The organism is Paenibacillus terrae (assembly GCF_000943545.1).
Classification (GTDB): Bacteria; Bacillota; Bacilli; order Paenibacillales; family Paenibacillaceae; genus Paenibacillus; species Paenibacillus terrae_A.
Genome location: NZ_JTHP01000005.1, coordinates 115343 through 170341, shown reverse-complemented (window position 1 = coordinate 170341; position 54999 = coordinate 115343). Strand labels below are relative to the sequence as shown.

Below are 54999 nucleotides of genomic sequence, written 5' to 3'. Positions count from 1 at the left end.
TTTTTTGTATGCATTTTTGCATGGATTTAGGTTATGTTTCTTACTAACTTTTTTATTTTAAGGTATCGACAGGTTATAATAGGTTCATTATGCTTGCTTAGAGGTTATTCTAAAAAAAGTGAAGTGGTGATCGCGTGGCTTTGGATACGGAATGGATACAGCAACAGCTTCAGAATATTATTCAAGCACCTTTTACTATACTGCCTTGGTGTCCGGAAATGATTGCAGAAGGTCAGTCAGCAGAATCGGCTGTACCGGATAAGTCATTTGTACGTGATAGCAAAATATATTTCCCGTTCCGTGTGGTAGCAGGAGGATTGGCTGCCTTTGCGGTAGAGGCAAAGCATTTGACGGATCGGGAACGGAAGCTGATTGAGGCGTTACTCTGGAACATGGAGCAATTTTGGCAGGATGGGACGGGGACGCAACAGCCCGATAATCCGGTTTATGCTGAGGAAGAGCGAATGAAGCGTTTTGGACAATGGCTCATACAGCAGGCTGGCAACCTACAGAATGAAGAAGAGGTTCCTGATGAGTTGGGGCTTCGGGATTCGTTGTTAGCGTATATGGTTCCCATTGTACTGACTGGTGAAGGAACACAGGAGGGCGCTATTGCTTACACTCAGCTATATCGATTGTTAGCCAGTTATTTTGGAGGGAATGTGCTGCTTACTCCACTGGATGAACAGTCTTGGCTGATTATGGCTAAAAAGGAACTACTGTTGGGAGCAGAAGATGACCGGGATAAAGATATAGAAACCAGGGATGCGGATTTTACGGAATCGCTGGAGGAGGTACTAACGGCTTTCAGCCTGGGTTTATACGAGCTTATCGCAAATGAGTGGGTAGGTGTATTTCATTTGGCGGTATCCAAGCCGTCTATACTATTGCAAAGTCTTCCCAAAGAGCTGAATTTGTTATGGGAGACGATCCATCTTGGCAAAATTTTTCATGTAACAGAGCATATCCACTTTTCATGGGAGTTGCATTTGGAGAGGTTATTAAACCGTATTCCGAAGGAGCAACGCGTGCAATTTTTGGAGCAGGTTGTGCGGTCGTCCGTCATATTGGAGGATGCTGAAACGATGGCTACATTGGATATCTTTTTTCAACTGGATTGCAATGTGAGTGAGACGGCTAAGCGCCTTTATGTGCACAGGAATACGTTGATTTACCGTTTGGACAAAATTAAACAGGAGACGGGATTGGATGTGCGGACGTTTAATGATGCGGTTTTGGTCAAGCTTTTTCTACTATTGTACAAAGTGACAAAAAGGAAATAGCATTTTTGTGCAGTTTGCGAATAGCCACGAAGTGGGTACTAGGGTAAGATACAAGTAAGAAATGTATTCGATTTCCAAACTTGATCTTGGGGAGGCAAAAGCTATGGCTGGTGTACGCTTAGAGCATATTTTCAAAAAATACCCGGGTGCAGATAAAGCTACGGTTGTTGATGTCAATTTGGACATTCAAGATAAAGAATTCCTCGTATTGGTCGGTCCTTCCGGTTGTGGTAAATCTACTACGCTCCGTATGATCGCTGGTCTGGAAGAAATCTCGGACGGCAAATTGTACATTGGAGATCGTGTTGTGAACGACGTAGCTCCAAAGGATCGCGATATTGCGATGGTTTTCCAATCCTATGCCTTGTATCCACATATGAACGTATACCAAAACATGGCTTTTGGTCTGAAACTTCGCAAGGTGAAGAAAGAAGAAATTGATAAGCGTGTACGTGAGGCGGCTAAAATCCTGGATATTGAGCATCTTCTGGATCGCAAGCCGAAAGCGCTATCAGGTGGTCAACGTCAGCGTGTTGCCTTGGGACGTGCGATTGTACGTGACCCGCAAGTGTTCTTGATGGATGAGCCATTGTCCAATCTGGATGCCAAGCTGCGTGGTCAGATGCGTGCGGAAATCACGAAGCTGGCTAAACGTCTGGAAACGACCGTTATCTATGTAACGCATGACCAGGTCGAAGCGATGACGATGGGTGACCGGATTGTTGTTATGAAGGATGGCATTATTCAACAAGCCGCATCCCCGGATGAGCTGTACAACCGTCCAGTAAATCTGTTCGTAGCTGGTTTTATTGGCTCTCCTACGATGAACTTCATCACAGGTAAGCTGGCTGAGAAGGACGGCGCGCTGTATTTCAATGCACCGGGTCTGGATCTATTCGTTCCTGAAGGTAAGGGGCAGATTTTGAAAGCCAAGGGTTATATCGGTAAAGAGGTTATTCTGGGCATCCGTCCTGAGGATATTCATGAAGAGCCCGTATTTTTGGAGGCTTCTCCGAATACGATCTTTATGTCCACTGTGGATGTTACCGAAAATCTCGGTCATGAAATGCTGTTGTACCTGAGTGGCGCCGGAAATGAAACGATTATTGCCCGTGTAGACGGGCGTTCCAATACTCGTGATGGTGTTAAAGCGAAGTTGGCTGTTGATATGAACAAGGTTCATATTTTTGATAAGGAATCGGAATTGAGCATTCTGGTTGGCGAATAAGTTCAACCAATAGAAGAGAGTCGCAGTTTCCCAGCCGGGGAAAGGCGGCTCTTTTTGTATATCCCATACAGCTTCCAGCTTCGGCATTGCATTCATTGGAAAATTCCGATACGATGGGTACATTGGTATGGGTCTGGGTTCAGCATGAACACAGGTAGCCCGAAATCATGTTGAAAAGGTGAGCTTGGGCTGGCACAGGATGAGCTGGCAGTGGGCTATATGGTTGATAGGTTGACGCTACATAAATAAGATTACGTATAGAATCCGGTCATGCAGGATGAAGGGGAGAATACGATGGCTAAAAAGGTAAAGGTATCTGAGCTTGTACAGCAATTTCAAATGGAGGTTATTTCTGGTGAGAAAGGTCTGCGCAGGCTGATCACGGTGGATGAATTGAATCGTCCGGGGTTGGAGATGGCTGGGTATTTTGAATACCACACACAGGAGCGTGTGCAGCTTTTGGGAAGGTCTGAGCTGGCTTTTCTCGGTATGCTTCCTCCTGAGGAAAGAAAGGATCGGATGCAGCGTCTATGTACGGAGCTGACTCCGTGTATCATCATCACACGCGGTCTGGAAGTACCAGCAGAACTGGTGGAGGCAAGCGCTGAGCGGGATGTCCCAGTATTGCGAACTAATATGGCCACGACGATTTTATCAAGCCGCATTACGGGTTTTCTTGAAAGAAAGCTGGCTCCTACGGCCACCATCCATGGTGTATTGTGTGATGTGTACGGTGTAGGTATGCTCATTACGGGCAGTAGCGGCATTGGTAAAAGTGAAACAGCACTGGAACTGGTTAAACGCGGTCATCGTCTGGTAGCAGATGATGCAGTGGAAATTCGGCAAACGTCCGATTTTCAGTTGCATGGTACGGCGCCGGAACTGATTCGTCACCTGCTGGAAATTCGCGGCGTGGGCATCATTAATGTGATGACGCTGTTTGGTGCAGGTGCAGTTCGTAACAACAAGCGGATTACGCTGGTTGTCCGTCTGGAGGCATGGCAGCAGGACAAGCAGTATGACCGTCTTGGTTTGGATGAAGAAACGACACGTATTATTGACACGGATGTTCCGCTCGTTACGATTCCAGTTCGTCCGGGCCGAAATTTGGCCGTTATTATTGAAGTGGCGGCAATGAACTATCGTTTGAAGCAAATGGGCGTGAACGCAGCTCTGCAATTTACGAATAAGCTGACTGCTACAATTTCTGAAGATATGGAAGATATGGATTAAGGTTCAGTCGTTTGCAAGGAAGAACAAGGAGTGAGAGAAACATATGTCAACGGCAACATTACTGCTGAATCCGATTGCTTTTTCAATCGGGGCAATTAAGGTCCATTGGTACGGGCTTATTTTGGGGCTGGCGGCGCTTGTGGGTTTATATCTCGCCATTCGTGAAGGCAAAAGATTTGGCATTCCGCAGGAATTTTTTATGGATATGCTGCTGCTGGGTGTTCCTTCGGCTATTATTGGAGCGCGTATTTACTATGTAGCCTTCAAATGGGAAGACTATCGAGATAATCTATGGGATGTTTTCAAAATCTGGAATGGCGGTATTGCGATATACGGCGCATTGATCGGTGCGATTATATGCGCAGTCATCTATTTCCGCTATAAGGGTTATAATTTCTGGCGGATTGCCGATATTTGTGCGCCAGGTCTGCTGATCGGTCAAGCGATTGGCCGCTGGGGTAACTTTGTCAATCAGGAAGCCTACGGTGGACCGACGGAAGTAAGCTTTTTGCGGAATCAACTGCATCTGCCAGATTTCATTGTAAATCAAATGAACGTTAACGGAGTGTTTCACCATCCTACATTTCTGTATGAATCCCTGTGGAGTATTGTAGGTGTGATTCTGCTACTCGTCATTCGACGTATGAAATTTGTACGTGCAGGCGAAATGTTTGCGTTTTACTTCATTTGGTACTCAATTGGCCGTTTTTTCATCGAACGTGTACGGACGGATAGTTTGGCTTTTCAGGGACCAGACTGGCTGGCTTCCTTTGTGAATGCTTTGTGGTCTCCTATGGTATGGCTGGGGTTTGAACCAGGGCATCTGGACCCGAGTTACGGTAATGTACGGATCTCGCAACTGCTCCCTATTTTCATTGTTGTAGCTGCTGTGATTTTCATCGTGGTTCGTCGTCGTAAGGGTGCAACTGTTCCGAAATATAGCGATCCGATTGTCTCCAGCAAGGTAGGAGTCGATCAGGTACCTGACGTCACGCCGGAACAGGCTTCCCGCCCGGGTCAAGATACGATTCCTCCGACAACGGCTGCGCCGGATAAGCTACACAAGGAAGACACGGACGAGGACAAGAAGGAGCATCTATGATAAATACGATTTTATTCGACTTGGACGGAACGATTATGGATACGAATGAGCTGATTATCAGCACATTTCTGCACATTTTGAATCACCCGGACGCTGACCCGCTGACACGGGAGCATATTATCCCTCATATGGGCGGAACGCTGGATGACCAGCTTCGTACCTTTTCGGGATTAAAGGATGTGTCTGAGCTGGTTAAAGGCTATCGTGCTTATAACTTGCTCCATCACGACCAAATGGTGAAGCCTTTTCCGTATGTCATCGAGGTTATTCAGGAGTTGCGTGCGCGAGGAATTAAGCTGGGGGTTGTGACGACTAAAATACGTCCTTCTACGATTCGTGTGCTTGATCTGTTCGATCTGACCTCCTCTATGGACTATATTGTGACGGTAGACGACGTAGAGCATCCGAAACCACACGCAGAACCTGTGCTTAAGGCGCTGGCTGGCTTGAACGCCAAAGCGGAGCATACGTTGATGGTTGGAGACAGTTCCTTTGATATTCTATCGGCTCAAGCCGCAGGCGTGAAATCGGCGGGTGTAGCCTGGTCGCTCAAGGGTGAGGAAACTCTACGGGGCTATGGACCGGATTACATTTTGCATGATATGCGGGATTTACTGAAGCTGGAGTTTCAAGGTGTCGATGTGTCGTGAGGAAGGTTGACCGCCATCCCGTGGAAGGCCCCAATGCGCTGTGGCAGATTTACCGGACGGTAAGCCGCTGGAAAGGGATTAAAAACTTTATTTTTATACAGATCGCCCGGTATTGTCCCGTGCTTTCCTGGAAAAATGTCATTTACCGCAGAGTGCTTGGGATGAAGGTAGGGCAGCATGCGGCCTTCGGCCTGATGGTGATGGTGGATGTTTTTTTTCCGGAGCATATTACGATAGGGGACAATTCGGTGATTGGATATAACACGACCATTCTGGCGCATGAATATCTCATACAGGAGTATCGTATTGGTAAAGTAATGATCGGAAATAATGTGTTAATCGGCGCCAATACGACCATTCTGCCCGGTGTTACTATAGGTGATGGAGCTATAGTAGCCGCCGGGGCGGTTGTGCATAAAGACGTGCCGGCCGGAGCATTCGTGGGCGGTAATCCGTTGCGTGAGTTAAGACGGTCGGGTGCGGATGTATAGCAGTTTAGTTTAAGGAAAAGCCCTGAGTACATAGGGCTTTTTGCGTTACTCTTATGGTGCATTAAGTAGGTTAATCTGTGTTGTTTATATTCAAGGATAGGTTCTTAGAACATTAATAAAGCCCCTTCGGGCTCCTTGTTTCGAAGCGAAAGGGCTGAAAGTGCACCCTCTTGTTCTTTCGAGGCACTGAATGCAAGTTAATAATGCGTTGTTATGTGAAATAATAGATGTTCTGTCTATGCCTATGCACAAATTAAATTATTATTTGTAAACAGTTCCTTGGTATCTGACAGCAACAATACCATCTTTAATTTCATAGCTAACCATAATAATAGTTCCTACATAGCCATCCTCAGTTTTATGATTTGTAATAACTTTTTGTATTCCCCAGCCAACAGGATAATAAAAAACTTCATCGAAGGGTCTTGACTCGAGATTTGGGCTAACATCATGTGACTTTGGTGCGTTAGTAGGAGCGTCCGCGAAAACAGCGGCAGTAGAAAAAGAGGCAGTTAAAGCAAGGGATAGTGCGGCCAAGCTCAATGTTCTTTTAATTCTCAAAATGGTCATCTCCTAATAAAAAATGTGGCTACGCTTTTATTATATATATTGTAAAATAATAAAAACAATAATTGTAAAAATATATTATTTATGGTAAAATAATAATATCGCTTACAAATGCAACATAGTATATGGGCTAAAATATCTGATTTTTAAACTCTAAAAAGTTTTAGGTTGGATGCTTTGAAGTTTCCGTCGCGGGATAAAGGTGAACAAGTGGGTGGTTGAATATGTGGTATGACTGTTGGCTGAAAGGCAGACAGTCTTTTTTTATAGGGTTCATGAATTCTGCAATGGATAAAATAAAGAGAGGGAGACAGTTCTGCAACGTTGCTCTAAAAATGGGCTGCCCCGTTCGGTTGACGTTCACAGGCAGGGCATGATAATATATCGAATATACTTTAGTTTATTAGCACTTTACCATGATAAAGATACTGCGAAATCATGAGGTGATAGAGATGACCAAGCCAAAAGGATTTGAAATCCCCGTAGGGGTTCGGGATTACCTTCCGCGTGCGGTGTCGAAGCTGCGGGCGATTGAATTGAATGTACTCGAATGTATGGAACGTTGGGGCTACCGTCAGATTATGACGCCTACGATGGAATACTACGATACGGTGGGTGTGGCTAGTTCTACTTCGGATCGGAAGTTGTTCAAGCTGCTCAATAACCGGGGAACTACGCTGGTGCTGCGATCTGATATGACTGCACCGATTGCGCGTGTGGTATCGTCGCTGTTGAAGGAAGAGGAAGTACCACTCCGGCTTTCCTATCACGCAAATGTATTTCGGGCGATTGAGGAAGAGGCGGGAAGAGAAGCAGAGTTTTTCCAGACGGGCGTGGAGCTGGTAGGCGATGACTCGCCCGAGGCTGATGCGGAGGTCGTGGCATTGGCGATTGCATCGTTGCAGGCGGCAGGGGTGTCCTCTTTTAAAATTGCCATGGGGCATGTCGGATTCCTGAACGGTCTGTTCGAGGAAATCATTCCGGGTCGCCAGGCTGAACAGCAAGCGTTAAAGGAGCTGTTACTGAACCGTGATGTGGTGGGCTACCGGACAGCGATTGAAGCTTTGGGTTTGCCTACCGAACATCGGGATAAGCTGGAGGCTATTCTCCGGCTTCGCGGGGGCAAAGAAATTTGTGAGCAGGCTACCCGTCTTAGCGTCGAGCAGCAGACGATTCAATCCATTGTGCATCTGTGCGAGGTTTGGGAAGTACTGGAGAGTTACGGCGTGTCTGAGCATGTGCTAATTGACCTTACTATGATCGGAGACTTTTCATATTATACAGGAATGACTTTTGAGGGGTATGCGGCGGAAATCGGATTCCCAGTATGTAATGGAGGGCGTTATGACAATCTGCTACAGCAGTTTGGTCGTTCCGTTCCTGCGACGGGATTCGCGTTGAAGACGAACCGGATTGTCGATGGTGTGGACGGTATCCAGATCGAGGCGAAACGCCCAGTGCTCATTCGTTATGACGAGCAGGGACGCAGAGAGGCGTTATCCGCCGCGGCACAGCTTCGTGGAGCAGGACGGACTGTGGTGACAGGGCTGACGGGTGGGCCTGAGGATCGCCGCCGCGAGCAACAGGACTTGTATGCAAAGGTTTACAGCTACACAGTCGAAGAAAGACAACCGGTACAAGGGAGGGAATTACCATGACGGAGACGTTGAAGGTAGCCATGCCGAAGGGACGGATTTATAAGCAGGCTTCTGAGCTTTTTCGTCGAGCGGGGGTTCCTATTCCAGTAGATGTGGATGATACGCGCAAGCTGGTTATTCCGCTGCCTGAACTGGGAATGGAGTTTATTATGGCGAAGCCGGTCGACGTTCCCACGTATGTGGAGTACGGAGCTGCGGATATCGGCATTGTAGGCAAGGATGTTTTGCTGGAAGAGAACAAGGATGTGTATGAGCTGCTTGATCTGGGGATTGCCCGTTGCCGAATGTCGGTCATTGCTTTGCCGGATTGGCAGCCGGGTATTCGTCAGCGGGTGGCTACGAAGTATCCGAATGTGGCTTCCCAGTATTTTCGGGAGCAAGGCCAGCAGGTGGAGGTTATCAAGCTGAATGGTTCTATCGAGCTGGCACCGCTAATCGGATTGGCAGACCGGATTGTCGATATGGTGGAAACAGGGCAGACCTTGAGAGAGAACGGATTGGTCGAGCAGATCAGTATTTTGGATATTACGAGTCGGCTGATTGCCAATCGGGTCAGCTACCGGATGAAAAATGGTCCGATTCAGGCGTTGTGTGACCGACTGCATCAGGTAATTCCGACTACGGTGGCACCCAGGGACTAAGGTAAAGGCCAATGGTTAGGAGAACAATCTGCAAGCTGCAAGTAAGGGGGAAGGGAAAAATGAAGATCGTATCGGCTCGTGATTTCAATCTCCAGCGGGAGGTAGATTATGGTACACCTGAGCAAAATGAAGCCGTTCATGCGATTATCCGTTCGGTACGGCAGGAGGGAGATGCGGCTGTCCTGCGGTATACGGAATCGTTCGATGGTGTATCGCTGACGGCGGAGCAGCTCCGTGTGACGGAGGAAGAATTGAAGGCGGCATATGACAAGGTGGAGCCTTCTTTTTTGCAGGCGATTCGGGAGGCGGCGGACAATATCCGTGCTTTTCATATGAAGCAAAAACGTAATTCGTGGATGGATTTGCAGCCGGACGGCAGCTTGCTGGGTCAGATCATCCGACCGTTGAAGCGGGTAGGCGTATATGTTCCAGGTGGTAAAGCGGCTTATCCGTCCTCGGTGCTGATGAATGTGATTCCGGCTCAGGTGGCTGGTGTACCGGAGATCGTCATGGTGACACCCCCGGCAACAGGCGGCAAGGCGGGAATTGATCCATATACACTGGTAGCTGCGGCAGAGGCGGGTGTGACAGAAATGTACCGGGTTGGCGGAGCGCAGGCGATTGCGTCTCTCGCTTATGGGACAGATAGTATTGAACCGGTCGATAAAATTTGCGGCCCCGGCAACATTTATGTAGCGCTGGCGAAGCGCGAGGTATACGGGGCGGTGGATATCGACAGTATTGCAGGACCGAGTGAAATTGTCGTGCTGGCTGACGATACGGCGAACGCCTCTTATGTAGCGGCTGATCTGCTCTCGCAGGCAGAACATGACGAAATGGCCTCGGCCATTCTGGTTACGCCCTCGCAACGCTTGGCAGAAGAAGTTTCAGCCGAGGTGCAGCGCCAATTAGCAGAGCTGCCGCGCAGAGATATTGCTGCTGCATCGGTTGATGCCTATGGAGCGATTATTGTCGTGGACACTTTGCATGAGGGGATCCAGATTGTGAACAAACTTGCCCCGGAGCATTTGGAAATCATGACAGAGAATCCGATGGAGCATGTGGGTCTGATTGAAAATGCGGGAGCGATTTTTCTGGGAGCGTACAGCTCGGAGCCGGTAGGCGATTATTTTGCCGGGCCTAACCACATTATTCCGACCAATGGAACTGCGCGGTTCTCTTCTCCGGTCGATATTGATGATTTTATCAAGAAGTCGAGTATGATCTATTACAGCAAGGAAGCGCTGTTACGCAATGGAGAGACGATTATGCAGCTTGCCCGGCATGAAGGGCTGGAAGGCCACGCAAGGGCGATACAGGTTCGATTGGACAATGAGAAGAAGGCGGTGGATGGCGATGGGGAATGAAAATAACGGTGCAGGACGTACAGGCAGCGTCAGCCGGAAGACGAACGAAACGGATATTCAGCTATCTTTTGCGGTAGACGGCACAGGGCAAACCGAAATCGAGACAGATGTCCCTTTTCTGAATCATATGCTGGATTTGTTCACCAAGCACGGACAGTTTGACCTGAACGTACAGGCCAGAGGGGATGTTGACATCGACGATCACCATACCGTGGAGGACATTGGTATCTGTCTGGGGCAAACCTTACTGGAATCGTTAGGTGATAAAAAAGGAATCAAGCGCTATGCCAGCGTCTTTGTACCGATGGATGAGGCGCTCGCGCAGGTCGTCATTGATCTTAGTAACCGACCGCATTTTGAGTATCGTGCGGAGTATCCGTCACAGCAGGTAGGGAGCTTTTCGACGGAGCTGGTGCATGAATTTCTGTGGAAATTCGCGCTGGAGGCTCGTATGACGCTGCACGTCATTGTTCACTACGGGCAAAATACCCACCATATGATCGAGGCGGTGTTCAAGGCACTGGGACGTGCGCTGGATGAAGCGACATCCATTGACCCGCGGGTGACGGGAGTGCCTTCGACGAAGGGAGTGCTGTAGTCCATGTCCATTGCTATTGTGGATTACGGCAGAGGCAATCTGCATAGTGTGAGCAAAGCGGTTGAACGTCTTGGCTATGAGGCTGTAGTCACAGGAGATGCGAAAGTGATTCGTTCCGCCAGCGGTGTGATTTTGCCGGGTGTAGGGGCGTTCGGAGACGCTATGGAGCATTTGCGTTCTAGCGGCTTGGATCGAGTCATTCAGGAGGTTGCGAGCGCCGGACAGCCGTTGCTTGGCGTTTGCTTGGGGATGCAGCTGTTGTTCACTCGTGGCGAAGAATATGGCAGCCATGAGGGGCTGAATATTTTGCCGGGAGAGGTCGTGCGCTTTGCTCCTGATCTGGGTGTGAAAGTGCCTCATATGGGCTGGAATCGTCTGCGCATGACGCAGCCGGAACATCCGTTGGTGCAAGGCTTGGAGGAAGGGCATGTGTATTTTGTGCATTCTTATCATGCCAAGCCGGAGGTAGAAAGCGATTTGTTGGCGGTGACCGATTACGGCGGGCCGGTAACAGCTATCGTAGGCAGAGGCCATGTATACGGTATGCAGTTCCATCCAGAGAAGAGTGGGGAAATGGGAATGCGACTGCTTCGTCAGTTTTTGGAATTGGCAGAGGCGGAAAAGCGAGCGTAATTACACATAGTTTTTTTGAATAGCTCACAAGGGGGTCATACTTTGTTCACGATATATCCGGCGATTGATATTCGCGATGGCAAATGTGTACGGCTGGTGCAGGGTGATTATAACCAGGAGACGATATACAATGAAAATCCGGTGGAGGTGGCCCGCGAATGGGAGCGCTTGGGCGGTTCCTACATTCATTTGGTCGATCTGGACGGTGCGAAAGCGGGTCAACCTGTGAACGATGAGCTGATCGGACGCATCGCGTCTGCGGTGCAGGTACCTGTACAGGTGGGCGGGGGCTTGCGTACGCGCGAGCATGTGGAGCGGCTGTTGTCACTAGGCGTGAGCCGCGTGATTTTGGGCACGGCGGCGATTGAGGACCGTGCTTTTACGGAAGCGGTGTTGGGTACCTATGGTGACCGGATCGCGATTGGTCTGGATGCGCGAAATGGCTATGTAGCGACACGAGGGTGGCTCGAAACCTCGGAGGTGCGAGCGGATGAACTAGCGGCTGAGCTGGCCTCCAAGGGCGCGGAAACGTTCATTTTTACGGATATTTCCCGCGATGGAATGATGCAGGGTCCGAATGTGGAGGCTATCGTGGCACTTGCGAAAAGTAGTGGACGTACCGTAATTGCCTCCGGTGGTGTCAGCAAGATGGACGATCTGATTACGTTGAGTGCCTATGCGCAAAAAGGTGTAGGCGGCGCTATTGTGGGTAAGGCATTGTATACAGGCAGCATTGATTTACAGGTCGCCGTACAAGCTGTAGCAAAGGCATAGGGGGAGTAGGCATGCTGGCTAAACGTATTATTCCCTGCCTGGACGTAAAGGATGGCAGGGTAGTTAAGGGCGTCAATTTTGTGAATTTACGCGATGCAGGCGATCCGGTAGAGCTGGCGGCGCTTTATGACCGGGAAGGGGCGGACGAAATCGTATTTCTGGATATTTCCGCTGCGGTTGAAGGTCGCGCCACTATGGAAGAGGTGGTTCGTCAGACAGCGGGGGAAATTGCCATTCCCTTCACCGTGGGCGGCGGGATATCGCATGTCGATGATATGAAACGCATCCTGCGTGCAGGGGCCGATAAAATCGGCATTAATACGGCGGCTGTTCGCAACCCTCAGCTGATTGCGGAGGGTGCGCGTAGCTTTGGCTCACAATGCATCGTAGTCGCGATTGATGCCAAGTACAATGAGGCTTGGGGCGAATGGGAAGTGTATACGCACGGAGGCCGCACGCCATCCGGCATTCGGGCCTTGGCCTGGGCCAAGGAGGCTGAACGGCTGGGGGCAGGCGAAATTTTGCTGACCAGCATGAATGCGGACGGAACCAAGGATGGTTTTGATCTGCCGCTGACCTCTGCGGTGTCGGATACCGTGGGTATTCCGGTCATTGCTTCCGGTGGAGCGGGCAAGCAGGAGCATTTTTATGACGTGTTTACGGCGGGTAAAGCGGACGCTGGCTTAGCGGCAACCATTTTTCACTATAAAGAAATAGGAATTCCCGAGCTAAAACGGGATTTGAAGCGTAGAGGAGTGGAGATACGATGAGCAACGAATTGAACCAGCAGCTATCTCTGGAACAGGTATTGGATAATATTCGCTGGAATGAAGCGGGGCTTGTCTCGGCGATTGTGCAGGATGATGCTTCGCTGCAAGTATTGACGCTGGCCTATATGAACCGAGAATCGTTGAAGCTTTCTCTGGAATCGGGAGAGACCTGGTTTTGGTCTCGTTCCAGACAGGAGCTGTGGCACAAGGGGGCAACCTCGGGAAATACGCAAAAAATCACCTCCATTCAGCTTGATTGTGACGGTGACGCTCTGCTTGTTCGTGTAATTCCGAATGGCCCTGCCTGCCATACTGGAGCGACGAGCTGCTTTTTCCGTGATATTTCTGCGCCAGGAAAGGCTGTAGCTCCTGCTACGGGAAATGCCGGGGGCCAGGCGTTGGCGGCGACTCAGACGGGCACGGCTCATGCTGCAACAAACCGCTTTGAGGTGCTTGCCCAGCTGGAAGCAATCATTAAGGAGCGGGAAGTGACACGTCCTGAAGGGGCCTATACGACCTACCTTTTTGACAAAGGCGTGGATAAGATTCTGAAAAAGGTTGGCGAAGAAGCATCCGAGACAATCATTGCCGCCAAGAATAAGGATAATGAGGAGCTTCGTCTGGAGGTCAGTGATCTGATCTATCACTTGCTGGTACTGTTACAGGAGCGCAAACTACCGCTGGATGATGTGCTGGCTGAGCTGAACCGCCGCCATGAGCGTCCCCGTCGTGATTAAAATGGGTGCTGTAGCGCTGAAAGAGGGGAGTGCCACATGAAAATTGACTATCATACGCATCATGCCCGCTGCGGACATGCGATAGGAAATCTGGAAGAGTATGTGCAGCAGGGTATTCGGCTAGGGCTGGATCAGCTCGGCTTGTCCGATCACATGCCGCTATTGCATGTTAACCCGGCCGACTATTACCCGGAGATGGCGATGCCTATGGAAGAGCTGCCCCGATATGTGGAAGAATGTCTGAAATTAAAGGAACGCTATAAGGGACAGATTGACATTCGTGTCGGCTTGGAAGGCGACTACATCGAGGGCTGGGAACAGGAAATCGAAGACATCATCACCGCATACCCGTGGGATTATGTGATTGGCTCCGTACATTTTCTCGGGGAGTGGGATGTAACGGATTTCCGTCAGGTACACCATTGGGAAGGCAAAAATGTGCTGGAGGTGTACCGGACTTATTACGATGCGGTTTCCAAAGCGGCAGCTACCGGGTTGTATGACATCATGGGCCATCTGGATGTCATTAAGCGTTTCGGCCACTATCCGAAGCCGGAGGAAGAGGAGGAGCTGCGTGAGCTGGAGCGCTCTGTACTCTCGGCCGTTGCCCGCGGCGGGCGGGCGATGGAGCTGAATGCATCGGGGCTATCCAAGCCCTGTGCAGAGATGTTCCCGAGCCGCCGCATGCTGGAGGAGGCATTGTCGCTAGGCATCCCGCTGACGGTAGGGTCGGATGCTCATGATCCGGCGAAGCTGTCCGAGCATTTGGAGAAGGCGCGCGCGCTTCTGCATGAGGTCGGATATCGTGAGCTTGCCGTATTCCGGCAGCGTGAGCGCTCGTCCGTGCCGTTGACGCTTTGATGTCTAAGTTCTGCCTAATATATAGCCTGGTGACCAGCCGAACGCTGCCTTTTTACACATGAAGGCGCGTGCGGCTATTTGGCTTATCCACTTATTTTCCAGCGGATGGGTCAGGACAGGGTTCCGTTTTTTGGGATGAGGTATACCCTACTGTCAAGTCGTTTTGAAGTTGTGGTATACTGAAGGGTATGAACATGCCAGTTACAGTTAAAGGAGGTGCCTTTGTTATTTATGAAAGGGAAACATCTGCGAGCTTCGGGACCTAGCCCTAAGATTATTGTTTTGCGTTTCGACGCATCTTTCTTTTTTGAGAAAGCTGTGCGCTCGCTTGATCGCAATCATTATGACAAGGCATTGAAATATTTTCGCAAAGCCGTTGAATATGAACCGGATAATCCGGTGAATCATTGCAATATGGCGGGTATATTATCAGAGATGGGGGATTATGCAGGTTCGAATGAGATCCTGTCCTCTGTTCTAAGCGACGTAGACCCGTCGATGACAGAGTGTTACTTCTACATGGCGAATAATTACGCCAATATGGAGCAGTTTGAAGAAGCGGAGAAAGCCTTGGTCACGTATTTGGAGGAGGACGAAGAAGGACAGTTTCTCGATGAAGCCGAGGAAATGATGGAGCTGCTCTATTATGAGCTGGACCGTCCAACCAAGCTGAACCGCATTAAGGCCCGGCAGGGAGTGGTCGAGCATGATCAGGCCCGTGTCCTGCTGGAGGAAGGGAAGTTTGCTCAGGCGGCCCAATTGCTTAAGCAAATTTCAGAGGAACAGCCGGACATGTTCGCTGCGCGGAACAATCTGGCGCTGGCGTATTACTACATGGGACTGTTTCAAAATGCGAAGACTACCATTCTTCGGGTGCTGGAGGATGAACCGGGTAATTTGCATGCGCTGTGCAATCTGGCGATCTTTTATCAGCATGAGGGCGGCGGCCCGGAATTGGATCGTCTGATTCGAACGTTGACGGTCACCATACCATTTCAGGAGGAGCAGGTATTCAAGCTGGCTACTACGATGGGGATTCTCGGACGTCATGAGGAGGCCTACAGACATTTTCGCAGGTTGCTTCAAGGTGACGGAGAGAATAATGATGATGCCTCCCTGTACCATTATACGGCGGTGGCTGCCAGCAATACGGGAAGATATGCGGAAGCCCGGCGGTTGTGGGGGCATTTGCAAAAGCAGGACGCTTCCTCGGAAGTTCCACGGTTTTTCCTGTCCCGGCTGGAGGAGCTCCAGCAGGAGGGTACACCGCTGCAAGTACTCAGCTACCATTACCATCTCCCCTTTGAGGAGCAATTCCGCATGTGGGAGAAGTTCGGAGCGGACCAGGTGCCTGACAGTATGAAGCGAGACCCGCTAATCCGGTCTTCCTTCTTTTGGGCGTTGCGCCACGGCGATCGAGCGACCCAGCTTCAAGTTATTCAGGCGCTAAGCTTGATCGGTGACGATGAGGTGCGACAGGCATTGGAGTCCTTCGTAGAAGACCCGGATCAGGAAGGCGAGCTGAAACGGCGCGCCTTGCAGGTGCTGCAAGAGCTGACGGAGCCGTCAGTTAAGGAAATACAAGAGACAAATCAGGAAACGGAGCGACTTCTGCGACCAGAGTCAGAGAAGGTTCACCACGTATCCGAAGATGAGGTGTCTGCCCATCCAACTGTCCATCCGGAATGGCAGGCAGTGCTGGATAAGGTACTTGCCGTTATGAGCAAGTCTGATCCGGTCATGCAGCGCGATTTGAGGTCACTTTGGCTGGAATATCTGGATCGGCTTGCCCCGGAAGTCCCAATTGTTCAGCATACTGAGGGATGGGCAGCGGCGCTGGAATACTTGACAGCCAAAATGAATCATCATTCGGTGACCTATCAGGAAGTAGCTGACCGTTATGGTATTTCCGTATCGACCGTAAGTCGCTATGCACGCCAGATTGACAGCGTGTGCGGTATCAAGCAGAAGATGAAACAGCCGCTCTCCACGTTTAAAAAGCAGGTCTGAGACCTGATACAAACACCACTTAGAAGGAGGCAACAAACGTATGTATAAATCCATAATTATTGGTACAGGTCCTGCAGGCTACACAGCAGCTATTTATTTGGCGCGCGCAAACATGAATCCACTGATCATTGAGGGAATGCAGCCCGGCGGGCAGCTTACCACAACGACCGAAATTGAAAATTTTCCGGGTTTTGAGCAAGGTATCCTCGGACCTGAGTTGATGGATAACATGCGCAAGCAGGCCGAACGCTTTGGCGCTGAATTTACTTCTGGCTGGGTAGAGGAAGTGGATTTCAGCAAGCGCCCTTTTAAAGTGAAGGTAGAGGGAAGAGGCATCATTGAGGCGGAGTCGGTGATTATTGCTACAGGAGCGTCCGCCAGATATCTTGGTATTCCGGGTGAGCAGGACAATGTGGGACGCGGAGTCAGTACTTGCGCGACCTGCGACGGCTTCTTTTTCCGTGGGAAAAAAATCATTGTAGTGGGTGGCGGCGATTCAGCCATGGAGGAAGCGAGCTTCCTGACCCGGTTTGCTTCCAGCGTAACCTTGGTTCACCGTCGCGATGAGCTGCGGGCGTCTAAAATTATGCAGGATCGCGCACGGGAAAATGAAAAAGTACATTGGGCGTTAAACCGGACTCCTGTGGAGGTCGTAACGGGAGAGACGGGATTAAAGGGCTTGAAGGTACACAATAATGAGACGAATCAGGATGAGCTGCTGGAGGCAGATGGTGTGTTCGTGGCAATCGGACATACGCCTAATACGGGCTTCCTGAATGGTCAAATCAGTACAGACGATCATGGCTATATTCAAGTGAAACCAGGAACGACAGAAACGAACATTCCCGGGGTGTTTGCTTGCGGGGACGTGCAGGATAACCGTTACCGTCAAGCCATTACGGCTGCGGGAACAGGCTGCATGGCGGCTATGGATTGCGAGAAATATCTCGAAGGCAGCGCTGTTCATGACTGGAGCGAAACACTGGATCAATAAAGAAAGCTACAGGATACAATTTGGCTAAGGTGAGGGCGATGGTTAGGCCCTGTTAAGTCGTGCCTTAGATTCAGGAAGAGAAAGCCTGCTGCATCTGCACAGGCTTTCTCCTTTTTATGGATGATGGGACCTGAAGTTCTGCTAATCCTGCGCTTTCCAACAGGGAAGTGTCCTTGACCGTAACGGGGGCTTCAATTATAGTTGGAACGTAGGTAACTATTATAAGTCAAGATTTTAATCATATATTTCATACACAGTTTTTAAGTAAACATAAAGGTGGCTTGGAACATGTCTGAAAGTATCTATGTGGGTGTCGATTTGGGCGGTACAGCAATCAAGGTAGGCATTTGTAATGAAGACGGACAGCTTTTGCACACATACGAAGGACCAACGGAAACAGCTAAGGGTGTAGACGTTGTGATCAGCAATATCGAAAAATATGTGCGGCACATTGTTGAGCAATCTCCCTATGAATGGGATCAACTGAAGGGTGTCGGAGCGGGCGTTGCCGGTTTTACGAATGTTCGCGAAGGCATTATAGTCCTCGCTCCCAATATTGGCTTTCGTGACGTACCGATTCGTGCGCTGTTGGAGGAACGGATCGGCAAGCCTGTAAAAATAGACAACGATGCTAACGTCGCTGCACTTGGCGAAGCTTGGGCCGGGGCGGGCAAAGGTATAGAAAACTGCGTATGTTATACCCTGGGTACGGGTGTAGGCGGTGGTATTATTATTAATGGTAAAATATATCAAGGTTTCTCAGGCATGGCTGGAGAAATTGGTCATATGAGCGTTGTACCGGATCTGGAGGCCATTCAGTGTGGATGCGGCAAAATGGGTTGCCTGGAAACCGTATCTTCCGCCACGGGCATTATCCGTATGGCAAATGACGCTGTGGAACGTGGAGATCGGACTTCCCTGGCGCTGGAAGATCAAATCGCCGCTAAGGAAGTATTTGATGCGGCCAAGGCTGGGGATGAGGTCGCGCTGCGTATTGTGAAGCGGGCTGCCTTTTATTTGGGGAAATCTATGGCAGCGGTTGCCACCGTGCTAAACCCGGAGCTGTTTATTGTAGGCGGTGGTGTTTCCAAAGCGGGTGATTTCTTGTTCGAAGAGATGCGTCTGGTATATGCCAAACTGGCACCTGAGCCGCTCCAGCGAGGGGTATCTATTGTTCCGGCATCGCTTGGCAATGATGCAGGTATCGTAGGAGCAGCCGGTTTGCTGCTGCGCTCCTGATCCATAGGTTACTGACATAGAGTGTGATGAAGCAAAAGGAGAGGGAAGTCCATATGACAGACAACCTAAAAAACGCTGCGCCGTGGGCAACACTCATTATTATTACGGGAATGTCAGGCGCAGGGAAGACCATTGCAGTGCAAAGCCTGGAAGATTTGGGCTTCTTCTGCGTTGATAATTTACCGCCTGTGCTGATTCCCAAGTTTGCTGAATTAATTGAGCAGTCCAACGGTAAGATAGGCAAAGTGGCGCTGGTAATTGACTTGCGTGGGCGAGAATTTTTTACGGCTTTGTCGGAATCATTGAACTATATTAAGGATCATTTTACGATTCATTGTGAAATTTTGTTCCTGAATGCCAATGACGGTGTTCTCGTACAACGATACAAAGAAAGCCGTCGTCGCCACCCGCTTGCTCCGGATGGTATGCCTTTGGACGGAATACGACTGGAGCGCAAAATGCTGGAAGAGCTAAAAAGCTCGGCAACACAAGTCATTGATACAAGTGTGATGAAGCCTGCAACCTTAAAGGCGCGGATTATTTCCCGATTTTCTCATCTGGAGAGCAGCATGCTTTCCGTAAACGTTACCTCGTTCGGCTTTAAATATGGTATTCCCATTGATGCCGATCTTATATTCGACGTGCGTTTCCTGCCCAATCCTCACTATGTGGACCAATTGCGGCCACACACCGGACAGGATAGCGATGTGTATGATTATGTTATGAAATGGCCTGAGACTCAGGTATTTCTGACCAAGCTGCTGGATATGTTACATTTTTTGATTCCGCAATACCGCAAGGAAGGCAAGAGCCAGGTCATTATCGGTATCGGCTGTACCGGTGGTAAGCATCGTTCTGTCGCGATATCTGAATATTTAGGAAAAATGCTGGGTGCCAGTGAAACAGAATCAGTTTCTGTTTCACATCGGGATGCTGATCGCGACCGGCATTAATGAGGTGAAAACATGAACGAGACCGGATCACAACGGGAGCGCCCTCGTATTGTTGTTATGGGTGGCGGAACCGGCTTGTCCGTCATGCTGCGGGGGTTGAAACAAAAGCCACTTGATATTACGGCTATTGTTACAGTCGCTGACGATGGCGGAAGCTCCGGGATATTGCGCAGTGAGCTGCAAATGCCCCCTCCGGGGGATATTCGAAATGTACTGACTGCACTGGCTGATGTAGAGCCGGTGATGTCCGATATGCTGAAATACCGTTTCGGCGCAGGATCAGGTTTGGCAGGCCATAGTCTGGGCAACCTGATTTTAGCGGCGATGACCGATATATCGGGAGATTTTGTGACGGCGGTGCGTGAGCTTAGCCGTGTATTTGCTGTACGGGGGCGTGTGCTGCCGGCGGCTGAAGAAGGCGTTGTGCTGAGTGCCGAAATGGAGGATGGCACGGTGGTTACCGGTGAATCCAAAATTCCGGAAGCGGGCGGCAGAATCAAACGTGTTTTTCTTGAACCGACTCACGTGGAGCCGTTGCCTGAGGCTGTAGAGGCCATTAATGAAGCTGATGCGATCCTGATTGGTCCTGGCAGTCTGTATACCAGCATTTTGCCCAATCTGCTCGTACCGAAGCTTGCAGAGGCTGTAGTGAAATCAGACGCTATCAAGATATTCGTCTGCAACGTTATGACTCAGCCGGGCGAAACGGATGGATATACTGTGGGAGACCACTTGCAGGCTATTTATGAACATGTAGGGCATCATTTGTTTGATTATGTAATCGTCAATAATGGAGAAATTCCGCCCCAAGTACAGGAAATGTATGCCGAGCAGGGAGCCAAGCCAGTTCAAGTAGATATGGGAGAGCTGACTGACCGGGGCTATAAAGTGGTGGCAGATACGCTTGTTCTGTTCCGCACCTATTTACGGCATGATGCCGACAAACTGAGCCAGCACATTTACCAATTGGTACAAAACTGGATATTAAGAAGGAGGTGAGTCCCTTGTCCTTTGCGGCACAAACAAAAAAAGAGCTTACGATGATTGAAAGCCAGCCCTGCTGTGAAAAAGCAGAACTATCTGCACTCATACGTATGCTCGGATCCGTACAGCTGTCCAATAAAAGGGTGATATTGGATATATCTACAGAAAATGCCGCGATTGCAAGGCGGATTTACTCCTTGATCAAAAAGCATTTTCAAGTTCATATCGAGCTGCTTGTACGGAAAAAAATGCGTCTGAAAAAAAATAACGTGTACATTGTCCGCATTCCAAGCGGTGTACAAGAGCTGTTGAAGGATCTTTACATCGTATCAGAAGGGTTCATGTTCACGGACGGGATTAATCGGGATATCATTCGGAAAAACTGTTGTAAGCGGGCTTATTTGCGTGGCGCTTTTATGGCAGGTGGCTCTGTGAACAATCCGGAGGGATCGTCTTACCATCTGGAGATTTCCTCAATGTATGAGGAGCATTGCCAGGCGCTGGTCGATCTGGCGAATGAGTTTCATCTGAATGCCCGCTGCATTGAACGAAAAAAAGGCTTTATTCTCTACATCAAGGAAGGCGAAAAGATCATTGAGCTACTCAGCATCATTGGGGCGCATCAGGCTTTGTTCAAATTTGAGGATGTCCGCATTATGCGTGATATGCGCAATTCCGTAAACCGGATTGTTAATTGCGAAACGGCTAATCTGAACAAGACGATTGGAGCTGCTGTCCGGCAAATTGAGAATATCAAGTTGCTGGAGAGGGAAGTCGGCCTGGATACGCTGCCGGATAAGCTGCGAGAGGTGGCGGAAATACGTCTGGCACATCCTGACTTGAATTTGAAAGAAGTCGGGGAAATGCTCAAAGGGGTCGTGAGTAAATCGGGTGTAAATCATCGACTTCGCAAAATTGACGAGATGGCTGACAAAATCAGGGGAGAAAACGGCCTGATTCCTTAAAAGGAGTGTCTGTGGGGCTTCAGCCCCGGTTTTTTTAGTTTTTTTCTAGTGTCTGTCCCGGGTTAATGTTATAATGTGATAAATAAAATGGAGTAAGTAGTGTCCAGATTTATTTGATGAGGGGGTAAGCTGACATGTCAAAACATCCGGTAGTCGTACGCTTGAAAACAGGACTGCACGCCAGACCTGCTGCGTTGTTCGTACAGGAAGCGAATAAATATTCATCTGAGATTTTTGTGGAAAAAGAAGACAAAAAGGTTAATGCCAAGAGTATTATGGGTATTATGAGCCTTGCCATCAGTACAGGTACTGAAATTTACATTAGTGCTGAAGGTGCGGATGCCGAACAGGCTGTAAACGCTCTAGTAAGTCTGGTTAGTAAGGTAGAGCTGGAAAATCAATAAATCAACATCTGCTTTGTGATATGGTATATGCTCTTAGTGAAAAGCCCCTTTGGGGCTTTTTTGTACCCGAAAAAACAGAGTCGGCAATCCCCTGTTGGGCTGCTACAATGTGGTCTCTTTGAATACCGGCGCTGTGTTTAGCCCAAGCTACAAGCAATTTACATTCTGTGATGGTACTCTGTTTCGAAAATGTGGTGCCTAACTGCAACCTTTTCCCTTAGTTTCCGTCTGGAAGGTACACACATCATCAAGAAAAGAGGGCGAATATGATGAAACATTGGACAAAAGCTGCAAATACAGCAGTTTTGGCAGGAGCATTATTGGCAGGAGTAGTAGCGGGAGGATTATGGACAGGAACAGATCGCGCCTATGCCGCGTCAGCGTCTACGACGGTAAGCAGTGTAATTAATGTGAGTGGCAGCGGGGAAGTATTGGTTAAACCCGATATTGCCTATCTATCCATCGGCGTACAATCTGAAGGAAATACAGCAGCCGCTGCCCAAAAAGCCAACGCCGCTAAAATAAGTAAGGTCACACAATTGCTGAAAGAAAAGTGGAGCATCAGTGCAGACGACATTCAGACGAGCCAGTTCTACGTGCAGCCTAACTATACCTATGACGAAAAACAAGGACAGAAGCTCAAAGGCTACATTGCCAACCATACGCTTTCCGTCAAGTACCGTAATTTGGATAAAATCGGTCAGTTACTGGATGAGGCCACACAGTCTGGAGCGAACAACGTGGATAATGTGCGTTTTTCGGTAGAAAACTCTTCAGCTTATGAAGAAGAAGCGATTGCCAAGGCGTTGGGGAATGCTCAATCTAAAGCCAGTGCCGTAGCCAAGGCAACCAAACGTGGGCTTGGAACTCTCTTGAACGTAACGGTAGATGGGGGAGACGCCCAAATCTTCACACAACGTGAGGCTGCTATGAGTAAGGCACTCCTGGATACAAATGGTGGAACAGAGATACAATCTGGCCAAGTGACTGTGAAAGTCCAAGTGTCGGCACAATACGAATTGAACTAACGTACAGATTATAACGAAGCCACAAGCGCCCTGCTTTATTTGCAGGATGGCTTGCTGGCTTTTTTTATATGTCGAAACTATTTTGTAATGAGTCTGTAACGGCTGGCGCCTACTAGATGTACAGATTGAAATCGGGGAGTGTACAGATTGTAAACTACGAACATAGGGGGATAGATATAATAAGTAAAGTAATCAATACACATAGAATACACATCTATAACAGGAGGAATATTTAATATGAACAAGCATACAAAAAAATGGGGCTCCGGACTGCTGGCAGCGGGAATTTTAGTAGGAGTCGCAGTTGTTCCTGTTTCCTATATCGAGGCAGCTCCATCCAAACAACAGGCTACAGCACAGCAACCAGGTGTTTCTATCCAATGGAATGGTAAAACGTTGGCCACCAAAGGGATTCAGGTGAACGGAAGCACATTGATTCCCGTAGCAGCATTGCGGGACAGCCTGGGGATTCCGGTGAGTTATGATGCCAAAGAGGCTACCTACACTGTAGGCAACGGGTACAATAAGCTTTACATCATGTCCTCTTCCTCCGATGGTTCCTATGTCAATGTCAATGGAATAAGCACACGCAACATGGGCGTCAAACAGATCGCCGGGAAGCTGTACATTCCTATGAGTCTACTGAAAGACTATCTGGGCATCGATGCTCAGTGGAATACAGCTCAGAAAACCGTAATATTGAGTAAAAGCCAGCTGAATCCGATCACGATTACGTCCCAATCTCTTCCGGTTTCGAGTGATGCAAAGGTTTCCTACAAGGTTAAGTACCCGCAAATCAGCGGTGGCCAGCTAAACCCTGAAGCTCAGCAGGCCATTAATAGTGTGCTCAAAAAGCAAGCGGAGGGAGTACTGGCAGCAGGCAAAAAGCAAGTAGCAGAGGGTGAACCTACAGTAGAAAGACCGTATGCTTTCAGTAATGATTTTGCTATTGCCTATAACCAACAAGGGATTTTGAGCATCATTATGGAGGATTACTCCGATACGGCTGGTGCTCATGGTATGACGGCCCGTAAAGGATATACGTTCTCACTCGCTGATGGAAAATTGCTGCAATTGTCTGATGTGCTGAAGGCCGATCCTAATTACAAACAGTTTCTTAATAGCGACCTGAAGAAAAAAATTAATGGGCCAATGATGAATGAAGGCGGCTTTGGTGGCTTCAAGGATATTGCGGCTAATCCGAATTTTTATGTAACGAATAGCGGTGTGACGATTGTATTTGATTTGTATGAGTATGGGCCTTATGCGTATGGTATTCCTGAGTTCACTTATTCGTTTGCTCAATTGTTGCCTCAAGGCGGCAAGCCTTTTGCTGGACAGAATGAATAGTACAAATGAATCATTTGGATTATTTATACCCAAAAGAACAGTAAACCCCAAAAAAGCTGCCTACCGAATACAATCATCCGGGGCAGCTTTTTGGTTTATCAGCTATTCAGAGGCAATAATTCGTTCTCTTATACACCTTCTGGAGAGGAGCTAGTTAGCACTTTATCAATAATACCGTATTCCTTGGCATCATCTGCGGACATGAAATAGTCACGGTCTGTGTCTTTTTCAATGCGCTCCAGTGGTTGGCCTGTGCGATCTGCGAGAATGCGGTTCAATTTGTCGCGCATTTTCAGAATGCGGCGGGCGCGGATTTCAATATCCGTTGCTTGACCTTGTGCGCCACCCAGCGGTTGGTGAATCATAATCTCGCTGTTTGGCAAAGCAAAACGTTTGCCCTTGGCACCTGCGTTCAGCAAGAACGCACCCATAGAAGCCGCCATACCTACACAAATCGTAGATACGTCAGGTTTAATGTATTGCATCGTATCGAAAATGGCCATACCGGCTGTGATCGAACCGCCAGGGCTGTTAACATACAAGTGAATGTCTTTTTCAGGATCTTCGGCAGCCAAAAACAGCATTTGCGCAATAATAGAGTTGGCTACAACGTCATTGACGTCCGAGCCCAACAAAATAATGCGATCCTTCAACAGTCTGGAATAAATGTCATAGGCGCGTTCGCCGCGGTTACTTTGTTCTACTACCATAGGAACATAGCTCACGTCAAAAAACCTCCCTTTAATATCGTTAATGGATTTGGTGGACATGCCGATTACACGTCCCTATTTATAAACTGTTACCGTATTAACCACATGATAAACAATTTCAAACAAAAAGTCAAAGAAAGTCAAACTAATAGTCAAAAAAAAGAGCCCTTTGCGCTCTTATTGGTTAAAACAGTATATAGAAGCATTTAAACATTCATATAAAATGGCGCGCCCGCGAGGAATCGAACCTCGATCTCAGGCTCCGGAGGCCTACGTCATATCCGTTGGACCACGGGCGCACAGCTAATTGGAAACAAAGATGATTATATGATATACGGCATTGAATTGCAAGCTTTTATTATGTGCGCATATTCACATAAAAAGTTGAGAAATATAGGTTCAGATAGACTTGCATGTGGAGCAAATATTGGGTAAGATATACGTGGGACTTAAAAAGTTAACCCGGGACGTTTTAAGACCAGTTAGTGATATAGCATTAGAGATAGAACTTAGAAGTGTGCGGGAGTGGAAAGCATGCGAAAGATATTAGAAATACAGAAGCAGCTTCTGCCCGACCTCATGGATGTTTTGAAAAAAAGGTACACAATCCTGCATCAGATTATGCTGTCCGATGTTATTGGACGCAGAACGCTGGCGACTTCACTGAACATGACCGAGCGCGTGTTGCGCGCCGAAACCGATCTTCTTAAAGCCCAAGGGCTGATTGAGATTGAGAGTGTGGGCATGAAGGTGAGCAAAGCAGGACTGGATCTGCTGGAACAGCTGGAGCCGATTGCGAACAACTTGTTCGGCCTGTCCCAATTGGAGGATCAGATTCGTCAAGCCTATGGTTTGAGGAAGGTGGTTGTCGTTCCAGGGGATTCGGATGCTTCTTCTTTAACGAAGCAGGAGCTGGGCCGTGCTGGGGCAAAAGCGCTGCTGGGCGTTATGGACGACGAGGATGTGGTCGCCGTAACAGGTGGCACGACGATTGCCGACGTGGCGGACCAACTGACACTACCTGCTAATGGCCCACTTAAGGGCGGATGGTTCGTACCAGCACGTGGGGGTTTGGGAGAAAGCATGGAAATGCAGGCGAACACAATTGCTTCCACAATGGCTCGTAAGGTCGGCTCACAATACCGTCTGCTCCATGTACCGGATTTGCTCAGCAATCATGCTTACAACTCCCTGCTTGAAGATACGAATATTCAGGATATTTTGAGCCTGATTCGAGAGAGTCGGATCATCATTCACGGGATAGGCAACGCCATAGCAATGGCACGTAGACGCAAGCTCGACCCTGAAACCTTTGCCCAGATCAGCAGTGAGGGCGCGGTTGCCGAATCGTTTGGCTATTATTTTAACGAAGACGGCGTCGTTGTTCACAAAATGCTGACGCTTGGACTCCGTTTGGAGGATATCAGGCGTACCGAGACGGTTCTAGGCGTAGCTGGAGGTAAGAGCAAGGCGGCTGCTATTCATGCAGTGCTGCGTTTCGGGCAGGAAGATATTCTTGTCACTGACGAAGGCGCTGCTGCTGAAATTGTAAGCCATTATTTGAATGGTTAAACGAATTTATGAATTGTGTTGTCTTGACGGGCTTTCGGGCCTGTCTTGAATATATAAACTAAACTAAACGAACTTTGGGAGGAACTCACTCATGACAGTTAAAGTTGGTATTAACGGTTTCGGACGTATTGGACGCCTTGCTTTCCGCCGGATTCAAAACGTGGAAGGTATTGAAGTAGTAGCAATCAATGACTTGACAGATTCCAAAATGCTGGCACATCTGTTGAAATATGATACAACACAAGGTACTTTCCAAGGAGAAGTAGAAGTACACGATGGCTTCTTCAAAGTTAACGGTAAAGAAGTTAAAGTTTTGGCTAACCGTAACCCTGAAGAACTGCCTTGGGGAGACCTGGGCGTAGATATCGTTCTGGAATGCACAGGTTTCTTCACAACTAAAGAAGCTGCTGAGAAACATTTGAAAGGCGGCGCTAAAAAAGTCGTTATCTCCGCTCCAGCTACTGGCGACATGAAAACTGTCGTTTACAACGTAAACCATGAAATTCTGGACGGTACTGAAACTGTAATCTCCGGTGCTTCTTGCACAACAAACTGCCTGGCTCCTATGGCTAAAACTTTGCAAGACAAATTTGGTATCGTTGAAGGCCTGATGACTACAATTCATGCTTACACTGGCGACCAAAACACGTTGGATGCTCCGCATGCTAAAGGCGACTTCCGTCGTGCTCGCGCTGCAGCTGAAAACATCATTCCTAACACAACTGGTGCTGCTAAAGCCATCGGTCTGGTAATTCCTGAACTGAAAGGTAAACTGGATGGCGCGGCTCAACGTGTACCAGTAGCAACTGGCTCCCTGACTGAGCTGGTAACTGTTCTGGAGAAAAATACAACTGTTGAAGAAATCAACGCTGCGATGAAAGAGGCTTCCGATCCTGAAACTTACGGCTACACTGAGGATCAAATCGTTTCTTCCGACATCAAAGGTATCACTTTCGGTTCTTTGTTTGATGCAACTCAAACTAAAGTCCTGACTGTTGGCGACAAACAACTGGTGAAAACTGTAGCTTGGTATGACAATGAAATGTCCTACACTGCACAATTGATCCGTACGTTGGAATACTTCGCTAAATTGGCTAAATAAGAACAGTCTTATCGCGCAACATCATAGAGCGGAAACAGGTCATTGTTTCCGCTCTTTATATATCAAAATGTGCCTTAAATTCCTGTTTCGTAAAATTAAAAGGGTGCGGAGGAATATGGAGATGAACAAAAAGAGCGTACGTGATATAGAACTGAATGGAAAACGGGTGTTTGTTCGTGTAGATTTTAACGTTCCGGTTGAGGACGGTAAAATTACGGATGACAAACGTATTCGTGAAACCTTGCCAACGATTAACTACCTGATTGAAAAAGGTGCAAAAGTTATTTTGGCGAGTCACTTTGGACGTCCAAAAGGTCAGGTTGTTGAATCCATGCGTCTGACTCCTGCTGGCGTGCGTTTGTCTGAACTGCTCAAAAAGCCTGTTGTTAAAGTGGACGAAGCAGTTGGTGAGGCTGTTAAAGCGAAAGTGGCTGAACTGCAAAACGGCGATGTGCTGTTGCTTGAAAATGTACGCTTCTATCCAGGAGAAGAGAAAAATGATCCTGAACTGGCAAAGCAATTTGCTGAACTGGCTGACATTTTCGTGAATGATGCATTTGGTGCAGCGCACCGTGCTCATGCTTCCACAGAAGGTATCGCGCATCTTCTTCCGGCTGTTTCCGGCTTGCTGATGGAGAAAGAATTGTCTGTAATCGGTAAAGCTCTTTCAAACCCAGATCGTCCTTTTACAGCCATTATCGGTGGTTCCAAAGTAAAAGACAAAATCGACGTGATTGACAACCTGCTGAACATTGCAGATAACGTAATCATTGGCGGCGGTTTGGCTTATACATTTTTTAAAGCTCAAGGTCATGAAGTGGGTCAATCCCTACTGGATGAATCCAAACTGGACGTAGCTCTTGGATTTATCGAAAAAGCGAAGAAGCTCGGCAAAAACTTCTACCTTCCGGTAGATATCGTTATTTCTGACGATTTCAGCGCTACAGCGAACACGAACATTGTGGACATCGACGGTATTCCTGCAGATTGGGAAGGCGTGGATATCGGACCGAAAACACGTAAAATCTATGCAGATGTTATCAAAAACTCCAAATTGGTTGTTTGGAATGGACCAATGGGTGTATTTGAAATGGAGCCTTTCGCTGGCGGTACTCTTGAAGTAGCGGAAGCTTGCGCAACAACAGAAGCATACACCATCATTGGTGGCGGTGATTCTGCGGCTGCGGCCGAGAAATTCCACTTGGCTGACAAAATGGATCATATCTCTACTGGCGGCGGCGCATCCCTGGAATTTATGGAAGGCAAAGCACTTCCGGGTGTTGTTGCACTCAACGATAAGTAATCAAACGTACTGCGCATAATAAATGCTTTAGGGCACCTAATAGTTAGGAGTTGAAACCATTGAGAACACCGATTATCGCGGGTAACTGGAAGATGTTTAAAACCGTACCAGAAGCTAAAACTTTCATCGAAGAGATCAAAGGCAAAGCAGAGGTTGCAGGGGTGGAAAGCGTGATTTGCGCACCATTTACGAATCTTCCTGCTCTGGTTGAAGCAGTAAAAGGTACATCTATCAAAATCGGCGCACAAAACCTGCACTTTGCAGAAGACGGCGCATTTACAGGTGAAATCAGCGGCGGGATGCTGAAAGATCTGGGCGTAGACTACGTTGTGATCGGACACTCCGAGCGTCGTGAATATTTTAACGAAACAGACGAAACGGTGAACAAAAAGGTTCATGCGGCATTCCGCCACGGCCTGACTCCAATCGTATGTGTAGGCGAAAAGCTGGAAGACCGTGAAGCGGGTCAAACCAAAGAGGTTGTAAAAGTGCAAACTGTAGCGGCTTTTGCTGGTTTGGCTAAAGATCAGGCTGCACAAGTGGTTGTTGCTTATGAGCCAATTTGGGCAATCGGAACAGGTAAATCCTCCACTTCGCAGGATGCGAATGAAGTCATTTCCTATATCCGTAGTTTGTTGAAAGAACTGTACGATGAAAATACAGCAAATGCTGTACGGATTCAGTATGGTGGCAGCGTGAAACCTGAAAATGTGGCTGAATATCTGGGCCAAAGCGACATCGACGGCGCACTTGTAGGTGGCGCTAGTCTTCAACCAGCGTCTTACATCGCGCTTGTTGAGGGGGCGAAGTAAGATGACAGTACCAAAACCGGTAGCCTTAATTATTATGGATGGATTCGGACTTCGCGAAACTGTGGAAGGCAATGCGGTTGCACAGGCGAACAAGCCGAACTACGACCAATACTTAAGACAATACCCTCATTCAACGCTTACAGCGTCTGGTGAAGCGGTAGGTCTGCCGGAAGGGCAAATGGGTAACTCCGAAGTAGGTCACCTGAACATCGGCGCAGGCCGGATTGTATATCAGAGTTTGACCCGCATTTCGAAGTCCATTCGCGAAGGCGAGTTCTTCCAGAATGAAACTTTGCTTAAAGCAGTACAGCATGCCAAAAAGAACAACACGAAGCTTCACCTGTACGGACTTTTGTCCGATGGTGGCGTGCATAGCCATATTAGCCATCTGTTTGCTATGCTGGATCTGGCGAAAAAAGAAGGTTTAGCAGAAGTATACATTCATGCATTTATGGATGGACGCGATGTTATGTCTGACAGCGGCGTGGACTTCATGCAGCAGCTGATCGCCAAAATTCAGGAAGTGGGTATTGGTAAAATCGCGACTGTACAAGGACGCTATTATGCCATGGACCGCGACAAGCGTTGGGAGCGTGTAGAGAAATCTTACCGTGCAATCGTGTACGGCGAAGGTCCTCAATATACAGATCCAATGGAAGCATTGAAAGAATCGTATGAAAAATCGGTGTTCGACGAATTTGTGGAGCCGACGGTTATTGTGAAGGCCGACGGAAGCCCTGTGGGGCTGGTCGAAAGCAATGATTCTGTTATCTTCCTGAACTTCCGTCCTGACCGTGCGATCCAATTGTCTCAGGTATTCACGAATGCGGATTTCCGTGGCTTTGATCGTGGACCGAAATTGCCTAAAGATTTGCACTTTGTTTGCCTGACATTGTTCAGTGAAACGGTTGAAGGCTTCGTAGCCTACGAACCGAAAAACCTGGATAACACATTCGGTGAAGTATTGGTGCAGAACAATAAAAAGCAATTGCGTATTGCCGAGACCGAAAAATATCCGCACGTTACCTTCTTTTTCAGTGGCGGTCGTGATGTAGAACTGCCTGGCGAAACTCGTGTTTTGATTAACTCGCCTAAAGTGGCTACATATGACTTGCAGCCTGAAATGAGCGCGTACGAGGTTGCGGATGCTGCTGTTAAGGAGATCGAAGCCGACAAGCATGATGCGATCATCCTGAACTTTGCCAATCCGGATATGGTTGGGCACTCCGGCATGCTGGAGCCAACGATCAAGGCGGTAGAGACGACGGATGAATGTGTTGGACGTGTTGTAGATGCGGTTAAAGCCAAAGGTGGCACTGTTATCATCATTGCCGACCATGGTAATGCGGATATGGAAATTGACGAGCAGGGACGTCCGTTCACAGCTCACACAACTAACCCGGTTCCGTTCATTTTGACTGATGAAAATATCGTTTTGCGTGAGAATGGAATACTGGCTGACGTAGCTCCGACGCTTCTGGATTTAATGCAACTTCCGCAGCCTGCGGAAATGACAGGAAAATCTATGATTGCATCCCGCAAGTAAGCTTGATTTAATAAGTATAGGCTTGACCAATAAATCATGATCGACAAAGGAGATTAAGTACAAATGACTATTATTTCTGACGTGTACGCTCGCGAAGTCCTCGACTCCCGTGGTAACCCAACTGTTGAAGTGGAAGTATATCTGGAATCCGGTGCTATCGGTAGTGCTATCGTTCCTTCCGGTGCCTCTACAGGCGCTCACGAAGCTGTAGAGCTTCGCGATAACGACAAATCCCGCTACCTGGGTAAAGGCGTTCTGCAAGCTGTTAAAAACGTGAACGAAATCATCGCTCCTGAAGTTATCGGCTTGGACGCTGTAAACCAAGTGGAAATTGACACATTGATGATCAAGCTTGATGGTACACATAACAAAGGTAAATTGGGTGCAAACGCAATTCTGGCGGTATCTATGGCTGTAGCTCGCGCTGCTGCTGAAGCTTTGGGCTTGCCATTGTACACTTACCTGGGCGGATTTAACGCTAAACAACTGCCAGTACCAATGATGAACATCGTTAACGGTGGCGCACATGCGGACAACAACGTTGACGTACAAGAGTTCATGGTTCTGCCTGTAGGAGCTCCTACTTTCAAAGAAGCTTTGCGTATTGGTGCGGAAATCTTCCACAACCTGAAATCCGTACTGAACTCTAAAGGTTTGAACACAGCTGTTGGCGATGAAGGCGGTTTTGCTCCTAACTTCAAATCCAACGAAGAAGCTCTGTCCACTATTATCGAAGCGATCGAAAAAGCTGGTTACAAACCAGGCGTTGACGTATTCCTCGGTATGGACGTTGCTTCCACTGAGTTCTACAAAGATGGAAAATACACACTGGAAGGCGAAGGCAAATCCTTCACTTCTGCTGAATTCGTTGACCTGCTTGCTTCTTGGGTTGATAAATATCCAATCATCACCATCGAAGATGGTTGCTCCGAAGATGACTGGGAAGGTTGGAAATTGCTCACTGAAAAACTGGGCAACAAAATCCAATTGGTTGGTGACGACCTGTTCGTAACCAATACAGAGCGTCTGGGCAAAGGTATCGAAGAAAACATCGGTAACTCCATCCTGATCAAAGTAAACCAAATCGGTACGCTGACTGAAACATTCGACGCTATCGAGTTGGCTAAACGTGCAGGATACACAGCTGTAATCTCCCACCGTTCCGGTGAATCCGAAGACAGCACAATTGCTGATATCGCTGTTGCAACAAATGCAGGCCAAATTAAAACAGGTGCGCCTTCCCGTACTGACCGTATCGCGAAGTACAACCAATTGCTCCGCATTGAGGATCAACTGGGTGAACTGGCTCAATACCACGGCCTGAAATCTTTCTACAACCTGAAAAAATAATATTACGCAATGATGCTGACGGTGGTCAGGCGGCTGTGATTCAAGAACACAGAGTCTGAGCGCTCGAAGCCTTTTACGTAATTACAAAACAGATCTGTTCGCTAACGTGAGCAGGTCTGTTTTTTTGTTTTTGCCCATGTGACGTCGGTTTTACTCTTTTGCAAGGCTTAATGAAGTGACTCGGTATAGCTGGTTGTTATCTACTGGAAGCTGTGGTAGAATAAAAATAGTGTTTTGCGTTAATTTCCGGCTATTCATAACATGATATGATCATGTTTTCATAAAAGAGGCTGTGTTGTTTTGCAAAACGGATGTATTAGCTCAGGAGGTGGGATTTTTCATGGAAATCTTTTTGAAAGTGCTGCTCGTTGTGTTCTCGATTGCTGTTATTGCGGTTGTTTTACTGCAAAAGGGGAAAAGTGCAGGTTTGTCCGGTGCCATCTCTGGCGGTGCTGAGCATCTGTTCGGCAAGACAAAAGCTCGCGGTATGGATTTGATTTTACAGCGCGTGACTGCTGTTTTGGGTGCGGGCTTTATGATCGTTTCCGTTTTGGTTGCATTTTTTGCAAAATAAGCTAAATAATAACCTTAAGCCTTCGTTTCACGGGAAACGGGGGCTTTTTTTGGATTTTAGATAGGCAGGGATGCCGTCGATTGAATTCGTGTATACTAGGGTATGAGTATATAAAGAGCCTTGTATCAGGAACAAGGAACATGCGGATTATTACTGAAAATTAAAGGTCACCCGAGGTGGACGATATTATGATAACAGAGCAACAATTACTTGATTTTATGCGCGAGACCGCATACAAACCTATGACTTACCAGGAGCTTGAGCAGCATTTTGAAATTAACGACGCGGCGGATTTTCGCGAATTCCTTAAGCTTTTGAACGCGCTGGAGGAAGACGGAAAAATTCTGCTGACCCGGACGAACCGCTATGGTGTGCCGGAACGGATGGATTTGCAGCGCGGACGTTTGCAGGCTCATGCCAAGGGATTTGCTTTTCTGATCCCAGAAGACCGGGAGCACCCGGATGTGTACATTCATGCTAATGACTTGAAGAGTGCAATGAATGGAGACACGGTACTGGTAAGAGTAACGTCGAAGGGACCTTCGGGTGGCCGTTTGGAAGGCGAAGTCGTGCGGATCGTGAAGCGCGCAGTGCTACAGGTGGTAGGCGTGTTCCAGAGCCACGAAGCATACGGTTTTGTTTTGCCGGATGATAAGCGCATTAACCGGGATATTTTTATTCCAAAAGCCAGCTCCAACGGAGCCGTGAACGGTCAAAAAGTCGTTGTGCGCATTGTGAGCTATCCGGAGGGACGAGCTGCGGCGGAAGGCGAAGTGTTGGAGGTGCTGGGTCACAAGGATGATCCGGGCGTCGATATTTTGTCGGTTATTCGTAAGCATCAGCTTCCAGAAGCTTTTCCCGATGAAGTGACAGAGGAAGCGGAAAAGGCTCCCGATGCGATTACGGAAGAAGAAATTGTGCGTCAGGGGCGGCGCGATCTGCGCGATAAAACGATTGTTACGATTGATGGCGAGGATGCCAAGGATCTGGATGATGCGGTTAATGTAGAGCGTCTGCCAAACGGCAACTACCGTTTGGGCGTTCATATTGCCGACGTAGGGTATTATGTGCGTGAGAGCTCCAAGCTGGATCAGGAGGCGTATAACCGCGGTTGTAGCGTGTACTTGGTCGACCGTGTTATTCCTATGCTTCCGCATCGGCTTTCCAACGGCATTTGTTCCTTGAATCCGCAGGTGGATCGGCTGACTTTGTCCTGTGAGATGGAATTTAATGAGCATATGAAGGTCGTAAAACATGATGTTTTCACCAGTGTCATTAAAACGAAGGAACGAATGACGTACACCAACGTTCGCAAAATCCTCGAAGAGGAAGATGCTGAACTGATGGAACGGTACAAGGATCTGGTGGAAGACTTCCGCACGATGAAGGAACTGGCGTTGAAGCTGCGAGCTAACCGGATGCGCCGGGGCGCGGTTGATTTTGATTTTGATGAAGCAAAAGTGATTGTGAATGATGAAGGCAAGGCCGTGGATATTGTTAAAAGAGAGCGCACCATTGCCGAGCAGATCATTGAAGAGTTCATGCTGGCAGCCAATGAGACGGTAGCCGAGCATTTTCACTGGCTCAAAGTGCCGTTCCTGTATCGGATTCATGAGGACCCGGACCCGGAAAAGCTGCAAAACTTTATGGCTTTTGCGGCCAATTTTGGGCATCAGATCAAAGGTCGGGGGAACTCCATTCATCCGCGTGCGCTGCAAACGTTGCTGGAAGACATTCAGGGCACGAAGGAACAAACGGTGCTTAGCACCATGATGCTACGTTCGATGAAGCAGGCAAAGTACGATGCGGAGTCGACAGGACATTTTGGACTGGCTGCGGAGTATTATTCTCATTTTACATCGCCGATTCGACGTTATCCTGACTTGGTGATTCACCGTGTCATTCGTGAGGTATTGGAAAACGGTGGGGCTTTAACAGCCGAGCGTCAGGAGTATTTGACTGCACGGATGCCAGATATTGCGCAGCAATCTTCAGAACGTGAACGTGTGGCTGTGGATGCAGAGCGTGATACGGAGCAGATGAAAAAGGCTGAATACATGCTGGACAAGGTCGGCGAGGAATTCGAGGGGATTATCAGCAGCGTAACCAGCTTTGGTATGTTCATTGAGCTGGACAATACGGTGGAAGGTCTGACACGCCTGAGTGCGCTTACGGACGACTATTATCATTTTGACGAGCAGCATATGGCGTTGATCGGTGAACGTACCTCCAAGGTGTTCCGCATCGGAGATGAGGTTAAGGTTCGCGTCGCGCGCGTGAATATGGAAGATTACACGATTGATTTTGAACTCGTCGATATGAAGCAGCAGCAACGCCGTGAGCGCACGGGTGGTTCAAAGCCGGGCGCTGGCTTTACGCGTGGCGGTGAGGGCCGAGGTAAAGGAAAGCCCCATGAGGGGCGCGACCGTAAGGGCGGCAAGGACAAGGCTGGCAGAGAGCGTAAAGGCGGTCGTGATGCTGCTGTGAAGCCTAAAGAAGCTGGTTCAGGCGTAGGCGGCGGAGGTATTAGTACCGCGGGTCGTACGGGCCGTAGCGGCGGAAACGGAGCAGGAGCGGGCTCAGCCAGCGGCTTTGGTTTTGGCAGTGGCAAGGGCGGTTACAACTCGCCAGCATCAAGTGCGGGTAAACGTAAGAAGAAGACGTCAGCCAGCGGTATTTTTATCGGTGGAGCAGCTACACCAGGCAGTGATGCCAGCCCAAGCGGTGACGGCGCTGCACGTCGTAAGCGGAAGAGCAAAGGCAGTGGTGGTGGCGGTAATAGCACCGCTGGGTTTGTCCGTAAAAAGAAGAAGTAAGTGGCGGTAGCTTGCTTGTTAGATAGATGAATCTTTGGAATCAGTGTATTAAGCTGGTCTTTGGCTTAGAATTACGGCGGTTTCTGTCTGATGTTTTGGACGGAGGCCGCTTCGTTTTAAAGACTTGACCTTTCTTGCTTTTACCGTCTGGATTTTGTTACAATATAGTTCTAAGCCGCTCATTTGCAGTTATGTAGTGAACGGGCTGGAGCTTTCTTTTCACGGAATAGATTACATTAGGAACAAGGAGTGGTATTCATGGGTAAGAAGGCAGACGGGAAAGTGCTCGCCCAGAACAAAAAAGCTTCCCATGACTATTTTATCGAGGATACCTACGAGGCGGGCATGGTGTTAACGGGAACGGAAATTAAGTCTTTGCGTAATGGTCGCTCTAATATCAGTGATGCGTTTGCTACCATTCGTAATGCTGAAATTCACATCCACAACATGCATATTAGTCCTTTTGAACAAGGCAATCGTAACAATCCGACCGATCCGACGCGTACTCGTAAGCTGCTGCTGCACAAAGAGCAGATTCGCAAGCTTATTGGTCTATCCAAACAGGAAGGCTACACGATTGTGCCGTTAAAGATTTATGTTCGCAATGGCTATGCCAAGTTGTTGCTTGGACTGGGTAGAGGTAAAAAGCAGTACGATAAACGAGATGCTGCGGCCAAACGTGATGCACAGCGTGATATCCAACGCGCTCTGCGCGAGAAACAGAAAATTGCGAGATAACGTAGCTTAAGTCGGCAGACGAAGTGAAGCCAGCGTGTGATTAGGCTGGAGCTATTTTTTTAGGAACTACTTTGTTGTTACTTGAATTATTAGGCATGGTACAAATTACGTAAATAAGCTACTTGTTCCTGTAATGGTGCTATTTTATAGAGCTTAAATGGCTTCATTCCGTTTCGTTATGATGTGTAATATGCTATACTAATAAAGTAGTAAGTTAATGTTTTTGTACTTCTGAGTTTGTTCGACTGTTGAATCTCAAGATTCAGCTTCCGATATAGTATCATGCATGCTTATGCTCCGGTATTTCCGGATTTATCCGTGGAGCCCTTTTATAATAAGGGGGCGTTTATGGATTCGACGGGGATAGTTCGAGCATGGGTAGCGGGTAGTGGGGACGCGTCCGCTTCATCAACGCTAAAGCCTATTAAACGGCAAACAACAAAACAACTACGCTTTCGCAGCCTAAGAAACTGTGTGCGTGCTTCTACCCAGCATCGTCCATGTGACTGGGATAGGGGCTAACAAATAGTGGAATACGCTGTCTCATCTCCGCCTGCGGTGAGCTGAAGAAGACAATCAGGCTGACCCGAAGGGAATCCGGTGACAGGGAGTTCCTAGGGTGACATCAAAACTGTCACTACACCCGTAGAAGCTTATGTGTCGTTATCTTCGGACAGGGGTTCGACTCCCCTCGCCTCCATTTGAGTAAGACAAGAAAGCCATCAGCCAGTAATTCTGGTTGGTGGCTTTTTATTATGGTTTTAATATTTGAGATGAAGAAGTTTTACAATTGATTTTTTACTACAGGCGTACAAAGAAATGTCAATTCCAATTCAGGAGGAACACATTGATTTTTGTACCACTTATAGTTAGGTCTTGATGGTTTGCCTTCCATCCACTGTCTGGAAATCAGTCGTTAGTCAAGCGATTCCACGTTGGACCGATTTCTTCAGAAGACCCCAAATGAACTGTCACTGCATATAACCCTTCCGTGATGATGTACTCCTGTAAATCGTATGTGTTATCAAAATCAGAATCTACAGTTATTACTGCGTACGATATTTTGTCCTTCGGCGGTATTTTAGGTGAATGGTCAGGAAATACAGACATCCACTCTTTTGCGTGTGGCATGTTGTCCAAAGAGTGATGATGTAGTCATTGGTGTTCATGACAGCAATTTTGTGAATTTGGATGTTGCCGAGGTTGTACAACTCGACGTATTCAGGGCAACTACTCTAGGTTATCTCCTACTTTCAGGATGAAGATGGGACCGTAAGGCTGGAGGGAGAAATACGGATCATCTTTGTCATGGAATGAGTTGCGAAGCTGGGTGAAGTATTCCTGGATGTGTTTTAAGAAAGTGGGGGGAAGCGGTGAATATTGCAGTGAGTCGATGTCTTGCTGGGTTTGAATGATGCGCACAACGTAACCTCCTAAAAGAAAATAAGGTTTAGCCGATAACAGGAGCCTTTCAAAGTAATAATATCTATTTTCTTTTAGGGCCAAGACGGTTTTGGGTACTTCATATATTCATTCGATAGCTATGTTAATTCAAAATAACACAACGTATGGGGACTTCTGTAAACAAAATCTTTATTCTATCCGATACATACATAAGAAAGGCTTATTGTTAAAAATAACCTCTTAAACTCACGATTTAAATTATGTTGTAGTTACAAGTAAATGTACACACAAGGTAGCTGAGAAACGGTACCTAGTGTCGCTGGAAAGGAGATATGAAATCATTTGGACGTATTGCAAAACGGAATCGGATATGAAAGTCTGCGATTATATGCTCCCTTTCAGCCCCAACATATCGAACAATTGCGAATCACCAGGGCCGTAAACGATCACGCATATTTATATGTAAGTGGCATGATGTCCGAAGAACAAGGAGCCGCATGTATCGGGCAAAATATGGAGCAGGAACCGATTGTCATTCGTCAGTTGGATGAGCAAGGACAGTCGCTTAGGTGCTTGTACCACGGGCTAGTTACGCGCTTGTCGGTTCATTGTGTACGGGGAGTATATACCTTTGAACTGGAGGCGGCCTCGCATTCCTATCAAATGGATATCAAGACGAAAAGGCGCTCCTATCAGGATATTCACCGTACCTATGATGATCTGGTCACTACAATGATTCGGAAGTACATGTATGGAGATGCCATTGATACGGTAACCAACTATGCCGAGTTAGGTACTTTTGTTTTACAATATGAAGAAACCGATTGGGCCTTTTTAAGACGTCTTGTCTCTCGCTTTGGTTCGGTACTTGTGCCAGAGATCACGGCTGCATCACCTAAGGTTTTCTTTGGAATGCCAGAAGGCAAGCAGCACAAAGTAGAGCGAGATGTATTTTACAGGGTACGAAAAACGTTTCATGAGTTAGATACAGGAAAACCAGGGGAACGTGCTGGCGCGTATGTCACCTATACGATTGAAAATCTGCAATACTATGCGCTGGGGGACTTGATTACGTTACCCATCGGACAAGGCAAAGAGCTGGTTGTTGTTCGGGCAGTGACAGAGTTAAAGGACGGTTTACTCCAAACTCGTTATGATCTCCAAACCGAACAGGATATTCACTATGCTCGGTATGAAAATGATCAAGCTATCGGGATTTCACTCACGGGAACGGTGCTGAAGGTACAACAGGATTTCGTACAACTTCAACTGGAAATTGACCCGAAGCAAGACCCAGCTAAAGCCTGCTGGTTTCCGGTAGCTACCCGTTATGTCGCGGAAGAACATAGTGGCTGGTACGACATGCCTGAAGTTGGGGAACAAGTGGAGCTGTATTTACCTACACACTGTGAACAGGAAGCCTATGTGACCGAGTCCTTGCGACAGCATCGCCACGCCAATGGACAGCCAGATGTGAAGGTATGGAAACACGTACAAGGTAGCGGCATCGAAATGTCTGAGCAGGAGCTGATTCTGTCCACTTCCGATGGGTTTTCGATTACACTACATGAGGATACGGGCATCACCATTAACAGTCCAGGGAATGTGCAGATTCAGGGCGGTCATGTGAAGCTGGATGCAGGTCAGGAACTATCACTTGAAGCTGGAACTGCACTATACTTAAAAGGTGGGGCCAGCAGTATGGTGCTGGATGGTGAGACGGATACCCAAGCCCCGATCATTTTTCAGGAAGGTACGGTGAAGGCTCCTGTTTTCGTAGCTGACCTCCCTCCTGTACCTGAGCCGCCGTTGATGAATATTAAGGCGTATGAGGCAGCCCAATCGGCAGCAGCCAACGCTTCTTCCAGAAGTACAACTCCTACTCCTACGGCAAAGGTTACAAGTCCAGCGGCGCTTCAACAGGCCAATGCATTGCTAGGTACGGTATCCAAGTTATTAGGCTCCATTCCAGTAGTCGGGAAAGTGGCCAATGTGATGTTGAATACGTCGGGTGGACTAGCAGGTAAGGTAGCAGCAACAGTTTTACAAGCAACCGCAGCGATTCCTGTTCGCAGCAAAGGAACGCCTACCTTGGGAGCGTCTAAAGAAGCGGGTGTCCATCCGTTAAAACATTTGGCAGGTTTGGCGCTTCAAGGATTGATTAGTCAGTACGAGCATGAGCAAGCGAAACAAGCCTATTATAGCAAGTGGATTTTAGGCAAAGTATATACGAGTGCACGTCATGTGGCGCATTCCGGTGGTCCCCTAGAGCTCGTTCAAAACTTACTGAAAGAATCGAATGCTCTGGCTCATGCTTATCAGCAAATTCCCGCCGAGTTGAGACAGCGCTGGAGGGCAAACTACGACAGTTACATGGCTCAACAGCCGAAGCCGAAAGAAGAAGAATCTCAGTCGTGGTGGGATCTTATGGCGGCAGGCCAGCTCCAGAATGCGGAAAACGAAGCCATTATGGCGAAGCAGATGGCGAACGAGTTGGAGTATACCGCAGATGTGAGCGGAGAAGTTATATTAGGAGCAGCAGCAGCGGTTGTAGAAGATTATTCGTTTGGATTAATGAATAAGGAATATACTTCAGATCATCCGATGGCGCGTAAAACAGGTGAAGTGATCGGACATTCCTTGACAACTGTAGCTGGAGCCGTAGAAATGACGGGTGCAGTGGTAGAGGGATTCTTTGGTGGTTTGGTAACGGCTACAGGAGTAGGTGCACCTGTAGGTGTGGGTGTTATAGTACAATCTGCCCTATTGGGAGCACATGGGGCAGGGGTAACGTATACCGGAGCATCCAATAGTGTGGAAAGTGCCAAGGATCTGTATCGAATGTCTAAAAGCGAGGGTCCAGGTAGTTCAACGCCGTCTAAACCTTCTAGTGCGAAGTCAGGTAAGAGCGAAGGGACACCTGCCTCGCAGAAACCAAGCAAACCAAACGAGAAGCCGCCCGGAACTAAGGGGGCGGGTAATGCTAAGCCAACCAAAGGTGAATTCGTTGGGAACATAAATGAGTTAAAACCAGCAGAGAAAAAAGTAGCAAATGATTTAATAGAAGAAGGGAGAAAGGTTGAAAGGATTCCAGAGTCTACAATACATGGAGAAAAAACGCCTGATTTCAAAGTAGATGGGGTTTTGACTGAACTTAAATCTTTGCAAAATCCTAATGTTAATACTGGAGTTGGGAGAATAAAGGATGGATTTAAGCAACATGCGGAAAAAGTCATAATTGATGCTAGAGAAGCAGGGCTTACAAAAGAACAAGCGAAGCAAATTATTGATCGAGCTAAAGGGACTTATACAGATAGGCAGATTCCAGGAAAAGTGGAAATATGGACAAATGAAGGGAAAATTACAAACTAGGGGGAAGGTTAATATGGCTAGATTATTGTGCAAATGTGGAGAATATTTATCTACAGTAGAGGCTCCCAACGACGTTCAACTTCATGTTTATACTGATAAGGAATGGGATGATATTATAAACATGGGGGATTTAATTGATCCCCTTTCGATACCCGATCCCAAAAATGAAGTGTGGCACTGCACTAATTGTGGAAGAATTTATGTCTTTAACGAGGATAATACAGTTAAAAGGATTTATTCATTAGAAGAGGACACTGAAAAGTGAAAGTTGAAATAAAACAGGGTTTAAAGCTTAACAATGTGATTGCAAGAACCAATACCTAAAATCTAAAGCCCCTAATGGCAAAAGAAGGACGTTCAAACGTCCAGAAACGGCCTTAGGGGCTGTTTTCACATTGATACTACGGTCTGGGTTAGTCAAAAGCACGGACAGAGTATACCCCTTTTTTCTTACTGTAGGGATTGCCTAGGAATGAGGAGAATACAGTTTATATAAAAATAAATACATTTTCTAAACCTAAAAGTGGAGACCTTAATGAAGCCTATAATGATAACTAAAGGATGGAATAAACATGATCTTTGGAAGGGATGTATACTTTCATCTATTGTACACAATTATGGTGGCCCATTACCCTGAACTGTTCTATGAACATTCTTGGGATGGAATGAACTATAGTGTTATTGACGGAACAGGTGGGAGAGCAACAATTACATTCAGTGAAAAGTATTGTGTTGCAGCATTCCGAAATGACAATGTTACTCGTTCTGATGTAACAGCTGCTATTGATTATTTTAAAGGAGCACCCAATGAAGTGTTGAGAACTAAGTGACATAGATTTTTACTTAAAATAAAAGGGAAATTAGTGATGCTTCCTTTCTGGGATGTAATCTTAGCGTTGTGAGAATCGGTAGGATTTCATGATTATATCCAAAAGCGCATCAATGAGCAGAAATCGTTGCACTGTGTGGGCAACTACATCTTGCGTAGATGGCGGCTGTCACAACGGCATAGTACAAGATTGTACAAATTTTATGAAGGGATGAGGGGTGCATACAACTGCGAAAATTTGTTAAAGAGACATATGGCTCTGGTACACAACTAACTACACTATCATCGGCTGTCATTTTTTTAAGACTTACTGGGATAAGCTTGATACTTTATTTTCTCATTGATCCGACAAAAATAGATAACGGATTGCCTATATTGCTTAATCAAATAGTTATTTATTATATCACGCCTGTTGAATAACCAAAATAAGTAACTTAATTAATGAAACAAGAGGTACACTGAAGAAGAACGCGCTGAATCTGAATCAGCCATTCAACAGGTAAGTTTTGAGAAGAAATAGACGAGAAAATCGCGCAAAGGAAAGAACGGCATGTTGAGGCCATGAAGTCTGGGCAGCAGCAAATAGCCATTTGAGCAGGACATAGACGATCAGAGCGCAGAATAATTGCCCATAGACCGCATTTTCAGTCGTACCAAACAGCGTTGGAATATTCAAATGTTGCTTCATCCAACGAAAGAAGACTTCAATCTGCCATCGAGCCTTATAGATCTGTGCGATTTGTTCTGCGGTCACCTGCATTAAATCGGTAACCACCCGAATTTCCCGACCTTCAAAATCCCGAAACATCACCACACGATGACGTTGCCTGGAACGACACTGAGGTGTCCCCAACTGGCAAGTGATATCTCGAATGACGGATGAATCTGGCTTTGTAAGGCGACGTAGCGCATGAGGCTTTTCCAAATGGACGTTGTCGCGAAGTCGAATGACAAACGATTGTCTATGGGTTTTGAAGTTATAAAGACGCTCCAGTTTCCCATAAGCACGGTCCATCACCACAATGTAGTCCGGTTGAGCCAACGCATCACTCACGGGGCCATCATGTCTTGAACCCAGCGTTTCCATCACCTGAAGAGGTTGCCCATTTTCTGCTCGTAAAGCGACATGAAGTTTAATGCCCGCACGCTCTCCGTGATAAGGAGCCCAAGGCAAACGCGTTTTTCCCACCGTCATCGTGGTTGAATCGATGAGTAATAATTCTTTTGGGAAAGTCAGTTTCCGACGTGCTTCCCGGTTACATTTGCGAACAAGTAGATGAAAAAGTTCCTTAAATACGGAAAACGGGACTTCAGCGGCTTTGGTTGAAAAGCGTGAATAATGGACGACAGGCAAGCCACAGAGAGCCGCATAATCTACGCTGGATCGATAGCTACTCCATTGTTCTAACGCAGCCATGCACCCGTATTGGAGTAAATGGTACACCGTAAACTTGCGGGCTTTGTCTTCATAACCTATTAACTTCACAACCCTTTGAACTTCTTCAGGAGTCAGCATGGATTGAAGGATAGATGTAATCGTGATGGAATTTTTCATGAGATCGTCTTCTTTCGGATTCGTTTGGCTGGTACTAACGATTCTACAGAAAAGACGATCTTTTTTCTACCATTTTGTGGTTATCCAACAGGCCTGACTATATTTATATGATATTTAATGAAAAATACGATGAAGACTAAGCTTAACTGCTTTACGATGATTGAATAAGCAGATAATTGTTACCAATCGAAGGGTGTTAAATATGAATATTAATGGTTTCCTGATTTGCCGTAGAAAAAAATACCAGTAAGCTGATACAATAGACTTATTAAATTTACTCTTAGGGGATGGCGTAAGATAAGCTAATTGTAATAGCAAATGCTTGAAGAAAGGGTTATAGTTTTCAAAAATTGAGTATTTAGTGACAGGGGGACCTAATGTGAGGTTATCTAAGGCATTGTCTATAAAGACTTTAGTAAAGGGATTGGAGGATAATACACCCACGTTGTACGGAATTACGAAGTCAAATAGAAAACCCAAAAATTTCTTTGGAAAAAATCAATTCAATAGTTCATTTCCAGTATCACTCGCTTGCTATATGCGTGATATAAATCAAAGCGCAGTTTATTTAGCTTTAAATAACCATTTAGATGTAGAAGCAAGGGAAATAAGCTTTGATGAGGTATTCAATACTTCCGAACCGAACGAAAAGATTGTGTTTAACTTTGAATCGGTTTTTGAACCATATAAGGTCTATTCATATGGAGATATCACTGGAATTGACCTTGTAGTTAAGGACTTGGATGGTGAGTACTTGAGAGCCCTGGAAATAAAATTAACTGTAATACCAGATAGTGGAAGTGCAAAGCAAGACCCCTCTCTGTGGGGAGCTGAGCTAGTAATTAGACCAGCATCAACGCTTTATTGTGCATTAGGAATGTTTGATTCATGTAAAGATGAATCTGATAGAATACGCGAAATTTTTGAGCCAGTATGTCATCAAATTAGAGACTGGACAAGTACTACTGAAGTATATTCAAAGAAAACTGAAATTCTTGCTGCATTGAACGAGTTTCAGGAAGAGTTTCATGAGAGACAAAAACCGTTTCTACTTCAACCAATATGGAGAACGTTGGGAGTAGCCCCTGTATTAGATGATAATGCTTTTGATATTTTCGTATGGAGTGATTTTGCCTTATGCAGAACCTTTATCGATCGATCAAAAGAGGAAGACCAAATAGAAGATGCTAAAGGAAAGAAAAAATCTAGAGATAAGAAAGAGGAAGTTAATCGATATTTTAGAAGTGCTGCGAGGCTAGCTAGAATTCTTTTTGAATTATCAAGTTCTTCTACAATGAAGACTAATACGAGTAGAATTTATACTGAAATGACATTTGGTAGACAAACTGACAAGGAATTTGCACTCAATGGAAGAATCACCAGAGGATATATGAATTCGCCCCGTAGAATTAAACCAATACTAAAGCGTGATATACTTCCTAATATAATCTTAAATGGTGGAGTAAAAGAACTTAGTCCGGAACGTCGATTTGATCAAACTATCTATTTCACAGCCGCTGATCTATTTGTTGAGAATAGCCGTGAAGAAGAGGTAATAGAAGAAGAAGAGACACCAAGAGAAGAATAGAAAGAAGCGGCAGGCATCTTAATGATGCACTGCCGTTTCTTTAAATTGTTTATACAAACGAATACTTCTTCTAAGCTGTGACTGAACTGAGGGTTTTATCAACTTAAATTCAGGGTTTAATGACATGTGGTAAAGGCACTCATCGCAGGATTTATCATTTGATAAGTCGACATAATTTGAGGCTCTTCTTAATCTCGATATTACATCACGTGAGGACCTACTCTTCATTTCGCATTTATTTTGTAGCCATTCTTGAAAAAGAATATCCGTATTTGATGCTGGTTGTACTTCATCATTAACTTCAGGAGTAACATTTCCTCCGATGTTGGTATATTGCAGTATGGATCTTGCAATAAATTCAGCCAAATTAACAGGTACTGCATTACCTATCATTTGTTCAAGAGTTGTTTTTGCGGTGTTAGGCGGCCACTGGTAGGAAGTAGGGAAAGTTTGCAACCGAGCTCTTTCTATAGTGGAAAGTGGTCTAAGTTCTTCATTAATAGGAGCAGTATCATTTGGGTGTCCTATGTAACCCCGTGGGACAGGTCTATTAACTCCTCGAACAGTTGGTGCAGGTTCATCAATGGAAAAGATCCCTCTTCGACTGTAATTTCTAGGATGACGATAGTAATGTTCTATTCCTAATTCCATTCCTAAATAGTCACGTATAGTAGTTTGTCTCGTAGATATGTTTGAGTTAATGATATCATCCAAAAAACCATCCTCAGCATCTAATAAGCCTATACAAAAGAATCGCTTTCTATTTTGGGGAACACCACAAAAACTCGCATTTAATACTTTTTCAGTTAATCCATAACCAGCATCTTTAAATAATTTTCTCGTCAATTGATATGCTTGACTTTTTTGAGATCTATCAACATTTTCCATTACAAACCATCTCGGACGTATCCTCTTTATTATTTTTCCATATGCTAGGGTAAGATCTGCCCTAACTCCTTCTGTTCGCTTACCAGCATGAGAAAAGTCTTGGCACGGCGGCCCTCCAATAATAATATCTGGTGCGTGTCTGGATATGTGCTCAACTGCAGCATCGACATCACTCAAATCTTGTTTAAATACGGGATGTTGAAAGTTTTCTCCGTAACATTCTATAGCTGCATCCCAATACTCATAAGCTGCAACTATGTCATATTCTAAATTCTGAAATCCAAGGGACATTCCCCCACAACCGGAAAATAGATCAACTGTTCTCATATTGGATATTCACTCCTTTCAATTAAATTAACACATAAAGAGAAAGGCGTCAATTTTTTGACGCCTTTCTCTAATTGTCGCTAGGTTATTTTGTCTGTTTTGTAACTCAATCAATAGCATATAACTACAGAATTCCATGATATTAGATATAGTGATTGGAATTGATAGTGAGTTCAGCTATAGGACATTATCGAGATATTACTGAAATATTTAATGTCAGAAAAATAGAAAGAAACCCAGTAAAGAATAGCTGGATTTCTGGAAGGATGGTATTCCTTATTATATGCTATAATAACTCAGTTAAAATAACTTTATAAAATGAAGGATTGTCGATTGTTGAGTAAGCTGAATGTAGAGCGACTTTTAACAAAGCCCGTACGTGTAAATTGGACTGCTTTAGCTGATCCACAAGCTTTATCATATGAGGTTCAATTAAATGGACAGTTTTATAAAAGGTTGAATTCAGACCAAACTTCTTGTGTTATTGGTGATTTAATTGTCGGATTTCAGAATAAAATTACATCTACGGTCAGTACTCGGAAGGTGAGAAACGTTTATTGCCTGGAGCTGAAGAATTTATTTGGGCTTTTCAGACACCTGATGGGTTACCGGTAGATATTTGTGTTTTTACGGTAATTCCTATGTTTGAGCACAAAAAACGCCCACATATGCCGACTTTCAAGCCGTATATTTTGCTGATTCGTCGGAAGGAAGAAACTTATGAGGGAAGATGGGCATTACCGGGGGGATTTTCTAAGGTAGATGAAACTTTAGATGCAGCGGCAGAAAGGGAGTTAAAAGAGGAAACTGGTATTGTCAAGGACTTTAAACTCGATCAGCTAAAGACATTCTACTACGAAGGTAGAGATCCAAGGGGATGGATACCATCTGTTGCATATTTTGCATTAGTAAGACCGGAGGTTTTTGTAACTGTTCAAAACGGGACTGATGTGTTTAGGGAAGTAGTATTTAAGGATCTAGAAGCGAGTAAAGATGCTATGGAAGCAAAACTTTTACCTTAGATGAAGCACTTGAATTGGGATTAGCATTTGATCATGAGGATATTCTCCGTTGCGCTATTAAACGTATGCATACTGAATTATTAACAACGACAATAGCGAGGCATTTTTTAAATAAAGAGGGCTTTACTCTTCGAGAATTACACCAACTATTAAAGGACGTTGTGCCTGACTTTAAGCTGGATGAAACAAATTTTTCTAAGAAGCTTCTTACTACCAAAGGTAGGGAAGGTCTTTTACAGGTTCTTAATACGAAAGAACAGAGATATGCTGGACAAAACTCAATTATATCAATTCAGACAAGAGAGAGTCGAGACTACTCTATCCATTTACAGCTCCTTCTAGTAAAAACAACGTTTAAATAACTTTGTTATATTGACGTAGTTAAAAATAATTAGTATCGCTTCATCTACATATTCATCGACAACAGTCCATCCACGTTCATCCGCATATCGTTGTAGTTCTTCCCTTTGAGCAGGGATGGATAATTCACGTTCTGCTTGTTGCTCCGATGAGACTCGAAGGTAGATTACAATGTTCATTCTGTTTTTCCCCTTCTATTCAGTAGATTGTTTTCTAAAAGCCCAAAAAGCCTGATCCGCATTGAATCAGGCGAAGCAATGAAGTAATACTGTTGCGAATTGTCATTCGGGCATGGTGGCCTATAAGATATACATTAAACTTTAATTTTCGATTTATATGCTACGTATAGCTTAGAGTCCTCATACTCTGCTAGGTCGTAGATATGGTATAGCGGCTCCCATGCTTAGTAGTGTGTTGTGCATTAGACCCTCTGTGTTCACACTATGATGTTTGCTGTACTACAAGGGGGTTAGACTACAACTGTCAATCCAAGGCCCCACACCTCAGATATCTCATTTATTTCGGGTTAACAAACGAGTTAGTTTAAATATTTTGTTTTTGTAACCAATGCAAGAAAATTCCTATTTCTAAAATAACCGTCCGGGCGGCAAAGAACAATTATAATCAAAACAGCGGAGAGATTGCCCAAACAATCTCTCCGCTGTTTTTCGTGTCGCATAGTATTCTGGAGCACTTTTGCAGCCTACCCTCCATTGTGTGAATTGTAAGTGCTGACAAGAAAATTAACCGATTTCTTGCTATTCTTGTTGCTGTAGTAAAGTTGATATAAATCTCCACGAAGCCAGCCTCTTCTTCTACCCGAAGCATACTCTTATCACTAGTACTAAAACCATTAATATCTGGCCCATAGGTTAGCAACAACTGCACCATGTCAGTAAACCCTGATTCGACTGAAATTCTTAGCGGTGAACTTGCAGGCGTTCCACTCTCAGGATTGGCTCCTAGATCAAGTAAACGCCTGACCACTCGACTTCCAGAAACGAAAATTGAAAGCGGTGTTTCTCCTCTGAAGAAGTAAACCGGGTCAGCTCCGTACTGAACTATTTTTGTATGAGAAGCATATCGCAAGTGGGTTGTAGTTCAAACTGAGTGCGAAACAGCCGATAATTCTTTTGACAGTGAGTTCACGTTATGGGAATATAGGTTTATCACATTCCAATATCTTGAAAGGGTTCTTGAAGTTGTCGGCTGAACTTCGTATCAGTATCCAAGGACGGCGATAGTGATTAAAGCGATACATACTTTTCATATTTTGAAAATGAACCATGGGGAGCAGCAGGGAGCAAAAATTTGGATGGAAAGACGCTTCGAGTATCTGGATTTGATATTGAATGGGAAAAGGTTGAACTCAATACGGAACAGATTGTAGCTGAGAATATTAGAGTTGTAGATCAGATTGTTGAAAGTACATTGATGTAGTCCAAGGATGTACCCGAAAGTGTTACAAAGGCGTATTTGGATTTAGTGGTTTTGCATCAATGAGCCTATGGAGGAGAGCTTCTGGTAGGTCAGATCATGTTTGGGACTGGTGAATTGTTGTGGCAGGCGTCTGTACTAAGATGCAATACTTTCTAAATTGAGTCTTTCCATGTAAGCTGTCATTTTACTATCCGTCTATTGAATTTGAACAGTGTAGTAATGTTGTCATTATTTTATCACTTGGGGGAGTAAAAATGTCTAAAAAGATTTTTTTCGGGAATTATAAGGGCGGAGTAGCAAAAACAACAACTGTTTTTGAAGTCGGGGCATTGATGGCTCGAGATCACGGAAAAAAAGTACTTCTTATTGATCTAGATCCTCAGTGTTCATTAAGTAAAATATGTTCCAATACAAGCAATGTAGTTTTGAATAAATTGAACATTGAAGAGACTTTAAATTTTGCTTTAGAGCTGTATAGTGAGTATATTAATGACTCGGCTAGACTGGATTTCTTAGCGGATAAAGTAGAAACAGATTATAATGTTGTTAGTGGATTTATTAAAAATATCAGTAAGTACTCAACCAATGGCGGAAAACTTAGCTATATCCCTACTGCATTAGATATGAAGAACAGCAGACTAAATGATATATCAGATAGATTATCTGAAAAACCAACCAATATTTTAATTATTGCAAAAATTTTGATTGATATTATTAAGAATAACGAGTATGATTATATTTTATTTGACTGCCCTCCAACAAGCAATATTCTTATTCAAAGTGTGTTTTTAGCCAGCGACTACTACCTAATTCCGACAGTTGGAGATGAAATAAGTAGTGATGGTGTAGCAGATTACATCACAGAAATTGAAAGTACTTATCTAAAATATGCGTATGATAATAGTATCGGTGGACTCTTATTAAAGAAATATTTCGGTGAAAAGCCTGAGTTAATAGGCGTATTGGAAACACTTTACAAAGAAAGACGGCCTTCTACTGCTAATCTCAATGTATTAGAGCGGTTGGACAAATCTATCACAAGTATTGGAGTTACCTCTAAAATTACGGGTACGGATTATGTTGCTACTAATCGGAACCACATTTTTAGTACCTATATAAGACATCTCGATAACAGATCGAACCCGAGTAATTATGGTATCCCAATTACATTGAGTAATGGAGATGTTCATAATGAATATAGGGAGGTTGTCAGTGCAATCATTAATCTAGTTTAAGGAGGAAATATGGTGGGCTCGAAAAAAAATGAAGTCGTTCAAGCCTTATTTTCAGTGTATAAAGACATGTACGATGCCAAGAGCTTGTTTAATAAATCATATTTTAAATATACTCCAAATCAGATATTTAAAGAGTTAAAAGATGAGCTTACAGATACCTTTGTGGACAGTTCAAAGGATATCGAGGTATCAAAATCGGTTGTTATCAGAGATGAAATACTTTCTCTAAAAAATGAGATGGATGTATTGAATTTTATGAAGAATAATTTTATTTATGATAACAATGCTATTGATGCAAGAGAAACTCTTTTAAAGAGTTTCTCTACGGAGGAACTGAAGCATATGTATAATATGCTATATTCTTCGCCTCTTCGTTCAAAAGTTAGAAAAAGTGATGTGCTTACAGCTATTGAAAAGTACTTTGACTCCATGGATCGTATTAGATCAATGAAGCCATAAGAGCTTACTCGGGTGACATCAAATCTGTCACTACACCCGTAGAAGCTTATGTGTCGTTATCTTCGGACAGGGGTTCGACTCCCCTCGCCTCCATCTAAAAAACCCGCTCACTGAGCGGTTTTTTGCTTTTATGGAGTTAGATTGTAGACCAAATGTAGACATGAAATTATTAAGGGTCAAATTGTACTTGGACTTGTAGACATTATGTCTACAAGCTCGGCTTATAAATTTTATGCACTGCATACAACTGAATGGTATTGATTTTTCATTTGCATAAGTTAAATTTGAAGGGTAATAGAGCAGGTAGAAAGAATGCTTGGCAAGCAGGTTGACATGGAATTTGCTCCATTTCTATAGAAAAATAGCGACGGTACCGACGTTGGCGTAGAATGACGCTTTCGTCGGTACCGTCGTTTTTTAAGGTTCAAAGGGGTGATTATTTGCCCTTAAAAAGGGAAGGAACATCTGGTGTGTGCTCTACATGATAATTTCTTTTTTTGGCTAAGACGGATTTAGTTTGATCGGTAGTCCGTTCCTATTCATTCTCTTTTCCATTTAATTTCAGAAATATACATTGAAAATAACGCTTGGGATGGTTCTTTCTGTAAACATAATCTCTATTCTGGCCGATACATACATAAGATGGGCTATTGTTAAATATCCCCTCTCACTTTCGTATTTTGAAGTAAACTCTCATCTTTTGAAGTAGAAGGGACTACCTCTATGAACTATATGGACGAGCATATCCTAAGTCTCAAAAATAAGATTAACCACGATGTAGCATCTAATAACGAAAATATGAACCTATCTCAACCTGCTGTATCCGATCAGGACAACTCCGCTGCTGAACAAAACAGGATGCTGCGGATGGGTGATGAGCTGATCCCATTGGAATGGAAAACGATTTCGGATGGACAAATGGGGGTTAGCATCCCCAAATCTTTTAGCCTGATGCCACTGGAGCAAGTCCGATTTAAATATCCTTCGGAACATCGTCCGCAGATCATTTATACCTCTTTGGACGGCACGGTGAACATCACCTTTAATCCGACAGAATCGGCTTTGGAGGTGGACGAGCTTCCCGAGTTTGTAGAACAAATGGCGGATGTTTTGCGGTCTGTACAACCGATACGTAACTGGATCGGTACGGAAATGATTGTGAATCGTTCCGGGTTGTCCATCGGGCTGGTTCGTTTTGTGGCAGCAGGTGTAGATTTTAATCTGTACAACGAAATGCTGCTGTTTATCCATGAGGGACAGGTGACGATGGGTACGTTTAACTGTATAGAATCGGACATGGAAGCGTGGTTGCCTGTGGCAGAAAATACAGTGCAATCGCTCCATATTGTTCCGTTTCCTTCGAATTCCACATTTGAGAAAGGGGTGGCTTTCCTATGAGCCTCGGTTACGATCAAATTCAAATCTATCCATACGTCATGGTCGATCTGGAGCAGCTTACCCTTACGAAAAAAATCAATGAGCACACCCGGCTTTATTTTACAGGAATCATCCCCGAGGATATGCAGGACAGCTATGTGGAAACGACGGAAAAGAACACCGTCATCCAAGTGAGCCAGCGGGATGAATCGGGCGAAAGCAAGCCGCTGTTCAGCGGGATTGCCCTATCGGTCGAAGTGAAGGTCGTGCGGGACGTGTACTATCTGGAGGTGGAGGCGATTTCCCATACCTACCGGATGGATATCCAGCAGCGTACCCGTTCTTTTCAATATACGAAAATGACCATTCCTCAAATGCTGGAGCAGATCGGCAAGGACTACGAAGGGCTGGATGTGATTGATGGAGCGACAGGTGGAGAGCAAATCGGAAGGCTGGCCATCCAGTATCAGGAGACCGACTGGGCGTTCTTGAGACGTATGGCCTCCCGGTATCATACGAGCCTGATGCCTGTGGCTCGTTTTGACAGTCCAAAATTTTATTTTGGCATCGAGGATAGCCCGGCACAGGTCGTGCTGGATCATACCCGCTATACCGTGCGCAAGCAGATGCTGCCTTTCCGTTATTTTCAGGAAAATGAGCAGGCGAAAGTGACGGAAAATGACTTTATTTTCTATGAGGTAGAAACGGACGAGGTACTGGATTTGGGAGCTCAGATGACCTTTCAGGGACACAGCTTGTACGTCATTGAGGCGTATACCGAAATGAGGCAAGGGCTGCTGCGACATCAATATGTGCTTGCCTCGTACAAAGGCTTGCGGCAAAAAAGCTACTACCAGGAAAAGCTGGCGGGAGCCTCGTTAAGCGGTGTGGTTGTGGACGTGCGTCAGGATCAGGTGCGCATCCATCTGGATTGCGATGAGAAGCAGGATATAGATAAGGCGCATTGGTTCAACTATTCGACGGTGTATAGTGGCGGAGGGCATACAGGCTGGTACGTCATGCCGGAAAAAGGAGACCCCGTATCGCTCTATTTTCCAGGCAGTCGTGAAGAAGATGGGATTGCGGGGAGTGCGGTCCGACGTGCAGGCAGAGGGAGCGGACACAACAAGTTCTCCAATCCGCAGATGAAAATATGGCGAACGCCTCATGGCAAGGAGATTCGTTTGGGGCCGGATGAGCTAGTTGTGACGGGCAAGGACGGCGCTATTTTTATCAAGCTGGACGATAAGGAAGGCATTCATATCGTAAGCAGCAAGCAGGTAAGTATCTCGGCGGGTGGCAACTTGAGTCTATCTGCTGGTAAAACGATGAGTCTGTCCGCAAGCAGTGAGCTGCGTATGGATTGCAACGGCAGTTATATTCAATTGAGCGGATCAGCGGACATGAAGGGCAGTGAAGTGAAGTCGAATTAGGCTGTGGTGTGGCGGCTGAATGGCGGCAACATGATGATATGAACTATGAAGAGTTTTAGGTGGTGGATGAAAGCAGATGGAGAAGTCCATAGATGAGCTGGACACGCAGCAACAACAAGCCATTTTGAACCAGGCGTGGTTTCTGATCCGCAGAGACTGGGCGCTGAAGTTCAAGGCGACGCAAGAACTGCGGATTCAAGCCTGTGTAGAGGAGTTTCGGGGATATTGCCGGGGTATTCGGCAAGAGCAGCTTCAAGGAAGAAAAGGAAAGATCGGTTATATCACGTACTCCATGCTACGTACCACATGGTTGGAGGAGCGGCCTACCTATCTGGTGGAGGCAGCGAACGCTTTATGGGTACTTGATCCTGAACCAATCCGATTTGAATGGGATACAAGTTGGACATATTCCTATTGGACCGATTTGCAGCAAAAATTGCGAAGGGAGGTAGAGAAGCAGCATGTTTCTCTACCGGAGCTTGAATGGGAGCAGGTCATGCTGGAGGCAGCGGTACATATTCATGTGCTCGTTGTGAATATGATGCGTTTGGCGATAAAAAAGGCCGTGTGCTTACCGGAGTTTCAAGAGCTGGAGCGGGAAGAGACGTTCGAGATACGTGTGGGGGAATATATGGACCAAAGTGTATCGGTGTATCGAGAAGATCGC

General features: G+C 46.1%; 51 protein-coding genes, 1 tRNA gene and 1 other RNA gene (1 of these 53 running past the window's edge). 45 read left to right on the top strand and 8 right to left on the bottom strand.

All coding sequences use genetic code 11. From position 1 onward, the window contains the following. Window positions 1-134: 134 nt before the first annotated feature. The 6 genes from QD47_RS04920 (at window position 135) to QD47_RS04895 (ending at window position 5987) form a co-directional block, all read left to right on the top strand. Entirely contained in the window at window positions 135-1283 is a 1149-nt protein-coding gene (locus QD47_RS04920) for a PucR family transcriptional regulator (protein WP_044645059.1), read from the top strand. A 103-nt stretch (window positions 1284-1386) separates the two neighbouring features. After that, on the top strand, window positions 1387-2511 hold the full coding sequence (locus tag QD47_RS04915) for an ABC transporter ATP-binding protein (protein ID WP_044645058.1): 1125 nt from the start codon (window positions 1387-1389) through the stop codon (window positions 2509-2511). Window positions 2512-2805: 294 nt separating this feature from the next. Continuing rightward, on the top strand, window positions 2806-3744 hold the full coding sequence (hprK, locus tag QD47_RS04910; protein WP_044645057.1) for an HPr(Ser) kinase/phosphatase: 939 nt from the start codon (window positions 2806-2808) through the stop codon (window positions 3742-3744). A gap of 43 nt (window positions 3745-3787) precedes the next feature. Continuing rightward, complete coding sequence (lgt, locus tag QD47_RS04905) at window positions 3788-4846, top strand: prolipoprotein diacylglyceryl transferase (protein WP_044645056.1); 1059 nt, start codon at window positions 3788-3790, stop codon at window positions 4844-4846. Then, window positions 4843-5496 carry a pyrophosphatase PpaX gene (gene ppaX / locus QD47_RS04900; protein WP_044645055.1) on the top strand — a complete coding sequence of 218 codons (654 nt, stop codon included), beginning with the start codon at window positions 4843-4845 and terminating at the stop codon, window positions 5494-5496. Before lgt ends, ppaX begins: the two co-directional genes overlap by 4 nt. Further along, window positions 5493-5987, top strand: a complete 495-nt coding sequence (locus QD47_RS04895; RefSeq protein ID WP_044645054.1) for an acyltransferase — start codon at window positions 5493-5495, stop codon at window positions 5985-5987. The genes ppaX and QD47_RS04895 overlap by 4 nt, the downstream gene beginning before the upstream one ends. Before the next feature lie 261 nt (window positions 5988-6248). Here the strand turns inward: QD47_RS04895 and QD47_RS04890 are convergent, their stop codons facing one another. After that, entirely contained in the window at window positions 6249-6548 is a 300-nt protein-coding gene (locus QD47_RS04890) for a hypothetical protein (protein ID WP_044645053.1), read from the bottom strand. A gap of 458 nt (window positions 6549-7006) precedes the next feature. On the opposite strand from QD47_RS04890, the gene QD47_RS04885 reads away from it, so the two are divergent. The 18 genes from QD47_RS04885 (at window position 7007) to QD47_RS04800 (ending at window position 24520) form a co-directional block, all read left to right on the top strand. Next, a complete protein-coding gene (locus QD47_RS04885; RefSeq protein ID WP_044645052.1) occupies window positions 7007-8212 on the top strand; it encodes an ATP phosphoribosyltransferase regulatory subunit in 1206 nt (401 codons plus the stop codon). Then, entirely contained in the window at window positions 8209-8853 is a 645-nt protein-coding gene (hisG, locus tag QD47_RS04880) for an ATP phosphoribosyltransferase (RefSeq protein WP_044645051.1), read from the top strand. Before QD47_RS04885 ends, hisG begins: the two co-directional genes overlap by 4 nt. A gap of 59 nt (window positions 8854-8912) precedes the next feature. Next, window positions 8913-10220: a histidinol dehydrogenase gene (hisD, locus tag QD47_RS04875; RefSeq protein ID WP_044645050.1), complete on the top strand. Its 1308-nt coding sequence runs from the start codon at window positions 8913-8915 to the stop codon at window positions 10218-10220. After that, on the top strand, window positions 10210-10818 hold the full coding sequence (gene hisB / locus QD47_RS04870; protein ID WP_025684758.1) for an imidazoleglycerol-phosphate dehydratase HisB: 609 nt from the start codon (window positions 10210-10212) through the stop codon (window positions 10816-10818). The genes hisD and hisB overlap by 11 nt, the downstream gene beginning before the upstream one ends. A gap of 3 nt (window positions 10819-10821) precedes the next feature. Further along, complete coding sequence (hisH, locus tag QD47_RS04865; RefSeq protein ID WP_044645049.1) at window positions 10822-11451, top strand: imidazole glycerol phosphate synthase subunit HisH; 630 nt, start codon at window positions 10822-10824, stop codon at window positions 11449-11451. Window positions 11452-11493: 42 nt separating this feature from the next. Then, entirely contained in the window at window positions 11494-12225 is a 732-nt protein-coding gene (gene hisA, locus QD47_RS04860; protein ID WP_044645048.1) for a 1-(5-phosphoribosyl)-5-[(5-phosphoribosylamino)methylideneamino]imidazole-4-carboxamide isomerase, read from the top strand. Window positions 12226-12236: 11 nt separating this feature from the next. Further along, window positions 12237-12995 carry an imidazole glycerol phosphate synthase subunit HisF gene (gene hisF / locus QD47_RS04855; RefSeq protein ID WP_044645047.1) on the top strand — a complete coding sequence of 253 codons (759 nt, stop codon included), beginning with the start codon at window positions 12237-12239 and terminating at the stop codon, window positions 12993-12995. After that, entirely contained in the window at window positions 12992-13732 is a 741-nt protein-coding gene (hisIE, locus tag QD47_RS04850) for a bifunctional phosphoribosyl-AMP cyclohydrolase/phosphoribosyl-ATP diphosphatase HisIE (protein WP_044645046.1), read from the top strand. Before hisF ends, hisIE begins: the two co-directional genes overlap by 4 nt. Before the next feature lie 36 nt (window positions 13733-13768). Further along, window positions 13769-14593 (top strand): histidinol-phosphatase HisJ, encoded by an 825-nt coding sequence (hisJ, locus tag QD47_RS04845; RefSeq protein ID WP_044645045.1) that lies wholly within the window; start codon window positions 13769-13771, stop codon window positions 14591-14593. Between the two features lie 231 nt (window positions 14594-14824). Continuing rightward, on the top strand, window positions 14825-16603 hold the full coding sequence (locus tag QD47_RS04840; RefSeq protein ID WP_044645044.1) for a tetratricopeptide repeat protein: 1779 nt from the start codon (window positions 14825-14827) through the stop codon (window positions 16601-16603). Between the two features lie 40 nt (window positions 16604-16643). After that, complete coding sequence (gene trxB / locus QD47_RS04835; protein WP_044645043.1) at window positions 16644-17597, top strand: thioredoxin-disulfide reductase; 954 nt, start codon at window positions 16644-16646, stop codon at window positions 17595-17597. A 288-nt stretch (window positions 17598-17885) separates the two neighbouring features. Further along, window positions 17886-18836 (top strand): ROK family glucokinase, encoded by a 951-nt coding sequence (locus QD47_RS04830; RefSeq protein ID WP_044645042.1) that lies wholly within the window; start codon window positions 17886-17888, stop codon window positions 18834-18836. 53 nt (window positions 18837-18889) lie between these two features. Further along, the gene (rapZ, locus tag QD47_RS04825; protein WP_044645041.1) at window positions 18890-19789 is read left to right on the top strand and encodes an RNase adapter RapZ; all 900 of its coding nucleotides are present in this window, start codon (window positions 18890-18892) and stop codon (window positions 19787-19789) included. A 12-nt stretch (window positions 19790-19801) separates the two neighbouring features. Then, the gene (locus QD47_RS04820) at window positions 19802-20788 is read left to right on the top strand and encodes a gluconeogenesis factor YvcK family protein (RefSeq protein ID WP_044645040.1); all 987 of its coding nucleotides are present in this window, start codon (window positions 19802-19804) and stop codon (window positions 20786-20788) included. 5 nt (window positions 20789-20793) lie between these two features. Further along, window positions 20794-21738, top strand: a complete 945-nt coding sequence (whiA, locus tag QD47_RS04815) for a DNA-binding protein WhiA (protein WP_044645039.1) — start codon at window positions 20794-20796, stop codon at window positions 21736-21738. Between the two features lie 134 nt (window positions 21739-21872). Then, on the top strand, window positions 21873-22142 hold the full coding sequence (locus QD47_RS04810) for an HPr family phosphocarrier protein (RefSeq protein ID WP_007428150.1): 270 nt from the start codon (window positions 21873-21875) through the stop codon (window positions 22140-22142). 269 nt (window positions 22143-22411) lie between these two features. After that, complete coding sequence (locus tag QD47_RS04805) at window positions 22412-23170, top strand: SIMPL domain-containing protein (RefSeq protein WP_044645038.1); 759 nt, start codon at window positions 22412-22414, stop codon at window positions 23168-23170. Window positions 23171-23407: 237 nt separating this feature from the next. After that, window positions 23408-24520 (top strand): PdaC/SigV domain-containing protein, encoded by a 1113-nt coding sequence (locus tag QD47_RS04800; protein ID WP_044645037.1) that lies wholly within the window; start codon window positions 23408-23410, stop codon window positions 24518-24520. Between the two features lie 128 nt (window positions 24521-24648). Here QD47_RS04800 and clpP read toward each other — a convergent pair whose 3' ends face one another. Together clpP and QD47_RS04790 are read right to left on the bottom strand one after the other, a co-directional pair. Then, window positions 24649-25245 (bottom strand): ATP-dependent Clp endopeptidase proteolytic subunit ClpP, encoded by a 597-nt coding sequence (clpP, locus tag QD47_RS04795; protein ID WP_025686039.1) that lies wholly within the window; start codon window positions 25243-25245, stop codon window positions 24649-24651. Window positions 25246-25454: 209 nt separating this feature from the next. Next, window positions 25455-25529, bottom strand: a tRNA-Arg gene (locus QD47_RS04790). 235 nt (window positions 25530-25764) lie between these two features. Here QD47_RS04790 and QD47_RS04785 point away from each other — a divergent pair. From QD47_RS04785 to ssrA, 10 genes are all read left to right on the top strand, one after another. Beyond that, complete coding sequence (locus QD47_RS04785; RefSeq protein WP_044645036.1) at window positions 25765-26802, top strand: sugar-binding transcriptional regulator; 1038 nt, start codon at window positions 25765-25767, stop codon at window positions 26800-26802. Window positions 26803-26893: 91 nt separating this feature from the next. Next, a complete protein-coding gene (gene gap / locus QD47_RS04780) occupies window positions 26894-27904 on the top strand; it encodes a type I glyceraldehyde-3-phosphate dehydrogenase (RefSeq protein ID WP_044645035.1) in 1011 nt (336 codons plus the stop codon). Window positions 27905-28025: 121 nt separating this feature from the next. Then, entirely contained in the window at window positions 28026-29207 is a 1182-nt protein-coding gene (locus QD47_RS04775) for a phosphoglycerate kinase (protein WP_044645034.1), read from the top strand. Between the two features lie 59 nt (window positions 29208-29266). Further along, window positions 29267-30019, top strand: coding sequence for a triose-phosphate isomerase (tpiA, locus tag QD47_RS04770; RefSeq protein ID WP_044645033.1), 753 nt, complete (start codon window positions 29267-29269; stop codon window positions 30017-30019). A gap of 1 nt (window position 30020) precedes the next feature. Further along, window positions 30021-31565 (top strand): 2,3-bisphosphoglycerate-independent phosphoglycerate mutase, encoded by a 1545-nt coding sequence (gene gpmI, locus QD47_RS04765; protein WP_044645032.1) that lies wholly within the window; start codon window positions 30021-30023, stop codon window positions 31563-31565. A 63-nt stretch (window positions 31566-31628) separates the two neighbouring features. Further along, entirely contained in the window at window positions 31629-32915 is a 1287-nt protein-coding gene (gene eno / locus QD47_RS04760; protein ID WP_044645031.1) for a phosphopyruvate hydratase, read from the top strand. Window positions 32916-33255: 340 nt separating this feature from the next. Further along, window positions 33256-33489, top strand: coding sequence for a preprotein translocase subunit SecG (gene secG / locus QD47_RS04755; protein ID WP_043922593.1), 234 nt, complete (start codon window positions 33256-33258; stop codon window positions 33487-33489). A 188-nt stretch (window positions 33490-33677) separates the two neighbouring features. Then, entirely contained in the window at window positions 33678-36305 is a 2628-nt protein-coding gene (gene rnr, locus QD47_RS04750; RefSeq protein WP_044645030.1) for a ribonuclease R, read from the top strand. Window positions 36306-36563: 258 nt separating this feature from the next. Next, entirely contained in the window at window positions 36564-37043 is a 480-nt protein-coding gene (smpB, locus tag QD47_RS04745; protein WP_014279183.1) for an SsrA-binding protein SmpB, read from the top strand. 338 nt (window positions 37044-37381) lie between these two features. Beyond that, window positions 37382-37746: a transfer-messenger RNA gene (gene ssrA / locus QD47_RS30500) on the top strand. A gap of 206 nt (window positions 37747-37952) precedes the next feature. On the opposite strand, the gene QD47_RS34040 is transcribed toward ssrA, so the two are convergent. Together QD47_RS34040 and QD47_RS04740 are read right to left on the bottom strand one after the other, a co-directional pair. Next, entirely contained in the window at window positions 37953-38153 is a 201-nt protein-coding gene (locus QD47_RS34040; protein WP_412177958.1) for a GyrI-like domain-containing protein, read from the bottom strand. A gap of 120 nt (window positions 38154-38273) precedes the next feature. Beyond that, entirely contained in the window at window positions 38274-38465 is a 192-nt protein-coding gene (locus QD47_RS04740) for a hypothetical protein (RefSeq protein WP_044645029.1), read from the bottom strand. A 324-nt stretch (window positions 38466-38789) separates the two neighbouring features. Here QD47_RS04740 and QD47_RS04735 point away from each other — a divergent pair, with 324 nt between their 5' ends. The 3 genes from QD47_RS04735 to QD47_RS04725 all read left to right on the top strand — a co-directional run bounded on the left by QD47_RS04735 (window position 38790) and on the right by QD47_RS04725 (window position 42649). Next, window positions 38790-41819, top strand: coding sequence for a CdiA C-terminal domain-containing protein (locus tag QD47_RS04735; protein WP_044645028.1), 3030 nt, complete (start codon window positions 38790-38792; stop codon window positions 41817-41819). Window positions 41820-41832: 13 nt separating this feature from the next. Then, window positions 41833-42084 (top strand): hypothetical protein, encoded by a 252-nt coding sequence (locus QD47_RS04730; protein ID WP_014279187.1) that lies wholly within the window; start codon window positions 41833-41835, stop codon window positions 42082-42084. A 307-nt stretch (window positions 42085-42391) separates the two neighbouring features. Beyond that, entirely contained in the window at window positions 42392-42649 is a 258-nt protein-coding gene (locus QD47_RS04725; protein ID WP_052646718.1) for a hypothetical protein, read from the top strand. Window positions 42650-43132: 483 nt separating this feature from the next. On the opposite strand, the gene QD47_RS04720 is transcribed toward QD47_RS04725, so the two are convergent. Further along, window positions 43133-44203: an IS4 family transposase gene (locus QD47_RS04720; RefSeq protein ID WP_044645027.1), complete on the bottom strand. Its 1071-nt coding sequence runs from the start codon at window positions 44201-44203 to the stop codon at window positions 43133-43135. 379 nt (window positions 44204-44582) lie between these two features. Here QD47_RS04720 and QD47_RS04715 point away from each other — a divergent pair, with 379 nt between their 5' ends. Next, window positions 44583-45791, top strand: coding sequence for a HindVP family restriction endonuclease (locus QD47_RS04715; RefSeq protein ID WP_200893387.1), 1209 nt, complete (start codon window positions 44583-44585; stop codon window positions 45789-45791). Between the two features lie 18 nt (window positions 45792-45809). Here QD47_RS04715 and QD47_RS04710 read toward each other — a convergent pair whose 3' ends face one another. Continuing rightward, window positions 45810-47006, bottom strand: a complete 1197-nt coding sequence (locus QD47_RS04710; RefSeq protein ID WP_044645026.1) for a DNA cytosine methyltransferase — start codon at window positions 47004-47006, stop codon at window positions 45810-45812. Between the two features lie 557 nt (window positions 47007-47563). Between QD47_RS04710 and QD47_RS29980 the strand changes: the two genes are divergently transcribed. Beyond that, a complete protein-coding gene (locus QD47_RS29980; protein ID WP_052646717.1) occupies window positions 47564-48028 on the top strand; it encodes an NUDIX domain-containing protein in 465 nt (154 codons plus the stop codon). A 338-nt stretch (window positions 48029-48366) separates the two neighbouring features. Here QD47_RS29980 and QD47_RS04700 read toward each other — a convergent pair whose 3' ends face one another. Further along, window positions 48367-48567, bottom strand: a complete 201-nt coding sequence (locus tag QD47_RS04700) for a recombinase family protein (protein ID WP_044645025.1) — start codon at window positions 48565-48567, stop codon at window positions 48367-48369. Between the two features lie 1132 nt (window positions 48568-49699). Between QD47_RS04700 and QD47_RS33680 the strand changes: the two genes are divergently transcribed. The 6 genes from QD47_RS33680 to QD47_RS04670 all read left to right on the top strand — a co-directional run. Then, window positions 49700-49828 (top strand): hypothetical protein, encoded by a 129-nt coding sequence (locus tag QD47_RS33680; RefSeq protein ID WP_268794224.1) that lies wholly within the window; start codon window positions 49700-49702, stop codon window positions 49826-49828. Between the two features lie 254 nt (window positions 49829-50082). Next, window positions 50083-51063: a ParA family protein gene (locus QD47_RS04690; RefSeq protein ID WP_044645023.1), complete on the top strand. Its 981-nt coding sequence runs from the start codon at window positions 50083-50085 to the stop codon at window positions 51061-51063. A gap of 9 nt (window positions 51064-51072) precedes the next feature. Continuing rightward, on the top strand, window positions 51073-51522 hold the full coding sequence (locus tag QD47_RS04685) for a hypothetical protein (protein WP_044645022.1): 450 nt from the start codon (window positions 51073-51075) through the stop codon (window positions 51520-51522). Window positions 51523-52245: 723 nt separating this feature from the next. Next, a complete protein-coding gene (locus tag QD47_RS04680) occupies window positions 52246-52920 on the top strand; it encodes a hypothetical protein (protein ID WP_044645021.1) in 675 nt (224 codons plus the stop codon). Beyond that, a complete protein-coding gene (locus tag QD47_RS04675) occupies window positions 52917-54332 on the top strand; it encodes a phage baseplate assembly protein V (protein WP_044645020.1) in 1416 nt (471 codons plus the stop codon). Before QD47_RS04680 ends, QD47_RS04675 begins: the two co-directional genes overlap by 4 nt. Window positions 54333-54408: 76 nt before the next feature. Next, on the top strand, window positions 54409-54999 hold the beginning of the coding sequence (locus QD47_RS04670; RefSeq protein ID WP_044645019.1) for a pentapeptide repeat-containing protein. The gene runs 705 nt beyond the window's last position; only the first 591 of its 1296 coding nucleotides appear in the window; the start codon lies at window positions 54409-54411; the stop codon falls past the right edge of the window.

Bases quoted from the DNA above. Each gene is read 5' to 3' on its own strand.
- QD47_RS04915 (WP_044645058.1), top strand. From the start codon at position 1,387: ATGGCTGGTGTACGCTTAGAGCATATTTTCAAAAAATACCCGGGTGCA.
- hprK (WP_044645057.1), top strand. From the start codon at position 2,806: ATGGCTAAAAAGGTAAAGGTATCTGAGCTTGTACAGCAATTTCAAATG.
- lgt (WP_044645056.1), top strand. From the start codon at position 3,788: ATGTCAACGGCAACATTACTGCTGAATCCGATTGCTTTTTCAATCGGG.
- ppaX (WP_044645055.1), top strand. From the start codon at position 4,843: ATGATAAATACGATTTTATTCGACTTGGACGGAACGATTATGGATACG.
- QD47_RS04885 (WP_044645052.1), top strand. From the start codon at position 7,007: ATGACCAAGCCAAAAGGATTTGAAATCCCCGTAGGGGTTCGGGATTAC.
- hisG (WP_044645051.1), top strand. From the start codon at position 8,209: ATGACGGAGACGTTGAAGGTAGCCATGCCGAAGGGACGGATTTATAAG.
- hisD (WP_044645050.1), top strand. From the start codon at position 8,913: ATGAAGATCGTATCGGCTCGTGATTTCAATCTCCAGCGGGAGGTAGAT.
- hisB (WP_025684758.1), top strand. From the start codon at position 10,210: ATGGGGAATGAAAATAACGGTGCAGGACGTACAGGCAGCGTCAGCCGG.
- hisH (WP_044645049.1), top strand. From the start codon at position 10,822: ATGTCCATTGCTATTGTGGATTACGGCAGAGGCAATCTGCATAGTGTG.
- hisF (WP_044645047.1), top strand. From the start codon at position 12,237: ATGCTGGCTAAACGTATTATTCCCTGCCTGGACGTAAAGGATGGCAGG.
- hisIE (WP_044645046.1), top strand. From the start codon at position 12,992: ATGAGCAACGAATTGAACCAGCAGCTATCTCTGGAACAGGTATTGGAT.
- hisJ (WP_044645045.1), top strand. From the start codon at position 13,769: ATGAAAATTGACTATCATACGCATCATGCCCGCTGCGGACATGCGATA.
- QD47_RS04840 (WP_044645044.1), top strand. From the start codon at position 14,825: ATGAAAGGGAAACATCTGCGAGCTTCGGGACCTAGCCCTAAGATTATT.
- trxB (WP_044645043.1), top strand. From the start codon at position 16,644: ATGTATAAATCCATAATTATTGGTACAGGTCCTGCAGGCTACACAGCA.
- QD47_RS04830 (WP_044645042.1), top strand. From the start codon at position 17,886: ATGTCTGAAAGTATCTATGTGGGTGTCGATTTGGGCGGTACAGCAATC.
- rapZ (WP_044645041.1), top strand. From the start codon at position 18,890: ATGACAGACAACCTAAAAAACGCTGCGCCGTGGGCAACACTCATTATT.
- QD47_RS04820 (WP_044645040.1), top strand. From the start codon at position 19,802: ATGAACGAGACCGGATCACAACGGGAGCGCCCTCGTATTGTTGTTATG.
- QD47_RS04810 (WP_007428150.1), top strand. From the start codon at position 21,873: ATGTCAAAACATCCGGTAGTCGTACGCTTGAAAACAGGACTGCACGCC.
- QD47_RS04805 (WP_044645038.1), top strand. From the start codon at position 22,412: ATGAAACATTGGACAAAAGCTGCAAATACAGCAGTTTTGGCAGGAGCA.
- QD47_RS04800 (WP_044645037.1), top strand. From the start codon at position 23,408: ATGAACAAGCATACAAAAAAATGGGGCTCCGGACTGCTGGCAGCGGGA.
- QD47_RS04785 (WP_044645036.1), top strand. From the start codon at position 25,765: ATGCGAAAGATATTAGAAATACAGAAGCAGCTTCTGCCCGACCTCATG.
- gap (WP_044645035.1), top strand. From the start codon at position 26,894: ATGACAGTTAAAGTTGGTATTAACGGTTTCGGACGTATTGGACGCCTT.
- QD47_RS04775 (WP_044645034.1), top strand. From the start codon at position 28,026: ATGAACAAAAAGAGCGTACGTGATATAGAACTGAATGGAAAACGGGTG.
- gpmI (WP_044645032.1), top strand. From the start codon at position 30,021: ATGACAGTACCAAAACCGGTAGCCTTAATTATTATGGATGGATTCGGA.
- eno (WP_044645031.1), top strand. From the start codon at position 31,629: ATGACTATTATTTCTGACGTGTACGCTCGCGAAGTCCTCGACTCCCGT.
- secG (WP_043922593.1), top strand. From the start codon at position 33,256: ATGGAAATCTTTTTGAAAGTGCTGCTCGTTGTGTTCTCGATTGCTGTT.
- rnr (WP_044645030.1), top strand. From the start codon at position 33,678: ATGATAACAGAGCAACAATTACTTGATTTTATGCGCGAGACCGCATAC.
- smpB (WP_014279183.1), top strand. From the start codon at position 36,564: ATGGGTAAGAAGGCAGACGGGAAAGTGCTCGCCCAGAACAAAAAAGCT.
- QD47_RS34040 (WP_412177958.1), bottom strand. From the start codon at position 38,153: ATGTCTGTATTTCCTGACCATTCACCTAAAATACCGCCGAAGGACAAA.
- QD47_RS04730 (WP_014279187.1), top strand. From the start codon at position 41,833: ATGGCTAGATTATTGTGCAAATGTGGAGAATATTTATCTACAGTAGAG.
- QD47_RS04725 (WP_052646718.1), top strand. From the start codon at position 42,392: ATGATCTTTGGAAGGGATGTATACTTTCATCTATTGTACACAATTATG.
- QD47_RS04720 (WP_044645027.1), bottom strand. From the start codon at position 44,203: ATGAAAAATTCCATCACGATTACATCTATCCTTCAATCCATGCTGACT.
- QD47_RS04710 (WP_044645026.1), bottom strand. From the start codon at position 47,006: ATGAGAACAGTTGATCTATTTTCCGGTTGTGGGGGAATGTCCCTTGGA.
- QD47_RS04700 (WP_044645025.1), bottom strand. From the start codon at position 48,567: ATGAACATTGTAATCTACCTTCGAGTCTCATCGGAGCAACAAGCAGAA.
- QD47_RS04690 (WP_044645023.1), top strand. From the start codon at position 50,083: ATGTCTAAAAAGATTTTTTTCGGGAATTATAAGGGCGGAGTAGCAAAA.
- QD47_RS04685 (WP_044645022.1), top strand. From the start codon at position 51,073: ATGGTGGGCTCGAAAAAAAATGAAGTCGTTCAAGCCTTATTTTCAGTG.
- QD47_RS04680 (WP_044645021.1), top strand. From the start codon at position 52,246: ATGAACTATATGGACGAGCATATCCTAAGTCTCAAAAATAAGATTAAC.
- QD47_RS04675 (WP_044645020.1), top strand. From the start codon at position 52,917: ATGAGCCTCGGTTACGATCAAATTCAAATCTATCCATACGTCATGGTC.